At 42.3% G+C, this 57,671-nt stretch carries 55 protein-coding genes (1 of these 55 only partly in view); 31 read left to right on the top strand and 24 right to left on the bottom strand.

From position 1 onward, the window contains the following. Positions 1–520: the 5' portion of a biotin--[acetyl-CoA-carboxylase] ligase gene (locus tag ACKWCA_RS21640; RefSeq protein ID WP_413980338.1), read on the bottom strand. The gene continues 212 nt to the left of window position 1, outside the view; only the first 520 of its 732 coding nucleotides appear in the window; its start codon is at positions 518–520; its stop codon lies off the left edge, out of view. A gap of 92 nt (positions 521–612) precedes the next feature. Here ACKWCA_RS21640 and rsfS point away from each other — a divergent pair, with 92 nt between their 5' ends. The 6 genes from rsfS to ACKWCA_RS21610 all read left to right on the top strand — a co-directional run bounded on the left by rsfS (position 613) and on the right by ACKWCA_RS21610 (position 5,403). Continuing rightward, positions 613–990, top strand: coding sequence for a ribosome silencing factor (gene rsfS / locus ACKWCA_RS21635; protein ID WP_413980337.1), 378 nt, complete (start codon positions 613–615; stop codon positions 988–990). A gap of 9 nt (positions 991–999) precedes the next feature. Further along, the gene (gene ftsH / locus ACKWCA_RS21630; RefSeq protein ID WP_413980336.1) at positions 1,000–2,988 is read left to right on the top strand and encodes an ATP-dependent zinc metalloprotease FtsH; all 1,989 of its coding nucleotides are present in this window, start codon (positions 1,000–1,002) and stop codon (positions 2,986–2,988) included. A 66-nt stretch (positions 2,989–3,054) separates the two neighbouring features. Further along, positions 3,055–3,666 carry an LUD domain-containing protein gene (locus ACKWCA_RS21625; protein WP_413980335.1) on the top strand — a complete coding sequence of 204 codons (612 nt, stop codon included), beginning with the start codon at positions 3,055–3,057 and terminating at the stop codon, positions 3,664–3,666. Position 3,667: 1 nt separating this feature from the next. Beyond that, on the top strand, positions 3,668–4,480 hold the full coding sequence (locus ACKWCA_RS21620) for a phosphatidate cytidylyltransferase (protein WP_413980334.1): 813 nt from the start codon (positions 3,668–3,670) through the stop codon (positions 4,478–4,480). Beyond that, positions 4,470–5,144, top strand: a complete 675-nt coding sequence (locus ACKWCA_RS21615; RefSeq protein WP_413980333.1) for a phosphatidylserine decarboxylase family protein — start codon at positions 4,470–4,472, stop codon at positions 5,142–5,144. The genes ACKWCA_RS21620 and ACKWCA_RS21615 overlap by 11 nt, the downstream gene beginning before the upstream one ends. After that, complete coding sequence (locus ACKWCA_RS21610) at positions 5,134–5,403, top strand: acyl-CoA-binding protein (RefSeq protein WP_413980332.1); 270 nt, start codon at positions 5,134–5,136, stop codon at positions 5,401–5,403. Before ACKWCA_RS21615 ends, ACKWCA_RS21610 begins: the two co-directional genes overlap by 11 nt. Before the next feature lie 39 nt (positions 5,404–5,442). Here the strand turns inward: ACKWCA_RS21610 and ACKWCA_RS21605 are convergent, their stop codons facing one another. The 9 genes from ACKWCA_RS21605 to ACKWCA_RS21565 form a co-directional block, all read right to left on the bottom strand. Next, on the bottom strand, positions 5,443–6,204 hold the full coding sequence (locus tag ACKWCA_RS21605; protein WP_413980331.1) for a creatininase family protein: 762 nt from the start codon (positions 6,202–6,204) through the stop codon (positions 5,443–5,445). 50 nt (positions 6,205–6,254) lie between these two features. Beyond that, complete coding sequence (locus ACKWCA_RS21600; RefSeq protein ID WP_413980330.1) at positions 6,255–6,689, bottom strand: hypothetical protein; 435 nt, start codon at positions 6,687–6,689, stop codon at positions 6,255–6,257. Between the two features lie 9 nt (positions 6,690–6,698). Then, the gene (locus tag ACKWCA_RS21595; protein WP_413980329.1) at positions 6,699–7,295 is read right to left on the bottom strand and encodes an RDD family protein; all 597 of its coding nucleotides are present in this window, start codon (positions 7,293–7,295) and stop codon (positions 6,699–6,701) included. Positions 7,296–7,406: 111 nt separating this feature from the next. Continuing rightward, positions 7,407–8,666: a sterol desaturase family protein gene (locus ACKWCA_RS21590; RefSeq protein WP_413980328.1), complete on the bottom strand. Its 1,260-nt coding sequence runs from the start codon at positions 8,664–8,666 to the stop codon at positions 7,407–7,409. 14 nt (positions 8,667–8,680) lie between these two features. Continuing rightward, on the bottom strand, positions 8,681–9,271 hold the full coding sequence (locus ACKWCA_RS21585; RefSeq protein ID WP_413980327.1) for a hypothetical protein: 591 nt from the start codon (positions 9,269–9,271) through the stop codon (positions 8,681–8,683). A gap of 267 nt (positions 9,272–9,538) precedes the next feature. Further along, positions 9,539–10,048, bottom strand: coding sequence for a GNAT family N-acetyltransferase (locus ACKWCA_RS21580; RefSeq protein WP_413980326.1), 510 nt, complete (start codon positions 10,046–10,048; stop codon positions 9,539–9,541). Between the two features lie 38 nt (positions 10,049–10,086). Continuing rightward, the gene (locus tag ACKWCA_RS21575; protein ID WP_413980325.1) at positions 10,087–10,272 is read right to left on the bottom strand and encodes a hypothetical protein; all 186 of its coding nucleotides are present in this window, start codon (positions 10,270–10,272) and stop codon (positions 10,087–10,089) included. A 51-nt stretch (positions 10,273–10,323) separates the two neighbouring features. Then, positions 10,324–10,725 (bottom strand): hypothetical protein, encoded by a 402-nt coding sequence (locus tag ACKWCA_RS21570; RefSeq protein WP_413980324.1) that lies wholly within the window; start codon positions 10,723–10,725, stop codon positions 10,324–10,326. A gap of 139 nt (positions 10,726–10,864) precedes the next feature. Continuing rightward, the gene (locus ACKWCA_RS21565; RefSeq protein WP_413980323.1) at positions 10,865–13,510 is read right to left on the bottom strand and encodes a valine--tRNA ligase; all 2,646 of its coding nucleotides are present in this window, start codon (positions 13,508–13,510) and stop codon (positions 10,865–10,867) included. Positions 13,511–13,711: 201 nt separating this feature from the next. Between ACKWCA_RS21565 and ACKWCA_RS21560 the strand changes: the two genes are divergently transcribed. Then, the gene (locus tag ACKWCA_RS21560) at positions 13,712–14,098 is read left to right on the top strand and encodes a DUF1573 domain-containing protein (RefSeq protein WP_413980322.1); all 387 of its coding nucleotides are present in this window, start codon (positions 13,712–13,714) and stop codon (positions 14,096–14,098) included. Positions 14,099–14,208: 110 nt separating this feature from the next. Here ACKWCA_RS21560 and ACKWCA_RS21555 read toward each other — a convergent pair whose 3' ends face one another. Beyond that, complete coding sequence (locus tag ACKWCA_RS21555) at positions 14,209–15,546, bottom strand: aspartyl protease family protein (protein ID WP_413980321.1); 1,338 nt, start codon at positions 15,544–15,546, stop codon at positions 14,209–14,211. A gap of 154 nt (positions 15,547–15,700) precedes the next feature. Here ACKWCA_RS21555 and ACKWCA_RS21550 point away from each other — a divergent pair, with 154 nt between their 5' ends. The 9 genes from ACKWCA_RS21550 to ACKWCA_RS21510 all read left to right on the top strand — a co-directional run bounded on the left by ACKWCA_RS21550 (position 15,701) and on the right by ACKWCA_RS21510 (position 24,665). Beyond that, positions 15,701–16,891 (top strand): pyridoxal phosphate-dependent aminotransferase, encoded by a 1,191-nt coding sequence (locus ACKWCA_RS21550; RefSeq protein WP_413980320.1) that lies wholly within the window; start codon positions 15,701–15,703, stop codon positions 16,889–16,891. Then, positions 16,891–17,907, top strand: a complete 1,017-nt coding sequence (gene murB / locus ACKWCA_RS21545) for a UDP-N-acetylmuramate dehydrogenase (RefSeq protein WP_413980319.1) — start codon at positions 16,891–16,893, stop codon at positions 17,905–17,907. The genes ACKWCA_RS21550 and murB overlap by 1 nt, the downstream gene beginning before the upstream one ends. A 231-nt stretch (positions 17,908–18,138) precedes the next feature. Further along, a complete protein-coding gene (locus ACKWCA_RS21540; protein ID WP_413980318.1) occupies positions 18,139–18,705 on the top strand; it encodes an RNA polymerase sigma factor in 567 nt (188 codons plus the stop codon). Continuing rightward, the gene (locus ACKWCA_RS21535) at positions 18,702–19,460 is read left to right on the top strand and encodes an anti-sigma factor domain-containing protein (RefSeq protein WP_413980317.1); all 759 of its coding nucleotides are present in this window, start codon (positions 18,702–18,704) and stop codon (positions 19,458–19,460) included. Before ACKWCA_RS21540 ends, ACKWCA_RS21535 begins: the two co-directional genes overlap by 4 nt. An 81-nt stretch (positions 19,461–19,541) precedes the next feature. Next, positions 19,542–19,751, top strand: a complete 210-nt coding sequence (locus tag ACKWCA_RS21530; protein ID WP_413980316.1) for a membrane or secreted protein — start codon at positions 19,542–19,544, stop codon at positions 19,749–19,751. Positions 19,752–19,790: 39 nt separating this feature from the next. Continuing rightward, entirely contained in the window at positions 19,791–20,351 is a 561-nt protein-coding gene (locus tag ACKWCA_RS21525; protein ID WP_413980315.1) for an RNA polymerase sigma factor, read from the top strand. 136 nt (positions 20,352–20,487) lie between these two features. Next, positions 20,488–21,363: a lipoyl synthase gene (gene lipA, locus ACKWCA_RS21520; RefSeq protein ID WP_413980314.1), complete on the top strand. Its 876-nt coding sequence runs from the start codon at positions 20,488–20,490 to the stop codon at positions 21,361–21,363. 48 nt (positions 21,364–21,411) lie between these two features. Next, on the top strand, positions 21,412–22,422 hold the full coding sequence (gap, locus tag ACKWCA_RS21515; RefSeq protein ID WP_413980313.1) for a type I glyceraldehyde-3-phosphate dehydrogenase: 1,011 nt from the start codon (positions 21,412–21,414) through the stop codon (positions 22,420–22,422). After that, the gene (locus ACKWCA_RS21510) at positions 22,419–24,665 is read left to right on the top strand and encodes an ATP-binding protein (protein ID WP_413980312.1); all 2,247 of its coding nucleotides are present in this window, start codon (positions 22,419–22,421) and stop codon (positions 24,663–24,665) included. Before gap ends, ACKWCA_RS21510 begins: the two co-directional genes overlap by 4 nt. Here the strand turns inward: ACKWCA_RS21510 and lpxK are convergent. Next, positions 24,646–25,653: a tetraacyldisaccharide 4'-kinase gene (lpxK, locus tag ACKWCA_RS21505; protein WP_413980311.1), complete on the bottom strand. Its 1,008-nt coding sequence runs from the start codon at positions 25,651–25,653 to the stop codon at positions 24,646–24,648. The two genes, ACKWCA_RS21510 and lpxK, sit on opposite strands and share 20 nt — an antisense overlap. A 48-nt stretch (positions 25,654–25,701) precedes the next feature. On the opposite strand from lpxK, the gene ACKWCA_RS21500 reads away from it, so the two are divergent. The 3 genes from ACKWCA_RS21500 (at position 25,702) to ACKWCA_RS21490 (ending at position 28,082) form a co-directional block, all read left to right on the top strand. Then, positions 25,702–26,796: a Nif3-like dinuclear metal center hexameric protein gene (locus tag ACKWCA_RS21500; RefSeq protein ID WP_413980310.1), complete on the top strand. Its 1,095-nt coding sequence runs from the start codon at positions 25,702–25,704 to the stop codon at positions 26,794–26,796. Positions 26,797–26,798: 2 nt separating this feature from the next. After that, positions 26,799–27,578, top strand: a complete 780-nt coding sequence (locus tag ACKWCA_RS21495) for a zinc ribbon domain-containing protein (protein ID WP_413980309.1) — start codon at positions 26,799–26,801, stop codon at positions 27,576–27,578. 78 nt (positions 27,579–27,656) lie between these two features. After that, positions 27,657–28,082, top strand: a complete 426-nt coding sequence (locus ACKWCA_RS21490; RefSeq protein ID WP_413980308.1) for a DUF4174 domain-containing protein — start codon at positions 27,657–27,659, stop codon at positions 28,080–28,082. Between the two features lies 1 nt (position 28,083). Here ACKWCA_RS21490 and ACKWCA_RS21485 read toward each other — a convergent pair whose 3' ends face one another. After that, positions 28,084–29,424 carry an FAD-dependent oxidoreductase gene (locus tag ACKWCA_RS21485; RefSeq protein ID WP_413980307.1) on the bottom strand — a complete coding sequence of 447 codons (1,341 nt, stop codon included), beginning with the start codon at positions 29,422–29,424 and terminating at the stop codon, positions 28,084–28,086. A 589-nt stretch (positions 29,425–30,013) separates the two neighbouring features. Between ACKWCA_RS21485 and ACKWCA_RS21480 the strand changes: the two genes are divergently transcribed. From ACKWCA_RS21480 to ACKWCA_RS21470, 3 genes are read left to right on the top strand one after another with little or no spacing between them, the layout of a single operon-like run. Continuing rightward, positions 30,014–32,707, top strand: coding sequence for a gliding motility-associated C-terminal domain-containing protein (locus ACKWCA_RS21480; RefSeq protein ID WP_413980306.1), 2,694 nt, complete (start codon positions 30,014–30,016; stop codon positions 32,705–32,707). Positions 32,708–32,742: 35 nt separating this feature from the next. Next, positions 32,743–33,648 (top strand): PorP/SprF family type IX secretion system membrane protein, encoded by a 906-nt coding sequence (locus ACKWCA_RS21475; protein ID WP_413980305.1) that lies wholly within the window; start codon positions 32,743–32,745, stop codon positions 33,646–33,648. A 43-nt stretch (positions 33,649–33,691) separates the two neighbouring features. After that, positions 33,692–35,611 carry an OmpA family protein gene (locus ACKWCA_RS21470; protein WP_413980304.1) on the top strand — a complete coding sequence of 640 codons (1,920 nt, stop codon included), beginning with the start codon at positions 33,692–33,694 and terminating at the stop codon, positions 35,609–35,611. A gap of 82 nt (positions 35,612–35,693) precedes the next feature. Here ACKWCA_RS21470 and ACKWCA_RS21465 read toward each other — a convergent pair whose 3' ends face one another. Then, positions 35,694–36,242, bottom strand: coding sequence for a ClpP family protease (locus ACKWCA_RS21465; protein ID WP_413980303.1), 549 nt, complete (start codon positions 36,240–36,242; stop codon positions 35,694–35,696). A gap of 214 nt (positions 36,243–36,456) precedes the next feature. On the opposite strand from ACKWCA_RS21465, the gene ACKWCA_RS21460 reads away from it, so the two are divergent. Next, complete coding sequence (locus ACKWCA_RS21460; protein ID WP_413980302.1) at positions 36,457–37,128, top strand: hypothetical protein; 672 nt, start codon at positions 36,457–36,459, stop codon at positions 37,126–37,128. 131 nt (positions 37,129–37,259) lie between these two features. On the opposite strand, the gene ACKWCA_RS21455 is transcribed toward ACKWCA_RS21460, so the two are convergent. Further along, the gene (locus ACKWCA_RS21455) at positions 37,260–38,408 is read right to left on the bottom strand and encodes an MFS transporter (RefSeq protein ID WP_413980301.1); all 1,149 of its coding nucleotides are present in this window, start codon (positions 38,406–38,408) and stop codon (positions 37,260–37,262) included. 137 nt (positions 38,409–38,545) lie between these two features. On the opposite strand from ACKWCA_RS21455, the gene ACKWCA_RS21450 reads away from it, so the two are divergent. Further along, the gene (locus ACKWCA_RS21450; RefSeq protein ID WP_413980300.1) at positions 38,546–39,394 is read left to right on the top strand and encodes an AraC family transcriptional regulator; all 849 of its coding nucleotides are present in this window, start codon (positions 38,546–38,548) and stop codon (positions 39,392–39,394) included. Between the two features lie 171 nt (positions 39,395–39,565). Here ACKWCA_RS21450 and ACKWCA_RS21445 read toward each other — a convergent pair whose 3' ends face one another. The 3 genes from ACKWCA_RS21445 to ACKWCA_RS21435 form a co-directional block, all read right to left on the bottom strand. Further along, the gene (locus ACKWCA_RS21445) at positions 39,566–40,600 is read right to left on the bottom strand and encodes a M12 family metallopeptidase (protein ID WP_413980299.1); all 1,035 of its coding nucleotides are present in this window, start codon (positions 40,598–40,600) and stop codon (positions 39,566–39,568) included. A gap of 302 nt (positions 40,601–40,902) precedes the next feature. Beyond that, complete coding sequence (kynU, locus tag ACKWCA_RS21440) at positions 40,903–42,171, bottom strand: kynureninase (RefSeq protein WP_413980298.1); 1,269 nt, start codon at positions 42,169–42,171, stop codon at positions 40,903–40,905. A 50-nt stretch (positions 42,172–42,221) separates the two neighbouring features. After that, positions 42,222–42,680 carry a GNAT family N-acetyltransferase gene (locus ACKWCA_RS21435; protein ID WP_413980297.1) on the bottom strand — a complete coding sequence of 153 codons (459 nt, stop codon included), beginning with the start codon at positions 42,678–42,680 and terminating at the stop codon, positions 42,222–42,224. Positions 42,681–42,747: 67 nt separating this feature from the next. Here ACKWCA_RS21435 and ACKWCA_RS21430 point away from each other — a divergent pair, with 67 nt between their 5' ends. After that, on the top strand, positions 42,748–43,389 hold the full coding sequence (locus ACKWCA_RS21430) for an O-methyltransferase (protein WP_413980296.1): 642 nt from the start codon (positions 42,748–42,750) through the stop codon (positions 43,387–43,389). On the opposite strand, the gene ACKWCA_RS21425 is transcribed toward ACKWCA_RS21430, so the two are convergent. The 6 genes from ACKWCA_RS21425 to ACKWCA_RS21400 all read right to left on the bottom strand — a co-directional run bounded on the left by ACKWCA_RS21425 (position 43,355) and on the right by ACKWCA_RS21400 (position 48,934). Beyond that, positions 43,355–43,927: a phosphatase PAP2 family protein gene (locus tag ACKWCA_RS21425; RefSeq protein ID WP_413980295.1), complete on the bottom strand. Its 573-nt coding sequence runs from the start codon at positions 43,925–43,927 to the stop codon at positions 43,355–43,357. The genes ACKWCA_RS21430 and ACKWCA_RS21425 overlap by 35 nt on opposite strands. Position 43,928: 1 nt before the next feature. Then, entirely contained in the window at positions 43,929–44,255 is a 327-nt protein-coding gene (locus ACKWCA_RS21420; protein WP_413980294.1) for a Sec-independent protein translocase subunit TatA/TatB, read from the bottom strand. A gap of 82 nt (positions 44,256–44,337) precedes the next feature. Next, positions 44,338–46,638 carry a M1 family metallopeptidase gene (locus tag ACKWCA_RS21415; protein ID WP_413980293.1) on the bottom strand — a complete coding sequence of 767 codons (2,301 nt, stop codon included), beginning with the start codon at positions 46,636–46,638 and terminating at the stop codon, positions 44,338–44,340. 62 nt (positions 46,639–46,700) lie between these two features. Then, positions 46,701–47,207: a DUF6702 family protein gene (locus ACKWCA_RS21410; protein ID WP_413980292.1), complete on the bottom strand. Its 507-nt coding sequence runs from the start codon at positions 47,205–47,207 to the stop codon at positions 46,701–46,703. Positions 47,208–47,406: 199 nt separating this feature from the next. After that, a complete protein-coding gene (locus ACKWCA_RS21405; RefSeq protein WP_413980291.1) occupies positions 47,407–48,195 on the bottom strand; it encodes a carboxypeptidase-like regulatory domain-containing protein in 789 nt (262 codons plus the stop codon). After that, a complete protein-coding gene (locus ACKWCA_RS21400) occupies positions 48,182–48,934 on the bottom strand; it encodes a carboxypeptidase-like regulatory domain-containing protein (protein ID WP_413980290.1) in 753 nt (250 codons plus the stop codon). The genes ACKWCA_RS21405 and ACKWCA_RS21400 overlap by 14 nt, the downstream gene beginning before the upstream one ends. A 311-nt stretch (positions 48,935–49,245) precedes the next feature. Between ACKWCA_RS21400 and ACKWCA_RS21395 the strand changes: the two genes are divergently transcribed. The 6 genes from ACKWCA_RS21395 (at position 49,246) to ACKWCA_RS21370 (ending at position 57,666) form a co-directional block, all read left to right on the top strand. Next, complete coding sequence (locus ACKWCA_RS21395) at positions 49,246–52,743, top strand: beta strand repeat-containing protein (RefSeq protein WP_413980289.1); 3,498 nt, start codon at positions 49,246–49,248, stop codon at positions 52,741–52,743. Positions 52,744–52,753: 10 nt separating this feature from the next. Then, on the top strand, positions 52,754–53,902 hold the full coding sequence (locus ACKWCA_RS21390) for a gliding motility-associated C-terminal domain-containing protein (RefSeq protein ID WP_413980288.1): 1,149 nt from the start codon (positions 52,754–52,756) through the stop codon (positions 53,900–53,902). Between the two features lie 158 nt (positions 53,903–54,060). Beyond that, positions 54,061–54,981, top strand: a complete 921-nt coding sequence (locus ACKWCA_RS21385) for a hypothetical protein (RefSeq protein WP_413980287.1) — start codon at positions 54,061–54,063, stop codon at positions 54,979–54,981. Between the two features lie 48 nt (positions 54,982–55,029). Continuing rightward, complete coding sequence (locus tag ACKWCA_RS21380) at positions 55,030–55,725, top strand: hypothetical protein (protein ID WP_413980286.1); 696 nt, start codon at positions 55,030–55,032, stop codon at positions 55,723–55,725. A 208-nt stretch (positions 55,726–55,933) separates the two neighbouring features. Continuing rightward, positions 55,934–56,899, top strand: a complete 966-nt coding sequence (locus ACKWCA_RS21375) for a hypothetical protein (RefSeq protein ID WP_413980285.1) — start codon at positions 55,934–55,936, stop codon at positions 56,897–56,899. Between the two features lie 5 nt (positions 56,900–56,904). After that, positions 56,905–57,666 carry a hypothetical protein gene (locus ACKWCA_RS21370; RefSeq protein ID WP_413980284.1) on the top strand — a complete coding sequence of 254 codons (762 nt, stop codon included), beginning with the start codon at positions 56,905–56,907 and terminating at the stop codon, positions 57,664–57,666. Positions 57,667–57,671: the final 5 nt, after the last annotated feature.

Raw genomic sequence — 57,671 nt, 5'->3', positions numbered from 1 at the left:
CCAGGTGCTTCTTGAGTTCATGTACGATCAGGCTATGAACATCATCCAAATTAAAAGTAGTACCTAACAACAATTTCATTGAGGTGGCGTTTGAAACTGTATGAAATACGGTTTGGTTCACGTTTAGGCCGATGCCAAAAATAGAGGTGTTGATCCGTTTGCCGAGTAATAGGTTTTCTACCAAAATACCGCAAATCTTGTTCCTGCCTGACAGAATGTCGTTTGGCCACTTGACATGTACATCCGGTATGGCAAATTGCTTTAACACATCGGCAACAGCCAAGGAGGCACAGATACTTAGAAGGAAGGCATCGGACACCTCAAGCATATCAAACTTTTTCAATGTGCTAAAAGTGAGGTTTTTACCGGGTTCAGACTCCCATGAGGCACCCATTTGGCCTTTACCGTTTAGTTGTTGATCGGTCATAACGGATGTGAAGTCGACCAACGAATGCTGCCGTATCAGATTTTTTAAATAGCTATTTGTTGAATCGGTGGCATCAAGTTTGATTATGTGCATGCGCAAACCTTAAGTTTAAAGTAGAATCTATTATTGAAAACTAGGGCTAAAAGAACAAAAAATAATAACTTTGTAGAAATTAAAATTTTTGAATGCAGAAAGAAAAAGCAAGCACAGATGAGTTGATTGCACTAATTTTACAAGGCATTGAAGACGTAAAGGGGCATGATATTCTTTTACTCGACTTGAGGGAGATTGAAAATACCGTCTGTGACTACTTTATTATTTGTAATGGTACTTCAAATACGCAGGTAAACGCCATAGTAGGTTCTATTCAAAAAACAGTTAGCAAAGCCATCCATGATAAACCTTGGCATGTAGAAGGTCAAGACAATGCCGAATGGGTATTGATGGACTATGTTAACGTAGTAGTTCATGTCTTCCAAAAACACATTAGGGATTTCTACGATATAGAAGGACTTTGGGGAGACGCAAAGTTTACCGAAGTAGCAAGTAGCATTAATCAGTAAAAAAAAATAATGGCTAAAGATAATAATACGAATCCTAAAAAACCGAAGTTCAGTTCTTGGTGGATCTATGGATTAATTGCAGTAGTACTCATAGGATTTCAGTTTATTGGAAGCGGAAACCTATCGAACCAAGAAAAAACGACTACCTCTGAGCTTCAGGAATATCTAAGAAACGGGGATGTTGAAAAAATAATGATCATCACCAATGCCAGGCAAGCGAAAGTTTACTTGACCGAAGAAGCATTGAAGAAAGATGTACATAAGTCGGTTTCTGAAAAACCTATGTTCCCAACCACAGCGGCAACCCCGCAATATGTGTTGGACTATGGCGATCTTCAAAATTTTGAAAATGAAATCAAAAAGAGCAAGACCGATAACAATTTAGACACCATTGTTGACTACGATACCGACAACAATTATTTCATGGATCTCTTGTTGGGAATATTACCTTTTGCTTTGCTCATTGGTATATGGATTTACCTCATGCGACGGATGTCGGGCGGAGGCGGAGGCGGTGCCGGAGGTCAAATTTTCAATATCGGCAAATCAAAAGCGAAACTATTCGATGAGAAAACGGATACCCGCACCTCATTCAAAGACGTTGCAGGACTCGAGGGGGCTAAGGAAGAAGTTGAAGAAATTGTAGAGTTCCTTAGAAACCCGGACAAATACACCTCATTGGGTGGAAAAATTCCTAAAGGTGCACTATTGGTAGGCCCTCCAGGTACCGGTAAAACCTTGTTGGCAAAAGCAGTTGCAGGAGAAGCGAAAGTGCCATTTTTCTCGCTTTCAGGTTCCGATTTCGTTGAGATGTTCGTCGGTGTTGGAGCATCAAGGGTACGTGACCTTTTCAAACAAGCTAAAGACAAATCGCCTGCAATCATCTTCATTGATGAGATCGACGCTATCGGGCGGGCAAGAGGTAAAAACAATTTCACAGGTTCGAATGATGAACGTGAAAACACCCTAAACCAATTGTTGACCGAGATGGATGGTTTCGGCACCAATACCAACGTCATTGTTTTGGCCGCAACAAACCGTGCCGATGTATTGGACAAGGCCCTTATGCGTGCCGGTCGTTTTGACAGACAGATTTACGTAGACCTCCCCGATATCCGCGAACGTAAGGAAATCTTCGAAGTACATCTTAGACCTATTAAGACCTCGGAAAAACTAGATCTCGACTTTTTGGCCAGGCAAACACCTGGATTCTCAGGTGCTGATATTGCAAATGTCTGTAATGAAGCTGCTCTTATCGCCGCAAGAAAAGAAAAGAAAGCGGTTACAAAACAGGATTTTCTAGATGCCGTTGACCGAATTGTTGGTGGACTAGAGAAAAAGAACAAAATAATTACTCCTGGTGAGAAGAAGACCATTGCCTACCATGAAGCGGGCCATGCTACAACAAGTTGGATGCTCGAACATGCAGCTCCCTTAGTCAAGGTAACCATTGTACCTAGAGGGCAGTCTTTGGGCGCCGCCTGGTACCTCCCCGAAGAGCGCCTAATCGTGCGCCCAGAACAAATGCTCGATGAAATGTGCGCAACATTAGGCGGTAGAGCAGCGGAAAAAGTCATCTTCGACAAAATTTCGACGGGAGCCCTTAGTGATTTGGAAAAAGTAACCAAGCAGGCACGAGCTATGGTAACCGTTTACGGACTGAATGATGCAATCGGCAATCTCACTTATTATGATTCCTCAGGACAGGATGCCTACGGTTTTTCAAAACCATATAGCGAAGAGACAGCTCAAAAAATCGACGAGGAAATCTCCAAAATAATTGAAGAGCAATACCAAAGAGCGATTCAGGTTTTAACAGAACACAAAGACAAGCTGACCACCTTAGCAGAAAGACTTCTTGAAAAAGAAGTTATCTTCAAGGAAGATCTTGAAAAAATCTTTGGAAAAAGACCTTTTGGTGATGAGGAAGTAAATGGCGATGAAATCAATGAACAAAAGGCAGAAGACTTAACTGAAGAAGCGCCGTTGGAAGAATAGAGAATAAACAGCGACCTGTATCGTTAGTATAGGTAACGAAGCATAATCGAAGTTTTAATTATTTAAATGGGGATATTCGATAAACTTTTTGGGGGAGGCAAAAAAAAAGTTTCCAAAGAAACGGCGGAAACAAGAGGCGTTCACATGCCAGACCTTAATATTCCTATTGACGAAAAATTTACGATTCACTTCAAAAAGAACGGCGGTAAATTTCTTTACTGTGATTCCTTCTCTGAAATTTCCGAAGCCCTGAAGAATATAGTAGATGAAAACGGTTGGCAGAACCATCCGTTTTTCATTATGGATGATCGCCTAAAGGAGCGATTTTCAAAAGAAGGTATCGGCTTCACAAATGCGGCCAAACAAAGCGATGTTTTTTTTACCACCTGTGAACACCTCATCGCGCAAAATGGTTCGATCTTAGTCTGCTCTAACCAACTCAAAGAACAGAAGCTATATGAGCTTCCTCCAAATGTTATTGTTTTTGCGACCACAAGTCAACTTGTTGAATCAATCGGTGAAGGCCTCAAGAAGATAAAAAAGATGTACGGCCACAGTATTCCGGCAAATATTACCACATTAAAGCACTTTCAAGCCAACGAGGAAAACTCGGACGATTTCTTGACCTATGGAAGCAGCTCCAAAAATTTGTATCTTTTGTTTTTGGAAGACCTATAATATGAGTGAAATTTTAAGGCGTGCTATTACCGGAGCAGTATATGTAATCTTACTTCTGTCGGCTGTTTTCTTAAGTTCCGATGCCTTTGACTTTTTATTTATGATTTTCGGCCTCGCTTGTCTTTATGAATATAAGCGTATGACAGGTTTAAGAGGATACTATATTTTTTTAGCTTACCTCACCCTATGGTGGGTTTTTATCTATCTCTTGAAAGAGTATGACCGTATTCCCATTACTATCCTTATGGTCATCACCATATTAGTAAACAGCGCACTGCTGTTCTTCTATCTGTTTTCCAAAAAAGACAAGTCGTTCAATAGGTTCAAGAAATTCATCGTTGGGCTCTTCTATATTGGAGGTGGTTGTATTTTTCTCACAATGATCCCCTATAAGAACGATGCCTTTGCAAAATATTTGATTGTCGGTATTTTTCTATTGATCTGGATAAACGACTCTTTCGCTTACTTGGTAGGCAAGAGCATAGGTCGTACAAAACTCTTTCCCTCCGTTTCACCTAAAAAGACGTGGGAAGGTACTATTGGTGGATTCGTCTTCAGCATGGGAGCCGCTTACTTGTTATCGAAATACGAACCCATACTCAATTCTTGGCAGTGGTTGGTCATGGCCGCAGTAATCGTTATTGCCGGTAGTTTTGGGGATTTGATAGAATCAAAATTAAAACGTTCGGCAGGAGTAAAGGACAGTGGCGCTATTTTACCCGGCCACGGAGGTATGCTAGATCGGCTGGACAGCCTTATATTTGCAGCACCATTTGCCTATCTAACACTAAATATTTTCACCTATGTTCCATAGAGAAGGCCAAAACATCGTATTAACCACTTTTTTTACCGTGGTTGTTATTGTTCTTATCGCGCAATACTATATAGATATCCCATGGCTACGATGGCTGTTGCAGATTGCAAGTGTTTTTATACTAGTGGCGATTCTACAGTTCTTTCGAAATCCAAAGCGCTCGGTCATCAAGAACTTTGACGAAATATTGGCCCCAGTCGATGGAAAAGTAGTTGTAATCGAAGAAGTGGAGGAAACCGAATACTTCAAAGATAGAAGAAGACAGGTATCTATTTTCATGTCACCCACCAATGTTCATGTCACGCGCTATCCTGCTAGTGGTATCATTACCTTTTCCAAATACCACCCTGGAAAATACTTAGTGGCCTGGCACCCAAAATCAAGTACTGAAAACGAGCGGACCACTGTAGTTGTTCGAACCCCAAAGTTCGGTGAAATACTGTATCGTCAGATTGCTGGAGCGATGGCCAGGAGAATCATTAATTATGCAGAAGAAGGAGAAAGTGTACAGCAGGGGGAAGACGCAGGTTTCATCAAATTTGGTTCTCGAGTCGATTTATTTTTACCACTAGACTGTGCGGTAACCGTAAAATTGAATCAGAAAGTCACAGGAGCTAAAACCTGTATTGCCAGCACGGTAGAGAAAAAAGACAATGAAGAATGAAAAACTACATACTGATTTCTCTGAGGCCGTAGCATATGTGAACTCCTATTCCAAACCCTTGCCCGCAGATCTGCTACTAAAGTTATATGCATACTACAAAATAGCCAAAAAGAACCAAAGCCATCCAGGCAGTACCACACCGCTTATTAATGCCTTCAAGGCAAACGCCTTGATTCAGGCCAAGAACGTCGGCCGCACAGAAGCCATGCGTCGTTATATACGGCTCGTTGAAAAAGAGGTCAAGGGCTCCAAAGATTGATTTTTTGCGGTAAGGGTATGTTTTTGAATACACACAAGCCTACTCATAAAGGTCGTTTAAATCCGCCTGGCACAATTCCAAGATCATTGCCCCTATCTTCTGGGTCACATCCTTGAAAAAAAGTTCTCCCTTCTCCTTTGACGACTTAAGTGGATTACCCACGCCGGTATCGTGACTGACTTTCGACCATTCGCGCTCCGCCCATGCCCAACCCTCGGTAAAGGCCTTTATTTTGAATTCCTTAGCGCTACCCTGCCCCCATTCATCTCTAGACCTCACCAAATCTGGGCGTAAGTGGAGCATTAAACTGGTTTCCATCTCATCGGCGTGATCCCCGAGTTCCTCGAAGTAATCCGTTTTATCAAGCGCTTGTGGAAAAAAACAGAAACTGATGAACAACTTCGGAAATCTTAGTCCGATCTCGCGTACTAGGGGTTTGAAATTATTACCCCCATGCCCATTGAAGATGAGCAATTTTCGTATACCTTGACGATCTAGCACCGTGGCAATATCATGTAATATGGCCATCTGCGTACTGGGGTTCAAATTGATGTCGAGATAAATATCGGATTGCCCCGTATTCACACCGAAAGGAATCGTGGGTAACACAATGACCTTACCGCCCTTTTCATAGGCAATTCTTGCCGCTTCCGCTACCAAATAATCCGCTTGAATATTATCGGTGGCATAAGGCAGATGGTAGTTATGGGCTTCTGTAGCCCCCCAAGGAAGAATGGCTAAATCAAAATTGGTATCCTTTAGAGCTTTCCAATTGGTCTCAGCAAGTATATATGGTCGCATAAGCTTATTTTGGATACAAACATAGCCAAGCTCACCTAAAAATCAATACCCTATTCAAAAATATCCATATAGTAAGTACAGGTGTAGGAATCGCATAGCTCGTCTCGTTCTTTTAAGCGCCAATACTTTCGATTCCCAGTCTTACAAAAGGTACCCGTTATTTCACGATCTAATAGACCGCAACACCCTTCCGTGAAGAGTTTGAGGTTTCCCTTGACCCTGAAATGGAGTGCATCGATAATCGTTATCGTACCTTCTAAAAGCACATATTCCTCTTTGTCTTTGGAATATTGAGTACCACTGAGGTGCAAAACACCATGCTCATCTTCGGTAATTATGGCCTCGCCATATCCATCCCAGATAAATTGCACACCGAAGGTATGCCCTCCTATCAAAGCAGTTTTTAAAGCTCTTTCCTGAGCCTGAACGGAAAACGGGCCTAGTAGGAATAACGTTAAGGAAAAAAAACCGGTGATGAATTTCATCAGCACTATCTAGTCAATGGGTACTACTTTCGTCTTGGAGAATCGGTCATGCCAGCCCGAAGCATCAGCACCTAAAAAAGAAAAAGCATTAAAGGGAATGTACCTACACATAGAGCGAATAAAAATCGTTCCAAAATCAGGTCGTTCGCCCGCTTCGGTCACTACTTTGGTCTTGGTAAAAAACTTGCCAATGGACCTACCGGTGAATCCTTCAAAGAAGCTATAGTATACGGTTCCGATAATAAAACCGTAGAAATAGTCAAGAAGCCTATTTTCTTGATCCAAAATGTCTAAATGTTCGGGAGCGAAATAACCGAGTAGAAGTCCGAGCGCGGCACCGATCAAAGCACCAAAACCAATTAAAAATATATAATCGATGATATAGTTAGTGAGTCGTTGACCCTGTGTTGCCTTATCGGAATCGACCGCATAGGCAGCATTTCTTTCTGCAAGGCGTTCCGTTTTTGCAGTATCTCTTTCAAAAGATGCACACGATGTTTCAAAATCAGCGATTCGATCAGTAAGACCACATAGTATTCCCTGTTCCAAATCTTTCTTCTGATGAAGGCATACTTTGCAAAATGAAAGCTGTTCCGCTCTAGTCATGGGGGTTTGGTTTTTGCGATTGCGTCTTAACCTAACGCCCGCCAGACCCGTTTCATATAATTGATCGATAAACGGAAGGTTTTGTCGGAAAAAGGACCGAAGCTTAGACAATCAAATCTTTTGTAGCTGCGCTTTTTCAAAAAAGGTGAAATAGATACTGCCAAAAATGGTAAGGGCAAAATAGATGGCGATACTCGTGCTACCCCATGGTATAAAAGCATCGATACCGAACCAGTCTTCGGTCATCCAAATCAATAGGAGTCCGGCTAGGCCACGAAATACCTCAATATATACCGCATAATATGTTCGATCCATAAGGGTCGTATAACCATAAATACCGATAAAGACAAAAGCACCGAAAAGCAGCAGTCCATTAAAACCGATAGTTGCATAGTTATAGAACATAAATAGTAAAAGGAATAAAGTGCTCAACAATTGAAAGATCATATAGCCGTTCAATGCCTTTGAAGAAGGAGTACTATACCGTTGAAAATGATACACATCGTCAATAATTTTTATGGGAAATTTTGCGGCAACATCGGGAGGTCGCCAACCTGTAGGCATAAACCAGATTCGAAACTTGTCCCACAGCTGTTTTGTACGCCAAGCGTCTTTTAGCAAACGCCATAAGTGTTGAAAATTGATATGTATCGGATTCCATGTTCTGGCAGGTTTTAGAACCCCATATTGAGGAGGAATATCATCTTGTTCTTCTTGAAACGTACCAAACCAGCGATCCCATACGCATAAAATCTGCCCTAAGTTTTTATCGATATACTCTGGGTTTATGGCATGATGCACTCGATGTTGTGATGGGGTTATTATGACATATTCCAACCAACCCATTTTACCGATATGTTGTGTGTGGTACCAAAATTGGGCAAAAAGATGAATAGGTGCCAAAATAGCGATAACCTTATTGGGCACACCAACTAATGCCGCGGGAATCAATAACAACGGAAAATAGCCGATCAAATTTGATATGGACTGTCGAAGTGCACAAGCGAGATTGAACTCCTCACTGCTATGATGAATTACATGTTGGTTCCAGAAAAAATTTACCTTATGGCTTAAACGGTGATTCCAATAGCCAGCAAAATCGATGACCAAAAATGCCACCAGCCAAACCAGCCAGGTTGCCTTTAGTTCCATTAAAGCCAGATGTTCGACTAAATATGGGTAGGTCACCAAAATCAGACCAAGGCCTAAAGAGTCTTTCAGAATATTGGTAAAGCCCGAGCTAATACCCGAAACGGTATCCATCACGCGATACTTTTGGTCTTTGACAAAGTACCCATAAAGCATCTCTACTGCCAAAAGAAGAATAAAAAATGGAATAGCGTACAACAGTGCTTTTGCATAGGTTTCCATTGCGCAACTTGAATTTAGTTGGGCCCGACCATAATGTGCGCACGGTGCGTACCTGGATCCATTAACCACGGCATTCCCTTGGCATGGGGCTTCAATGGCAGTCCGGTCGATTCTGCAGTGGCGAAAGGCGTATAAATGACGTATCTGAACTGACCATCACCTAGGGTACCTTTAGTTTTATCGTAGGTTTCCTCCGTTCCGTAGAAGATATACATCATACTTGGCGCCTCGGGCATTTTCAATTTTCCGGAAGCCACTTCCTCTCCCCGTATTTTTCTGATTTCCGGGGTTTCCTTACCTTCTTTACGTAGCTCACGACCTCTGTGCATAAAACCATCCAATTCTTTAAAGTAACAGGAAACACTGATACCGTCATTATAGGGGTTGTCCGCAAGGCATACCAAATCATTGGTTCCCTCACGCAAAACAACAACTTCGCCATCCTCATCGTAGCCATAGACCATGGCTCCCTCCTTTTTATCATCCGGGGCCGGTAAGAGGGCCGTCTTTATTTGGATTTCCTTTGGCATAATCTCGGGCTTATCTTTCTGTGCACATGCTGTGAATATTGATAAGGCGAGGGCGGTCAAAAATAGATGTTTCATGATGTTGTTGTTTTTCTAAAGATAGGAAATTCCCTGAATAAAGGGAAAGGGCCATATGAGCAGTACATCAGTTTTGGGATTCGTCAAGCGACGGCTATTGCGCTAAGCCATGAAAGCGCTAAAACCCATCTTAATGATTTTCTTTTCCGAAACTGGAGCGATTAAGGTAAAAGACGGTAAACCCTTGAGAACAGCTTACCAAAGGATTGACCGGCCTCAGCCCACCTTGCGTAAAATCAAGATAATTAAATCTTCGTTCGACTTGTTTTAAAGTCCAATTTCAAAAAGACACACATCCATATCTTGATAGTGAGCTGGAAGCGCATCGGTATGTTTTAATCGAACCATTCCTAAAAAGTCAAATCCGCTCTTGGTGTAGTATCCAATCAATTTTTGATTGTTTCCGCAGGTATCCATACGAATAAAGTTCTTCCCGTGGGAAGAAGCATACTCCTTAGCCCAATCGACAATTTTGGAAACAAAGCCTAACCCCCTAAAATCAGGGTGGGTAGCAATTCTATGAATATAAAGGGAAGGATCGCGATTCCGCTCTTCCCAAATATACGGATCATCAAAGGCAATAGCCCAAACACAGGCGATTTGCTCTTCGATGACCAACTTAAATTGTCGCTCTTCACTAATTTCCGTTTCAATCAAACTCTTTTTAAACTCAGGCCAAGTATTATCAGGAAATATGCGTTTCTGATACTCGGTCGCCAAACCATAAAGACGAAAAATAACGGCAAGGTCGTGCGTATCAGATGTCAGGATTTCCACGAGTCCAGATTTTGAAATTAACGTATCGCAATTGCATCTTAGCTCGACGCACCTGTGCGTTTGATCAGGCCCATTCCCGAAAAGAAGAAAATTGCACCAAGCACACCATACACAGCCAATATTTTGAAGTCACCAGTACCATTCACATACAGAACAGCTGCGTAGATCAACCCGCCAATACCTAATAAGGTCAGTACCAAACCTAATATCTTTTTAATATCCATAACTCTAAAATAAACAATTTTTGGTTTAAAGTGTAGAATGCCGGTAAACAGTTATACGTTGGTTCTTGAGGTGACCCTAAATTGCAAAACAATTAAAATGACAAGTATAATCAGTTCGATGACGAAATACCCTATTCCCCAAAATGTCAATTCTTCAAAGTGTTGAAGGACCAAAAAAATAGTGAGCCCACAATAGCAAAAATTAGCTATGGCTATGGCTCGCAAATAGGGTTTCCAGTTGTGTTTTAAGAAAAAGTAACAGCCAAAAGAGTAAAAAGCAAAAAAACCGGCGATCAACGCCAAAATAATAAGAATGTGCATGGGCATACCAAAAGTACTTTCGAAATTGGCCAGCACCACACTCAAAAGAAAAGCCGTAAGCCACGCCCCCAGCCCATCAACAAAAAAGAGCTGTTTGGGGTTGGCGATCCATTTTTGTAGTAACGTAGGCATTTCTAAAAATACAAAAGCTAAGACACTATATCATAGCTTTTTGATCTTATCCGTGATGTATCCCCAATGAATTACCGCGGGTGAACAACTGCGTATTGGCTATGGATACAACTGATTCAGGCAATCCTTTGGGAACAACCTAATTCAAATTTGCCAAACTCTTTTCCAAGGTTTCGATCTTGGCTTCAGCATCCGCCTGTTTTTTGCGCTCTATCTGAATGACCTTTTCCGGGGCATTATTGACAAAGCGCTCATTGGAAAGCTTCTTTTCTACAGACTTCAAAAAGCCCTTGGTATAGTTCAATTCTTCCTGAATTTTTGCAATTTCCGCCTCCACATCAATAGCTCCACTGATGGGTATAAAATATTCATTCGACTTTACACGAAACGATAGCGCACCTTCAACCGTTGCATCTACATACGATATTTCAGTAACATTGGTGAGTTTTTGAATAACGGTATCCCAATCCGAGGCAACATTCTCTTCATTCAAAACCGAAACTTCCAAAGCTTCTTTCATTGGAATATTTTTTTCCTTACGAATTGTACGGATACCCGATATGACCTTATCAGCAAATTCAAAGCCCTCAATCAGCTCGATATCCGCCGGTTTGTAATTTGGCCAACTGGCTACAATCAAAGCCTCCTCAGGACTGCGATCGGCGATACGGTGCCAAACCTCCTCGGTCAAAAACGGCATAAAAGGATGAAGAAGTTTTAAGTTTTGTTCAAAAATGTCAATCAGCGCATCAAATGTGGTTCTGTCTATGGGTTGCTGATATGCGGGCTTGATAATTTCCAATAAGGAAGAACTATAGTCGTCCCAAACCAACTTATAGATCGCCATTAAAGCATCTGAAATACGATACTTGCTAAAGTGATCCTCGATTTGCGCTAAGGTTTGATTAAATTTAGATCGATACCATGAAATACCCAGTTTAGATGCTTCAGGTTGAGGCAAATCGGTTACTTCCCAACCCTTAATAAGACGGAAACCATTCCAGATTTTGTTCGCAAAATTCTTGCCTTGCTGACATAGCTCCTCATCGAACATCAAATCATTACCTGCCGCGGAACTCAACAAGAGGCCAACGCGAACCCCATCAGCACCGTACTGTTTTATCAATTCCAAAGCGTCTGGAGAATTTCCTAAAGACTTCGACATCTTACGGCGTTGTTTGTCACGCACCAAACCGGTGAAATAGACATTTTCAAAAGGGCGTTCGTCGCGCAACTCATATCCCGCAATAATCATCCGGGCTACCCAAAAGAAAATAATGTCAGGTCCGGTTACCAAGTCATTGGTCGGGTAGTAATACTTTACTTCGTCATTATCTGGATTCGTAACCCCATTAAAGACACTCATCGGCCACAACCAAGAGGAAAACCAGGTATCGAGTACGTCTTCGTCTTGCCGAAGATCTTTGATTTCAAGAGACTCAGTATTTCCAGTGGTGGCCGCTCGTTTTTCATTAGCCAGTTGCAGGGCTTTCTCAGCGGTCTCCGCAACAACAAAATCATCCTGACCGTCACCATAATAGTACGCAGGAATCTGCTGGCCCCACCAGAGCTGTCTTGAAATATTCCAATCACGAATATTCTCCATCCAGTGTCGATAGGTATTGTCGAACTTTTTCGGAAAAAACTGGATATCATCGGTTTCCAATACCCCCTTAATAGCAGGTTTAACCAAATCTTCCATTTTCAAGAACCATTGGTCCGACAAACGCGGTTCGATGACCGCTTTGGTACGCTCTGAGGTACCAACATTGTTCATATATTGCTCGGTCTTTATCAAGAAACTTTTTTCCTCTAATTCCTTTGCGATTTCTTTTCGAACTACAAAACGGTCTTTTCCCTCATAATGCAATCCGAAAGAATTCAAGGTGGCATCTGCGTTAAAAATATCGATAGTCTGCAAATTGTGCTTTTCGCCCAACGTTTTGTCATTGATATCATGGGCTGGGGTCACCTTCAAACATCCCGTACCGAATTCGATGTCAACATAGGTATCCTCGATTATCGGAATTACCCTATCACAAATCGGGACAATGGCATTTTTACCTTGTAAATGTCTGAAACGCTCATCATCAGGATTGATACAAATAGCGGTATCTCCCAATATGGTTTCTGGCCGAGTTGTAGCTATCGTAACCTTTTCATCGGAGCCTTCAATTTGATAAGAGACGTAATACAGCAGTCCTTGGCGCTCTTCATAGATCACTTCTTCATCAGAGAGTGTCGTCTGTGCCTCTGGATCCCAGTTTACCATACGGTGGCCTCTATAAATCAATCCTTTGTTGAATAAATCAACAAATACCTTGATGACACCGGCATAACGCTCTTCATCCATGGTAAACGCAGTGCGCTCCCAATCACAGGAACAGCCCAGTTTCTTTAATTGTTCTAGAATGACACCTCCATACTTGTCTGTCCATGCCCAAGCATGTTTAAGAAATTCATCACGGGTCAAATCTGACTTATTGACACCTTCTTCCTTCAATTTGGCCACTACTTTGGCCTCAGTAGCGATCGAAGCGTGATCCATACCAGGTACCCAACAAGCATTTTTACCCATCATCCGCGCCCTTCGTGTCAGTAGATCTTGAATGGTATTATTCAACATATGCCCCATATGCAGTACTCCCGTCACGTTTGGGGGTGGGATAATAATAGTATAGGGCTCCCTATCATCGGGCTCCGAATGAAAGTAGTTATGCTCCATCCAGTAGTCATACCAGCGGTTCTCTGTGATTTCAGGATTGTATTTAGAAGGTATTTCCATTTTTTTGGAACAGTTTTTGGTTAAGCTACACGGGTGCATAAAAAAACACCCAAAAATGAATGTTAAATTATCGGATTTCCCTAGTTTTTCAATGAAATCCGAATACGAAACAAAAATAAGTAACGTTAGTAGATAACAAAAGAATTTTGGAGGTTCATTAAAAACATTATACTTTTGAGATTCACCCAAAACTAAAAAATCATGAAGAAAATTGTACTTGTATTATTTGTCGGCCTTATGGGCATGAGCTTAACCGCACAAGACACGGCTGCAAAAATCGAATTCAAAACGGAAACGGTCGATTATGGCGAGATAGCGAAAGGTGCAGATGGGGTTCGAGTTTTTGAGTTTACGAATACCGGCAATGCTCCATTGATAATCAGCAAAGTAAGTTCAAGTTGTGGATGTACCATTCCTAAAAAGCCAGAAGAGCCAATTATGCCTGGAAAGACCGGAGAGATCCAGGTAAAATACGATACCAACAGAGTCGGCCCGATCAGAAAAGCCATCACGGTGATTTCCAATGCCGAAACACCTACAAAGGTTTTGAAAATCAAAGGAGAAATCAAGGCGTCGGAAGGGAAATAATCTCAACGAAGCTATCAAATAAGAAGAACCTCAGCAGCAATGTTGGGGTTTTTTGTTCTAATATACCCTACTTAGTCTAGTACCACTACTCTAGTACGATTAGAAGAGGTTCAAGGTTTCTTCTCGAACATATCCTTTAGCACGAAGGTAAAAGCCAAATCTGAATCATAGCGTTCAATCAATACACGAATACGTTTGCCTTTTTTCTGGTTGAGCATTTGCAATACCTCTTGAAGCTTGTAACTATGAATGCTCTTGCCGTTAACGGCCAAAATCACATCCCCTTCCTGCAAACCGGCCTCATCTGCCGGACTGCCAGCACGAATTCCAGAAACTATGATTTCAGGTACAAGACTCAAGCGTGTTGTATTTTCCATGAGAATTTGAACATTGCCATAGGTATCTTCCTTTTCCGTCACAAGACCACTAGGGTTGGCAAGACGCTCTGCGACATATCGCACGCCATCATGTTGCAAGTCGATACCGCTAAAGTTGTATTGAAAGGGTATATTAAAATTACCGTTCTTCCGCAAGGTGACCTTACCGTTTCGATAGTCAAAAATGATATTGAAGCGCTTTAATACTTCGCCACCAAGGCTTCCGTTTCTATTTCCCAAGTTTTTGATGGCATTGAACGACTCCTTATCCGGAAAAGCAGCCTTTGCATTATTTAGGGCAAAAGTACCCAGTTTCATGCTCTTGACCCTGGTTCGTTTACCAAAGACATCACCTCCTAAACCACGGCCTAAAAAATCCTCATAAAACGTATCCGGAACACGTATGTCCTCATTCTCAAGAAGCCAGATAGCATCACTGCTTCCGGTATCCAATAACATTCGTACAGCCACACTTTCATCATCTTTCAAGAACACCTCTCCATCAACGTAGGCTTTCTTTCTGATGATGGTCAAGGGCAATTCTTGATGCTTTCTATTTGTTTTGTACTTGTACGATCTGGGCTCGTGAAACTTAATGTTTTGTGAGGCATAATTCATTTCCACCACAAAATCACGAAAAAGATCATAACCGATGATACCGTGAATGGGTATACCTAGGGAAGGAGAAAAATTCAATGACTTATCCAGTACAACATATAGACGTTGCGATTTGTTCTCAATACTGCCTAACTTAAACGTATTGTTTTTTGAACGCAAAGCCTGAATAGGATCACCTTCACCCAAACCCCGTATCGTAATCTCGGAAACTTCATTGATTTGAATAGAATCCTTATCGGACAAATTGAATAGTATGGGTGTACTCACCCCAGTATCCAAAACGAACGACAAGCGCGTGCCGTTCACTTCAATCGGAACGATTACCAAGTTGTTGATCAGATCGAATTTTAGCTTCTCATGCTTTTTTCCAGGAGGCAAATCAAAAGTCTGGGCCATACCCCAAAAGGGAATGATCAGGAGAATAGCGCATATAAAAACCCTTCCCTTATTCATTTCTCGAACAACTTTTGGACAATTTCATTGCTTTAAGATACGAAATTTTTGGAACGCTTAAGCTTAAATTAACATCGTTTAGGCAACTTAAATAAAACGACCGATTATTGGTTTGTCCGGTTCTATTGACGATTTTTGCCAAAATAAATTACCTATGCCATCCATTTCCCAAAAAGGGTCCGCGATGCCTGAATCGCCCATCCGCAAGTTGGTTCCTTTTGCCGAAGACGCAAAAAAAAGAGGCGCCGAGGTCATTCACCTCAATATCGGTCAACCCGATATCAAAACCCCTGAAGTCGCTCTAGAGGCGGTACGAAAAAATACAATTGACGTTTTGGCCTACAGCAGAACGGAAGGTTCGGATACGTACCGGGAGAAACTTGCCCGCTATTATGCAGGTAACGACATTCAGGTATCGGTTGCTGATATTATCGTTACAACGGGTGGTTCTGAAGCACTTTCTTTCGTTATGGGGAGCATTGCCGATTCAGGGGACGAAATTATCATTCCCGAGCCATTTTACGCAAATTACAATGGTTTTGCCACCGGGTCAGGCGTCAAAGTGGTACCGGTCGTATCGCGAATCGAGACCAATTTTGCCCTACCTCCTATTGAATCTTTCGAAACATTGGTCACTCCGAAAACCAAAGCTATTTTAATCTGTAATCCCGGGAATCCTACAGGATACCTTTACAGCAAGGAAGAGATTCGAAAACTGGCGGCCCTGGCCAAAAAACACGACTTGTTTTTGATTGCCGACGAGGTTTATCGCGAATTTACCTATGATGGGGCAACCCACTATTCGGTACTTCAAGAAGAAGGTCTAGAGGAGCACGCTATTATCGTGGACTCCGTTTCAAAGCGGTATAGCATGTGTGGGGCACGTATCGGATGTCTGGTTTCAAAAAACAAAAACGTCATACGAACAGCGATGAAATTTGCGCAAGCCCGCCTGTCTCCACCTACCTATGCGCAAATAGCGGCAGAAGCGGCTCTGGAAACCCCACAAAGCTATTTTGATGATGTAAAAGAGGAATATGTGGCCCGCCGAAATCTGTTGGTCGATGAATTGAAAAAAATCGATGGTGTTCAGGTGGCCACTCCTAAAGGCGCCTTCTATTGTATAGCCGAACTTCCCATTTCGGACGCGGATGACTTTGCACAATGGCTACTTGAAGATTTTAGGGTAAACAACGAAACCGTAATGATTGCCCCGGCAGCCGGGTTTTATGCCACACCAGGTTTGGGAAAAAACCAAATTCGAATTGCTTATGTATTGGATAAAGAACGGCTAAAATGGGCAGTTCACATACTAAAGGAGGCGCTCAATAGTTATATAGGTTGATGCACATCCAGAAAAATATATCCCTTAAACCATACAACACATTCGGCATTGCCGCCAAGGCCAAGTATTTCTGTGAAATCAATTCGATAGAAGACCTCTCAGAAGCACTAGGGTTAGATGACTATCCCGATAAATTTATTCTGAGTGGTGGAAGCAATATGCTGATCACCAAAGATATAGAAGCCCTTGTGCTTCATATCAACATGAAGGGTATACGGGTTTTGAAAGAAGATGGGCATCATGTCTGGATAAAGATTATGGCCGGCGAAAACTGGCATCAAATGGTCTTATGGACCCTCGAACATGATTACGGGGGGCTTGAAAATATGTCATTGATTCCGGGCAATACGGGTACTGCTCCGATTCAAAATATCGGCGCATATGGTGTGGAGCTCAAGGATACTTTTGAAAGCTGTGAGGCCATGGAAATAGACACTTGTCAGATTCAATCGTTTTCTAAGAAAGCCTGTCAATTCGGGTATCGTGATTCGTACTTCAAGAACGAAGGCAAAGGAAAGTACATCTTGACCTCGGTGACCCTGCGTTTGACCAAAAAAAACCATCTGCTGAACACTTCTTACGGCGCTATCGAGAGCCAATTAGAAAAACTGGGCATCACCAGCCCGACCATCACCGATGTTTCAGAGGCTGTTATCGCCATTCGCAGGAGTAAGCTTCCCGACCCGGCCGAATTGGGCAATAGTGGTAGTTTTTTTAAGAATCCCGTAGTGACCCGTACGGAATTCGAGGCGTTTTCTGCAGCACACCCTGAAGCCCCTTTTTATAAAGTCTCCGAGGAAAGCTACAAAATTCCCGCCGGATGGCTTATCGAACAATGTGGGTATAAAGGCAAACGATACGGTGATGCAGGTGTTCATGAGAAACAAGCATTGGTACTTGTGAACTATGCCGATGCGACCGGGACAGAAATTCTAACACTTGCCCATACCATTATGGGTAGCGTAAAAACAAAATTTGGGATTGAAATTAGTCCAGAAGTGAATATAATTGGCTAAGTTCAAAGAAAAAATAATCCCTTCAAACCTAAATTTGAAGGGATTATACCAAACCAAACTAACCAAAAACTAAATGTACATTTACCAGATGTACATCTATTTAATTAAAAAATTTAGATTAAGGCGAATCAACAATCAAATTGATAAATTAGCGTTAATCAACATATATACGGTGAAGAAGATTAATTTGGATGCCCCAAGCTGAGGTTTTTTTCATAATTCCCTGAATGAATGAGCACACTACTTGAAAAACATATTGTTGAGCTCTTGCAAGAGCGAAACGAGAAAGCGATTTCTCTCTTATACGAACACTATGGCGATACGCTTTTCGGTGTCGCCCATAAAGTGGTCCGTAATGAAGAATTGGCACAAGATGTCTTACAGGAAAGTTTCGTGAAAATCTGGAAGAAATCCGATTCTTACGATTCTTCAAAGGCGAAACTATTTACTTGGCTTTTTCGTATTACTAGGAATACTGCTATAGATAAATTGAGAAGTGTCAACACAAAAACCGACAAGGAAATCCAAATGGATGTTTCGGACGTATATAACTTAGGTGTCGATAGCATCAAACCTGAGTTCATGGACGTACGGGAGAATCTCGAAAAAATAGAGGAAAAGTACCAAATTGTGCTTGATGCCCTTTTTTTTAAGGGCATGACCCAACAAGAAGCAAGTGACGAACTTGATATTCCCTTGGGTACGATTAAATCGAGATTGAAAATCGGACTGCGTGAATTAAAAAAGATTTACGGACCAACAATGATAGCAGCAGTAACTTTAAGTATATTGTTATGAAAGACAAAATAAAAATATTCCTGGATACGGATTTATTGGAAAAATATCTCTTGGGAACAACTACGGACGAAGAGTCGTTTCAGGTAGAGCGGTACATTGCAATGTATCCTAAGGTAAAAGAAACGTATGACGAGCTTCAAGACAACTTGGAGATTTTCGCCAAAATGCATGCAATAAAGACTCCTGAAGGGTTAAAAGAGCGCATTATCGGCCGTATTCGAGGTGAAAAGGCAGGAAGAAAGCGATTCTTCCAATACAGTATTGCCGCGAGTTTTGCAGCCCTTCTTTTTGCTGGTGCCGCATTCTTCTTCTACTCTCAAAACCAGAGTCTTCAAGAAGAGAACGACATGGTATCTAACCAAATCAAATTGTTAGAACAAGACATGAAGGAGCAGTTGGAAGATGTTAGAAACCAATTTATTGTGCTGAACAATCCGCAAACCAAGCGTTTGAACGTTAAAGGAAATAAAAAAGCGAAAGAGCTGAAGGCCGTGGCGTACATCAACCCTGTCAAGAAGTTATCCTATATTAATGTGAGCAAGCTTCCGAATCTACCTGAAAACCAATGTTTTCAGATGTGGGCCGAGGTCAATGGTGAAATGGTCAATCTAGGAGTCATCAAAGAATCAATGGAACAAGATAATTTATTGGCACTTCCTTATTCAGATAAGGCGGTAGGATATATTACTATTGAACCTGAAGGAGGAAACATGACTCCGACAGTTGAAAACATCGTGGCGAATATCGCGTATTAAGACCATAGGCAATACAAGTTTTTTGAGGCCCTGACCTTTACGTCAGGGCTTTATTTTTGTATCTTTGCCAAAAGTTCGATTATGAAGTTAGTTGTATTGACCATAGGTATTTTAGCGCTTTGTTTTGCGGGAATCGCCATAAAAATATGGTCAAAAAAAGATGGTAAGTTCGCCGGCACCTGCGCAAGTCAAAGTCCGTTTCTAAATAAAGACGGAGAGGCCTGTGGTATGTGTGGAAAACTTCCTAGCGAACAAGACTGCAGAAAAGATATCACACCTGACCTGCAATAACTGAAACTGCATATATTCACCCCGCTTTAATAGGCCTTTTTGAATTCTAGAGAAAATAGTATACCATCGATTATCGACAAGGCCAGAGCAGGCAATCAAATCGCTTTTAGCACCTTGTTAGACATGTTTTGGAACGATGTGTATGGATTTCAGCTCAAACGCACCGAAAACGAAAACGATGCCGAGGACATCACCATTCAGACGTTTTCAAAGGCTTTTGACAAAATCGACACCTATGACCCAGCCTATGAATTCAAGACCTGGCTCATCACTATCTCAAAGAACATCCACGTTGACCTTTTAAGAAAACGCAAACGTACGCTTGATCGGGCCGGAAACAACGACGACATCAAAAAAGTGCTCGATGCCTCTCCCTCCGTTGAAGACCAGCTCATTACAGAGCAAAACCTTGCCACTCTATTACAACATATCAAAAAATTAAAACCACACTACCAAGAGGTCATTAATCTCAGGTATTTCAATGAGTTGAGTTATGCCGATATTGCTACCGAACTGAAGGAACCCGTAAACAATGTGAAGGTGAAGCTTTTACGGGCCAAAAAGCTTTTGGCTGAAATCATTAAGGGCAATCGCACTTGATCTTTCGTTTTCTCATCGCTATCGATAGTACACAGGTCGGAAGTCCATCGAGTGGCCATTTTAATTCTTAAAAACCGGTAAGGATAACACCGATACCGTCCCCGCTTTTGTTCGTATATTTGTTTAAAATTTGTTCATGAGCACAGCTACAGCAAAAAGTGTTGCCCCACCAAAGGGAAAACCAAAATGGTTACGCGTAAAACTGCCTACCGGCAAGAAATATACACAACTTCGCGGTTTGGTCGATAAATATGACCTACATACCATTTGCACTTCAGGAAGTTGCCCGAACATGGGTGAATGTTGGGGAGAAGGAACCGCAACCTTTATGATTCTGGGAAACATTTGTACCCGCTCTTGTGGTTTCTGTGGCGTGAAGACCGGTAGACCTTCTACGGTCGATTGGAGCGAACCTGAAAAAGTGGCCCGTTCAATTCATATCATGGGAATCAAACATGCCGTAATTACCTCTGTAGATCGAGACGACCTGAAAGATATGGGGTCGATTATTTGGGCAGAAACGGTACAGGCCATACGACGGATGAATCCGACTACCACGCTTGAAACATTGATTCCGGATTTTCAAGGAATCGAGAGACATTTAGACCGAATCGTAGCGGTATCCCCAGAGGTAGTATCGCATAACATGGAGACCGTAAAGCGACTGACACGAGAAGTTCGTATACAAGCGAAGTATGAACGCAGTCTTGAGGTATTGAGGTATATAAAGGCACAAGGAGTAAACCGCACCAAATCGGGCATCATGCTAGGTCTAGGCGAGCTTGAAGAAGAGGTTTTGGAAACCATGGAAGACCTTAGAAAGGTCAATGTTGATGTCGTCACCATAGGACAATACTTGCAACCATCTAAAAAACACTTACCGGTAAAAGAGTTCATTCTACCCGAACAATTTAAGCGATTGGAGGAAGCAGGACTGAAGATGGGCTTTCGCCATGTGGAAAGTGGAGCTTTGGTCAGATCTTCATACAAGGCCCATAAACATATTCTATAGCACGTTCATTTCGGGATTTTTTCCGGAATTACGGAACTACTCTAACACATGGGAAAAACAACGATCGGCATCAATGGTTTTGGAAGAATTGGTCGAACCCTTTTTAGACTACTTCAAAAACACCCACAGTTAAATGTCGTGGCCATTAATGATTTGGCCGACGCCAGAACTTTGGCACATCTATTAAAGTATGATAGCATTCATGGGGTTTTCGAAGGCGAGATACAACACTCTGAGAACATCATTACGGTTAATGGTAATACTTCGGTTCTTTTGAACCATTCACAACCCGAAGCTATTGATTGGTCTGCTCATGACGTCGATATTGTCGTAGAGGCTACCGGGAAATTCAAAACCCGTGAGCAACTGACGGCCCATTTAGAAAATGGGGCTAAAAAAGTGATTCTTTCCGTACCCCCAGCAGACGATACAGTCAAAATGGTAGTCATCGGCGTAAATGAGGAGTGTATAACTGCCGAAGACGCTATTATTTCAAACGCCTCATGCACTACCAATAATGCGGCACCCATGATAAAGGTGATGAACGAACTTTGCGGAATAGAGCAAGCGTACATCACTACCATACACTCGTACACCACAGATCAAAGTCTGCACGATCAGCCTCACCATGACCTGAGAAGGGCTCGTGCGGCATCTCAATCTATTGTACCTACCACCACAGGGGCGGCAAAAGCATTGACCCGAATATTCCCCGAACTGGGTGATGCTATCGGAGGTTGTGGCATTCGTGTACCAGTACCCAATGGCTCACTCACCGATATTACCTGTAACGTCAAACGCCAGACCAGCATAACGGAAATTAACGCTACTTTCAAAGAGGTTTCCGAAAATGAGCTCAAAAAGGTGCTAAAATACACGAAAGACCCTATAGTATCGGTCGATATAAACAATAGTTGTCATTCTTGTACGTTTGATTCACAGATGACTTCGGTAATTGGTAAAATGGTCAAGATCATTGGCTGGTATGATAACGAAACCGGCTATAGTAGCAGGATCATTGATCTTATCAATTTGCTTGTCGATAAAAATTACGTTTGATAGTTGATACACTACATAGAAGTAGGGCAATCATCCTTTTGATATGGATGACCCTGATATGTCCACAACTGTCATATGGACAACAAGTCGACTCCACCTCACAAAAGGTCGATTCCCTCGGTAGGGGTCTCGCCTACTATTTCGATGAAGCCAGAAAACTGAAGAACCAAAACAAACTGGATCTCGCCATCAAGTCGATAGAAAAGGCGGCAGAAGTGGCCGAGACCAATGATGATGTGAAGGCACTGATCGACAGCTACAATAAGTTTGCCATTCTATATCTGGAACTGGGTAAAGACCAAGACCGTGCGCTTTTCTTTTTAGATCGATCCAAGACATTGCTAAAAGATGTAGAATACCCCTACGGAAACGCCATATACCGCTATGTTGATGCCCTCGTTCTTTTCAAGAACGAAAAGAGCTTTCAGGCACTTCTTATGCTGGAACAGGCCAAGCAACTGAATAATGATCGAAACTTTTTCAACAAAATATTACTTGTTGAGGGCGATATCTATACCAGTCTTGAGAAGTACGATGTTGCTTCAAAAAATTACAACTCCCTTATTGTGAATACCGATATTTACGAAAAGGACTATCTCGCAACCAGGGCCTATCTTGGCTTGGCCGCATTACATTTCAGAACAGAGGAATACGATGTGAGCGCTTCAAATGCCGAAGAGGCATTGAAATTGGCCAAAGCCAATAACTTCTTTAAGGAGATTTATGAGGCTAATGTACAATTGACCGAAAGCTATGGGAAACTTGGAAGCTTCGACCTTGCCCTGGAAAGAAACATGGAATTACTACGAATCAAGGATTCTATTTTTACTATCGAAAAAATAAAGACCGAGACAAAGACCGCGGAGAAAATCCAGTTCGAATTCATGGAAGGCCAAATCAAACAGCAAGATGAAAAAATCGAGGAACTGACCGAATCTGAAAACCGCTCTGAAGTCGCCGTTATCTTAACATCCGCCTTTTTGATTATTATTTCACTCTTGGCGGTATCGCTCTATCGAAATAATCAAATTAAACTAAAGACCAACGATTTATTACAAACCAAGAACAACGAGCTTCAAGCGGCAAGGGATGCGGCCGTTAATGCCATGGATGCAAAGACCAATTTCTTGTCAACGGTAAGCCATGAGCTGAGAACCCCACTCTATGCCGTCACCGGACTTACGCATTTGCTGTTAGAGGAAAACCCTAGTGAAAATCAAAAAGAGCATCTCAAGGCATTGAAGTTTTCAGGTGATTACCTTTTAAATTTCATTAACGATATTTTGCAGATCAATAAAATCGATGCGGACAAACTTGAACCCTTGAATATTGATTTCAATCTAAAAAGAACCCTCCAAGAAGTTATTGATTCACTGCAGCAGAGCGCCAGTGCCAATAATACCAAAATCAAACTTGAATATGACGAGGAGATACCGAGTCATTTGATGAGCGACCCCATAAAACTATCGCAAGTGTTTATGAACCTCGTTGGTAATGCGCTGAAATTCACGAAAGATGGCGAGGTACGCGTTATTGCTAAATTATTGAAAAAGGAAGAGGAAGATGTCACCTTGTATTTTGAGGTTTCGGACACCGGAATCGGTATTTCAGAGGAAAAGCAGCAGAGTATTTTTGAAGGGTTTGAACAAGGGTCTATTCAAATAAACCGTGAATATGGTGGTACTGGACTAGGTTTGACCATTGTAAAAAGTCTCTTGGGATTATTCGATAGTCGAATTCAATTGCAAAGTGAATTAGGTAAGGGAAGTACCTTCTTTTTTGAACTTCACCTGAAGAGCAAGGACAGTTTAGTAGACGATATTCCTTTTGAAATCACGGAGCAGGACTTTGATTTTAAAGGGTTGCATCTCATGATCGTGGAAGACAACAAGATTAACCAGGTCATTACCAAGAAGATGCTCACCAAAAAAGACATAACCTGTGATATTGCCAACAATGGCATGGAGGCAGTAGAGTTGGCGAAAGCAAATAAGTATGATGCTATTTTGATGGATATTCATATGCCGGGTATCAGCGGTGAAGAGGCGACCATTCAAATTCGTGAATTCGATAAGGAAACACCGATTATAGCGCTGACCGCTATTTCTTTGGACGATAGTCTGGAAAGTTTCTACGCAGCAGGATGTAACGATGTGGTTACAAAACCTTTTAAACCAGAAGTTTTCTACCAGAAAATAGGTGAAAACATTTTCAACAAAACCGTTAAGGATTCGGCATCATAAAGCCTTCTAAACCGGAGAGCAGCACTGCCTCATCCTCCTCAAAAAATACGTGACGTATAGGCAAATAATACAGATTCGCAACTTTACCTTTTAACCGAACATAATCTTTCTCGGTAGTCACCAATAACTCTTTTGTCTTAAAACTTGCTATCTCCCTAGACGTAAAAAAATGATGGTCTTTAAACGCCATATGATCTATTGTGATGCCTTTTGATTTCAAATAGTGTACGAAGGGTTCAGGGTTGGCGATTCCCGTGACTAGGGTTACCCGCTTTCCGCTAAGGTCTTGCAACGGTAGCGGAGCCCCTTCTGATCGTAATTCCCCATCATACTTGAGATAACTGAACAAAATCGTTTTGGTGTCTTGGACGCCCAATTTCCTTTTAATTTGGTCCTTTTCGCTTAAGGACAAGTTCTCAGGACACTTGGTTACAACAACATATTGAGCCCTATTTACTTGTGAAAGCCCATCTCTGAGATTTCCGCTCGGAAGATACCAATCATCTATATAAAGACTCTCGAAAGAAGTCAGTAAAATGTTCATATCGGCCTTCACCCTTCGATGTTGAAACGCATCATCCAATAAAATCAAATCCGGTCCCACCCGCTTTTGAAGTTGTACGATGCCGTTCCGCCTATCGCTATCGACCGCAACGCGAACTTCAGGAAATTTGAAATGTATTTGATAAGGTTCATCGCCCAACTCCTCAACCGTAGAAGTAGAAGCAGCTAGAACGAAACCTTTTGATTTTCGGCGGTAGCCTCTACTTAGTACGGCAATTTGATGCGAATGCCCAAAATAGCGAATAAGATACTCTATCATTGGGGTTTTACCAGTACCGCCAACACTTAGGTTTCCAACACAGATGGTGGGGGTTTCATAGTGTTCTGAAGTAAGAACGCCTATATCATACAATTTGTTCCTTACATATACGGCAAGAGCATACATCAACGAAAATGGGAACGCTATTTTTCTGAGGAGCCACACAAGAACGAAAATATAATATTTTATCTTTGGTGACCTTACAATCGCTCAATGAAAGTAAAAGAAGTTATAACTACACTCGAAGAATTGGCCCCGTTGGCCTATGCTGAAGATTTTGACAATGTAGGATTATTGGTGGGTGACGCGAACACTAAGGTTTCAGGGGTCTTAGTGACGTTAGACACTTTAGGGAATGTTGTAGACGAAGCCATTACCAACAATTGTAACCTTATTGTGAGTTTCCACCCCATTATTTTCGGAGGGTTAAAAAGACTCACCGGGGCGACCTATGTAGAACGTGTGGTTATCAAGGCCATCAAAAATGACATCGCAATCTATAGTATGCATACGGCTCTGGACAATAACAAGTATGGAGTGAATGCGAAAATATGTGAAATTCTAGGACTTAAAAACACCAAGATACTAATTCCGCAAAAGGGTACGATCAAAAAACTGGTTACTTACGTTCCGAGGGCGGAGGCAGCCCTACTTAAAGACAGGCTTTTTGAAGCAGGTGCCGGAAGTATTGGCAACTATAGCGATTGCAGTTTTACCAATAAGGGTATTGGCAGCTACAAAGCCAATGAACAGGCCCGACCCGTTAAGGGGGTTGTTAGCGAAGTACACCATGAAAAAGAGACCCAACTTCATATCACCTACCCAAAGGCGGTGGAAAGACAAGTGATAGCAGCCCTATTTGAACATCACCCCTACGAGGAGGTGGCTTATGAGATAAGCACCTTGGAGAATCGCAATCAAGATATCGGAATGGGGATGATAGGTGAGCTGGAAAAACCCATGGATGAACTGGAGAGCCTAGAATACATCAAGAAAAAAATGAAAGCCAGTTGCATTAGGCATTCAAAACTTCGGAATAGTCCAGTGAAAAAAATCGCTGTTTTAGGGGGCAGCGGGGCATTTGCTATTGCTGCCGCCAAGGCATCTGGAGCGGATATTTTTATTACTGCCGACATCAAATACCACCAATTCTATGAGGCCGAAGGAAAATTGATTATTGCGGACATAGGACACTATGAAACTGAGCAGTTTACAAAAAACCTATTAGTTGATTATCTTACGAAAAAAATTCCTAATTTTGCCATCCGATTATCGGAGAGTAAAACCAATCCAATCAAGTATTTATAGATATGGCAAAAAAAGCGGAAGCAACGGTAGAAGAGAAATTAAGAGCATTGTATGATTTACAATTAATTGATTCTCGAGTTGATGAGATTCGCAACGTGCGTGGTGAACTTCCTTTAGAAGTGGAAGATTTGGAAGATGAAGTTCTTGGCCTCAAAACCAGAATGGACAAGTTGAAGACGGACGTAGAGACCATAAATTTCGAAATTACGGCCAAAAAGAATTTGATCGATGAGTCCAAAGCACTCATTAAAAAATATACCGAGCAGCAAAAAAATGTAAGGAACAGCCGAGAATTCAATTCCATTACCAAGGAGCTCGAGTTTCAAGAACTTGAAATTCAATTGGCCGAAAAGAACATCAAGGAGTTCAAGGCACAGATCGAACAGAAGAAAATGGTCGTCTCGGAGACTAAAGAGCGTTTGAACGAGAGGGAAACACACCTCAAACATAAAAAAAGCGAACTGGATGCAATTCTTGCCGAAACCGAGAAAGAAGAAAAGGCGTTGCTAGGCAAATCGGAAAAATTTCAAAAAGAAATCGAAGAGCGTCTAGTAAAAGCATATATACGCATACGGAAGAACGTAAAGAACGGTCTAGCGGTCGTACCTATTGAACGAGGAGCTTCAGGTGGTTCGTTTTTCACAATCCCTCCCCAGGTGCAAGTAGAGATTGCTTCACGCAAAAAAATCATCACTGACGAACACAGTGGACGTATTTTGGTCGACCCTGTTCTCGCGGAAGAAGAGCAGGAAAAAATGTCAAAGATGTTTGCCAAGTTATAAGACCATAACTACGAACTATAAAAAGCCATCTGTTGTGAACGGATGGCTTTTTTTATACTTTTATGCAAAGCCATCTCAATGCGTTCCTTTACCCCTTTGCTAATTCTTTTGCTGATTCTTTTGACCTCGTTTGTTACCGCCCAAGATTTGGATACCTATCAATGGAAAAATCGAATCATCTTGTTAAAAGAATCCGATATGGACTCAGATTGGCTTAAGGCCCAGGTCAAGAGGTTACAATCGGATATGGGTAAGTTAAACGAGCGGCAGCTATTGGTTTTCATCATTTCCAATGAGTCGGTCTATGATATTGAAAAAAACCTGGTCGATTTGAACGCCCAGACTATAGTTGAACACTATGGTCTTGATATGTTCAATGGCTTGGCACTTATTGGGAAAGATGGTGGAATCAAGATGAAAGAAGACTTTATTGTGAATCCGAAAATAATTTTCGAACTCATCGATAGTATGCCCATGCGACAGGCAGAAACACAAAATCGGTAGTCTATAGTAATTCTAGTATAGCCCTCTCAACCTCCTCACTATCCCATTTCAAAGCTAAATCCGGTATTTTCAATACCTCTTGCATGATAGTTTCCTGATGGTCTCCAATAGCCAAAGCCTCCGAATAAGGACGCTCTGAAAATGTAACACGAGAATATGCGGGAATCCATTTCTCAGGATATTTCGACGCAAAGTGCTTTTCGATTTTTTTTTGCAACAAGAACTTGGGGTCGGCCGTTTTACTGCTCATTTCAATAAAGTTCCGATAACTTAATTCAGCAATGGCATCCGCGTTGGGCTTCCGTTCTTTCTGATACTCCTGAAAGATAGCCTCCCAGTCGTTCCCATGTTTTGCAATGATTTTATGAAGTATGAAAATGTCTTCAAATCCGGCATTCATTCCTTGTCCATAGAAAGGTACAATGGCATGGGCAGAATCCCCGACTAGGGCAACCTTGTCCCAATATGTCCAAGGGTAGCATTTCATCGTTACCATGGCACTAGTAGGGTTTTTGAAAAAATCCCTGGTCAAGTTTTCGATATCCTTTGTAACATTCGGAAAATAGGTTTTGAAAAAGGTTTTGGCCTCTTCCTCCGTAGTAATGCCCTCAAAGGACACTTCGCCTTCAAAAGGCATAAAAAGTGTACAGGTAAAGCTACCATCGAGATTGGGCATGGCGATGAACATGAAATTTCCCCTGGGCCAAATATGAAATGAGTTTTTCTCCAATTTATGAGTGCCATCCGCATTTGGCGGAATGGTCAATTCCTTATATCCCACATCGATAAAGTCCTGCGAATAGTCAAATCGGCTGCGCCTTTGCATTTTATGACGTACCCTAGAGAAGGCCCCGTCACATCCGAATATCATATCATATTGATATTCTTTCCACTCTCCTTTTTCCGTTTCCCCCGTAAATAACTTGGCCTCCGGAAGTTCTACATCCCATACTTTTTCCTCAAACCTAAATTCCACTCCCTTACCTTCTGCCAAGTCGATCATCTTTCGGTTTAAAACACCTCGAGAAATCGACCAAATAGCCTCCCCGTCCTTCCCATATTTCTGGTAGTACACCTCTTTATCGATGACGTGCATTGCCCTCTTATCAAGAGGGATTGCGATTTTTTTGATTTCATCTTCAAGACCTACCTCTTTTAGAGCGCGCCAACCCCTATTGCTCATCGCCAGGTTTATGGAACGACCGGAAAACTCCACATTCCTGATATCCGGTCTTCTATCGAAAACAGTAATTTGATGTCCCAGTTTTTTTAGGTAAATAGCCAAAAGTGAGCCAACTAATCCTGAACCGATAATGGCAATGTTCTTTGAAGTCTGTATCATAAGTGCTGTTTATCAGCTGTAGATTCTCAAAAAAATCAAAAAGCCTATTTGAATGATTTATCCATCTTAAAGCGAATTGAGCAAACAGGTCTCCTAAACCTTAAAACGCATTTAATACTTTTTTAACGATAGGTGAACGTCTATGAAACACCTTTGTCGCGTAAATATATTGAACATTCCGCGAGAGCGTCTATATATATTCCAAAAAGTCCTTCACAATCGTGTTGTGAAGGACTTTTTTTGTAGGAATTTTTAGTTGAACTCAACAGTCCGCGCTATATTTCTCACTACAATATGGTATTTTCAGACAGCAGCATCAAGATCATAACTTACTCATTCGTAGCTAGTTTTAATCCATTTACCGGGCTCTAGGGTCTTTTTCCCAGAAACGGTTGCCCCACAAATTTCACACTTTACCGATTTTGTAGTCCATAATCGAAAAAACAGGTCTTTTTAGCCAGTAAAGTATGCCTTTGTACCCTATTGAAGTTTCTTTGACGAGTAATTAATAAGGTTCATGTCCCAAATCTTATACCCAAATCAAAGCAAAGGAATACCTGAGCTGTAATTTGAACTTAAACATGAGCCTATGCACAATTATACCTCAAGTAAGAACTTCTTAAGGTCTTTTCTGTTCATTATCTGTGCCATTTCGTCCTCTACTGCGGTAGCACAGATTCAACGCACCTTCAGTCCTAGATTTTCAGATGCTGTCAATGGTGATTTTGTCATGATTGCCAACAATATGGTTTCAGAACACGCGACGCTCGACTATACAGGTACTAGTGATAACCACTTTTTGGCCTCTACCTATGTCGACATCGACTCAGATCCGACCACCTTCAACTCGAGTAGCGCCAATTTGGTAAACCCTGCACCTTCAAGTGCTTGCCTGAGCATTAAAAAAGCCTTTTTATATTGGGCTGCCGCAAATAAAGAATATGGTGTTGACAGTTCGGGAAATTTGACCGGCAACGGCGGAACTGAAGTCAACTGGCCTTCTAATCAGGTGAAATTGATGCTGCCCGGTACAAGTATTTATACTATGCTGACCGCGGATGAACTGATCTACGATGGACGTGCGGCACATTTCGTAAACGATCCATACATCGGCATAAAGGATATTACCTCATTGGTACAGGGAACCGCTAGCCCTTATGGCACTTATCAAGTGGCCAATGTCAAAGCCACCGAGGGAGATCTTTTCTCTCATGATGATGGGGGTAACACGGGCACTTCAGGTGGCTGGCAAATCGTGTTCATTTATGAGAGCCCTCAATTAAAACGAAGGAATATTACCCTTTTCGACGGCTATGCCAACATTACTCAGAGCTCTAATTCATTTGATATCTTGTTTGACGGTTTCCAGACCGTTCCAAACGGTCCGGTTAACGCGAATATGTTGATAGGCTCTCTTGAGGGTGATCGTGGTATTTCAGGGAATCAACTCCAGATTTTGGACACCAATGGTAACTGGGCATCACTCTCAACCACCCAACGCGATGCGAATAACTTCTTTAATAGTAAGATCACCGTTAATGGGAATCAATTTTTGGATCGTAACCCCGCCAGCACCAATACACTTGGATATGATGCGGCGTTGTTCGAACTTGCTAATAATGGGAATCAGCTTATAGATAACGACCAAACCTCTGCAACGGTACGCATGACCTCAAATCAAGAGACTTATGGCCTTTACCTTCTAGGCCTAAGTGTAGAGATCTTTGAACCCAGTCTAGGGGCTCTCAACTTCACTACCAGTGTCGTCGGGGCCACTTTCGATCCGGGAGACACCGCACCGGTGGAGATACGATTGAAGAATGTGGGAAATGACAATATCAGAAATCTGGAGATTGCCCTTACCTTACCACCCCAGGTAGAGTTGGCCAATACGGATCCGTTACCTCCTGGAGTCACCTATACGCTCGATAATGGAACAAGGGAACTGCGCTTTTTTGTAGCGGATGGATATACTGATGTAAACGATCCGGAATACGCACTTGGCTTCAATTTGTTCGTGAACCAGGAGTGCGTCACCTGTAGTGCGGTAATCGCTCTTCAAGCTTTGGCAACTTTTACTGGAGAGACAAACCCCGCCATGGTCGGTACCTTGAGCTCAGGAACAGTGGATGCTTGTGGCCTAGGGAACCATGACCCAACTTATCTCTATGTTATTCCGGTTCTGTCTATTGCAGATGCCTCGGGAAATGAAGGAACCGACCTTTCATTCGGCATCACATCTTCTCACCTCTTGGCCGAAGATGCCTCCTTGAATTTGGCCTATACCCACCAGACAACAACAGACGCCGATTATACCCAATTAGTCAGTTTTACGGTTCCGGAAGGTACGGGTACGACCATACTGAACATTCCGACCATCGAAGACCTTCTAACAGAGTCCATGGAAACCTTTGAAATCAGTATTGCCTCAAGTGACCCGATTACCATTTTAGACAATAAGGCCATTGGAAGCATTATTGACAATGATATGTCAGTCATTATCGTAGAGGACTATACACAGGAATATATGTTGTCTTGCGGAGATGAGATACCTGCTGTTCCAGAACTCACTTTCTCAGGGGGTTGCGGAAATTATCAAGTCGACTTTACGGAAATTGAAGAACCCTCTACCACCAGTGGTGACTTCATGATCGTTAGAACTTGGGATGTCACGGATAGGTGTGGGAATTCCGCTTCTTTCGAGCAGATCGTTTTCATTATGCAATTGGAAGAAGTCATTAGTACGATAACCGCATGTACTGCAGACAATCCTATCGACCTCATATCATATCTGCCAGAAAATTTCGATACCAATGGAACATTTACCGTCACCCAAGGAGTTGCAACGCTAAACGGAACCACACTTGACCCTGCAGACCTTGAACCCGGCACCTATGGTATCTCGTATAGTTCGACAATGGGTCGTTGTTCATACTTGGTCCAATTCATCATAGAAGTGAATGCCGACTGTGTGGACTGTAACGAAGAAGACATCACGGTTTCTACCACTGTGACACCAAATGGTGATGGCATTAACGATGTATTTACCGTATTGGGCGGAGAAGACTGTTTCTTTATCTACGATGTCATGATATTCAACCGATGGGGCAAGAAAGTATATCAAGCTGAAGATTATCAAAATAATTGGGCCGGCACTTCGCCTGAAAGTTCATTTGGCTCGAATGGCCTTCTTCCTGCGGGCACCTACTACTATATCATCAATATCAGCAATAGGATCGATTTAAAACCTATTAACGGTTATATCTATTTAGGTACCAAATAAAGGTTCAAACACACATACATTTAAAACACCCCCAAATGGAAAATTCAATCAAACTCACTTGCGTGATGTTCGTGGTCATGAGCGCTGGCATATATGCCCAGCAGTTACCCCAGTTCACGCAATATATGTACAATACAATTTCTGTCAACCCTGCGTATGCAGGAAGTCGTGAAACGCTGAATGTAACCGCCCTACATCGAAACCAATGGGCCGGTCTTGAAGGGAATCCGACGACCAGTACCTTATCCGTCCATACACCGTTACGTAACGATAATATCGGTCTGGGAATCTCTTATATCGGGGATCAACTCGGGTTCGAAAAAACGAATTATGTCTACGGAGATTTTTCATATTCCGTACTTCTGGGCCGAGAAGTAAAGCTATCGCTCGGTCTAAAAGCCGGTTTCACCAATTACAGGCTTGATAATCCTGATCTTAACGACCCTTTCTTTAACTCCAATTTCAACAGTTGGAACCCAAATTTTGGGGCCGGAGCTTTTATTGGTTCTAACAAATGGTATATCGGTGCCTCTGTACCTCGAATTCTCAATACGGATTTGAATGAAGGAGAATTTGAAGCTTTGGAGCGAAATAGTTATTATGCCATCGGTGGGGTCGTTCTAGATATTTCCGAAACAGTGAAGTTCAAACCCACTATAATCGCCAAATTCACCAATGGGGCGCCGGCCACTTACGACATTACAGCCAGTTTTCTCTTCAATGAAAAATTCTGGTTAGGTGCTTCATATCGTTTTAATGATGCTTCCAATTTCGGGGTTATGATGGATTACCAAGTAGCTAGGGATTTCAGAATTGGCTATGCTTATGATCTTCCTACCGCTACCATTCGTCCCTACACTGGGGGCACCCATGAAATCATCTTGATTTACGAACTCTTCAAAAGACGATTAGGCGGCGTGAAATCCCCAAGATACTTTTAACACATACAATTTACCATACATGAGTTACAGAAAACCATATACAATGCTGTCAGTGTTCCTCCTATCAATTCAACTGATAAGTGCACAGTACAATGCGCAAAAAAAGGGAGATTACTATTTTGGACAATTTGACTATGCTAAAGCTATTCCTGAATATCAGAAAATGCTGAAGGGTAATTTGAATCCGGAACATGCGAATCGCCAATTAGCGGAATGCTATCTTTTACTTCGGGAATTCAAGAAGTCAATTCCACATTTTCAGATGACTATCAATGATGCCAGTTTACCACCTGATTACTTATTTAAGTACGCCATGGCCCTATATGCCAATGGACAACGAAAACAATCAGCGAAATGGCTAAAACTATACAAGAAGTACAATGAGAACGATTCGCGTCTGAAACGCTTTCTTAAAGATGGCAATTTAGCTTCTATTGTATTTAACAGTAGACAGCGATACGAGGTAAAACCCGTTCACTTCAATTCTGAGCAGAGTGATTTTGGGGCATTTACCAGAGGAGGTGATTTCTTTTTCGCTTCTTCCAGAACGGATGAAGTAAACGGAGGCACTTACGGCTGGAATGACCAACCATGGTTAGATCTCTTTGTGGTTCGAGAAGATGATCCGCTCTCCAGACCGAAAAAAATAAAGGGAGATGTAAACACGAAATTCCATGAGAGTAATCTGGTATGCTCTACCGATTATAAAAACGATACGATTATCTACTTCACAAGAAATAACTATTACAAAAAAAAGAAAGCCTATGGCGCAGAGCATGAAATCAATTTAAAGATTTTTACCGCGATTAAAAATCATGACCAATGGAAGGTAGACCGCAGTTTACGAATCAATAGCGATTACCACTCGACCGGACATCCAACCATCACACCAGACCGAAAAAGAATTTACTATACATCGGACCGACCAGGCGGGTTTGGCGGGACTGATATCTACTATTCTGAAATTCACGAACGAGGTGGAATTGGAAACCCCATAAATGCAGGGCCAGTCATAAATACGGAGGGTAATGAAATGTTTCCATTCATAAATACGGAAAACAAATTGTTCTTCTCTTCGGATGGGCACGTTGGTTATGGTCAATTAGATGTTTTCTCAACCATTTCAAATGAAAAAGGCGAAGTAATAGACGTTATTAACTTGGGGTATCCCTTGAACAGTCCCGCGGACGATTTCGCATTTTACGGGCATAAAAATGGAATTACGGGCTATGTAAGTTCCAATAGAGAGGGCGGTGTCGGTAGTGACGATATTTATGAGTTCAAATTCACGCCGGCTTTAGATATGGAAGGCTTCGTTAGCGATGGAGTCAACAACCAGCCCCTAGATAATGTTCGCATAAAACTATTCGATCAACGAACTAAGACCTTGGTCATGGAAACGACGACCGACTCGAATGGGTACTACAGACTTCCCGTGAATAGAAAGTCCAATTATCGTATTGAAGCGTCTAGGAATACCCACCCGACCGAGACACAATTCTTCAACACTTATCATACTTCGCCCCAAACAAAAATGATGCGAAGGGATATCGTTTTACAACCGGTTCTAGACCTAAAACTGTTGGCCAATTTGAACAAAATCTATTTCGATTTCGACCAAAGTGATATCCGACCGGATGCAGCTACCGAGTTAAATAAAGTAGTCAAATTGATGACGAAAACCTATCCGGATATGATTATCAAGTTGGAAGCTCATACCGACCCGATCGGGAGCCATGGGTATAATGACAAATTATCGGAGGCAAGAGCGAAATCTACCTACGAATATCTCATCGCGAACGGAGTTCCTATTGAGCATATTATCTCGTACAAAGGTTTTGGCAAGCGAATGCCCGTAAATAGTTGCACCGATCAAAAAGACTGTTCCGCGGAAGAACTGGAACTGAATAGAAGAACTGAATTCCCGATTTTACAGATTAAAGAAGGAGTTGCACTAAAATAGTTTTTTTCCATGTGTGTTTAAAAAAAGCCCTCAACAAGGAATCTTGGAGAGGGCTTTTTGATATGTAAATAATGAAGAGTTGTTACTCTAGAATTCCATCCACAATTCCATATTCAACTGATTCAGCCGCGTTCATCCAATAATCACGATCGAAATCCTTCAGTACTTTCTCAAATTTCTGGCCACAGTTATCAGCTAATATCTGGGCACTTAATTCTTTGGTCTTTATGATTTCCTTTGCTTGAATTTCAATATTCGACGCTTGCCCGCGCGCTCCTCCACTCGGCTGATGAATCATCACTTGAGCATGTGGTTGAATGAAACGTCTTCCCTTTTTACCGACAGATAGTAATATAGAACCCATTGAAGCGGCCAATCCGGTGCATATAGTCGATACCGGGCTCTTCAAGGACTTAATGGTATCATACATTGCAAAACCCGAAGTCACATAACCTCCTGGGCTATTAATGAACAGTTGAATCTCCTTGTTGTTCTGCATATCTAGATACAACAAACGATCGATTACATGTTTGGCCGAGTCATCGTCGACCATTCCCCAAAGAAATACCTTTCTTTCTTCCAATAATTTTTCATCTATCGCTGCTTGTACTTTTCCTTTTTTAGCGCTCATTGTTAGATTTTTGTTAGGCTTCAAAATTAAGGAAATAATCGGATACTCCCTGTGCAAGGCTATCAAAAAGTCTTTACTTAGACTTTACCTTAACTCGAGGATACCATCTTCCTACTGCGGTATTTTAAGAAAGAAACGAACTTGTTGCTCAAAAAAGCCCCCATTTGAAAATTAGGTGGGTAAAAGCAGTTATATTTGATTAAATTCAGGAATCATGAAAAAAATCGTACCCTTCGCTCTGGTTGTTTTCGTAACCACCACCAGTTTTATACTAACCAAGAAAGTGGTCAAGAACTTGACCCAAGAAGAAGGTATTCTAGAAAAAGTAGCCAACGCCCATGGTTTTCAGAATTGGGGCAATGTAAAGGAAATCAAGTTTACTTTTAACGTTGACCGTGATACCAGTCATTTTGAGCGCACTTGGATATGGAAACCAAGAACCAATGACATCACTGCCATAACCCCCGGAAAAACCCTAACCTATAATTGGGCCGACATGGATAGTGTGGCCTACAAGACCAACGGAGGGTTCATCAATGATAAATTCTGGCTTCTTGCCCCTTTTCAACTCCAATGGGATGCAGACAATGTCACCCACGAACATATACTGGTTTCAGAAGCACCCATAAGCAAAAAGCCCATGCAGAAATTGACCATTGCATATGGTTCGGAGGGCGGATATACTCCCGGTGACGCCTATGATTTTTACTTTGGTGAGGATTATATCATTCGAGAATGGGTCTTTCGAAAAGCCAATCAAAAAGAACCGTCATTGATTACCTCTTTTGAAACTTATGAAGAGACGAAGGGGCTTAAAGTAGCAACTATGCACCAAACAGGAGATGGCTCCTTTAAGTTGTACTTCACAGGATTGGAGGTAAAATAATTGACCATCTTATCAGAATTTAGCAGACGAAACTCTTTTGAGACCCAAGATGGGGTCTTTATGATTAGAATCAACGAAAAGGACAAAGTACATGTGGTGAGTAGAAATCCGAACCAGTCTGTTGATTTTCTTTAGCTCTTATTTCTTCGCAGGATAAATGTGGACAAGAATACCAAAATCGAACAGCAGAGCAACACGATAAAACTGGTAGTCAGGGAAGAACGTTCGGCCAAAAAGCCTAAAATCGGAGGTGCTGCTAAAAAGCCCGAGTAACCCGTACCGGCTATAAAAGAGACCCCTTGAGAAGATTCGATACCTTTTATAGTCCCCCCTATTCGAAAAAGTTCGGGTATGATGACCGAAAACCCCAGACCGATACAGGCAAAACCTAAAATCGCCAAGTAAACTTGCGTACTCAATACGGCAATATATCCTAAGACAGATAAAATGGCACCTAAGGCCACAATTTTTGTAGAGCCTATTTTCTGACTAATACCATCCCCTAAGAATCGACCTAAGGTCATTGTTATTGAAAATGTCAAAAAACCCGCACCCCAAAGTACTTCAGGAGCCTGACTGACCTCTTTTAAATAAAGCCCACTCCAATCCACAATAGCTCCTTCGCCACCCATGACCATAAACGACACCAATCCTATAATCAACAGCGGTCTAAATAATTTCAAACTAAATGGCTCTTTCTCGACCGGGGCAGCAACTATATGAAAGTAACGCTTGCGAAACAGTACATTGATGAATAATACAACGCCTATGGCCAGTAACATATGTAGGGACGGATTTGACAGTACGGGGATCAAGAAAATGCCAAGGCCCGCCAAAACGCCTCCCAAACTGAAAAAACCATGGGCTGCCGACATGAAGTTTTGCTTATCGGCTTTCTCTACTTCTGTCACCAAGGTATTCATCGCAATATCGGTAAACCCGTGTGTTGCCCCAAAAACGAAAAGTGCCGCCATAAGCGTATAGTAATTTGGCGCTAAGAGCGGTAAAACTCCGGATATACATATGAGAATAAGGCCATACCACGTTGCTTTGCCCACCCCTATTCTATTGATGATTTTCGCAGCAATCGGAAATACTGTAAAGACCCCCAGAGACAAAAAGAAAATGGCAATACCCAATTGCGATTTGTCGATACCAAGGTTTTCTTTGACAGTGGGTATATAAATGGCCCAAGTACCAAAAAGTATGTTTAAACTGGCAAAAATCCATGCCGGTGCAAAGTATCTCGGATTTGATAAGATGAGTTTAAGCGATTTCATGAATTGGTTTGGTTTAATCGATTCCGGTAACAAAGTAATCCAATATCAAGATAAACTTCTTGGTGCAGGTGTTCCAATTATATGACAAATTATTCCTTGGATATGCTTTTTAGAGTTAAAAATGGTAATATTGACCCATGAATCCTATTTATGAGCATATTGAGGTAGCTGCGAACACCTCGTTAAAGGTAGCGACCTACACACACGAAAAAGACTGTCCAACATCCAATTGGCATATCCATCCCGAATATGAACTCGTATATATCAGAAATGGTTCCGGAAAATTGCAAATCGATTCGAAAACACTACCCTACCATAATGGAGCACTACTATTTTTAGGACCGAATATTCCTCATGCAGATTTTGGCAACAAGGATTTTACGGATAATTTTGAAGTAGTCATCCAATTTACCAAGGGTTTCGTCATGGAAAAATTGACCGTTTTTCCAGAGCTAAGAAGACTGAAGAAGCTGATTCAAGCATCACACAGCGGACTGGTATTCAGCACTACTATAAAAGATGAACTTACCAACGCCTTTGAATCGCTAGCCTATGCCAGTGAACTTAAAAAACTAGTTGGTTTCCTTGCCATTTTAGAACGTCTTTCCGACACCGACCCATATGAACGAATAGTTTGTAAAGAAAACAATATCACCCACAAAACCGTTGACGCAAATCGTCTTGAAACGATATTTCAGTTTGTGAATGAACACTACGACAAACAGATCAGTACCGAAAAACTTGCCAAACAAATCGGGTTGACCCAAAATTCTTTTTGTCGGTTTTTTAAAAAAATGACCAAAAAAACATTTGTCCAATTTGTGAACGAGTTCAGAATAGGAAAAGCAGTGGAATTTTTCAATGAAAACACATTACCGGTATCCGAGGTTATGTACAAATGCGGGTTTAATGACCCTTCATACTTTACAAGGCAGTTTAAAAAATATCAAGGGAAAACACCATCGGCATATATGCTACAGTTATAGCTCTTGGTCACTTGACGGAGTCCAAAAAAATTAGTACGTCGACTTCAAATTTCCAGGTTTCCCAACCTTCGGCAATAAAACAATAAAGACCGTCTTTTGACGGCCTTCATTGCATTTTATATCGCCTTTTTTTGGTATTGGCCAATCACCAATCCATCTAGACTTTAGCACTTATCCACATTGCTTTATAAAATTCCATCTGGTGAAGTCCCTTTCAAACAAGTAGCCTCTATAGGTAACACGATCTCCTACGAAGTATCTTTGATTTGGAGACCAAGGTGCTACTCCATCACAGGCATCCGTTGTACCTCCTGTATCACCGCCTTTTTTTGGGTAAATTGAATTGGTACCTCGAACATCCAAGGTGGATAATTGCGCCTGTCGTCTTGGCAGTACATTGCCATTTAAGTCCGTAATTGTGGGGCGCCCATTTTTGCTGAAAGTATAGCTACCATACATCATCGTAGAGTTGACATCAAATTGATTCGTCACCAAAGTTGCCGAATTACTCTTATAAAATTGATCCTTCGCATTGTTTTGAATATTATCAAAATTGATACGAATGAAATTATCCCGGTCCCTTCGGTTCTGCTCATGAATATAGCCCAATGTATGCCCTATTTCATGGATGATGACAACTGCCGTGGCCCGGGTACCCAAGCGAATGAAACCTCTAGAACCATTCATTCCCAAGGTGGCAACACCAGAATTACTATTTGACCCAGACGAGGAAATAGTCACATAATTGGATTCATTGGTCCATTTCTTGAAACGGACATTGGTTTTACTCGTCCACTCATTGAAGGATTTTTGAAGTTCCGATCTTACTGTGGAGCTCAGACCCGAAATGCGATACACCACAGTACTATTCGTCCATTTTCGAATACCGCCACCGAGGGCCAGTGCAGCACGACTATCGACGGGTTCAGGGTTCTCTTCGTACGCATCGGCGGTATCGGACAGTTGATTTTCAAATAGGCGTGCATCACTACCGGCTAAACTATAGGTGCCGTCATCCTCTAGTTGCACTTTTACGGCATCGCCTAAAAAGTACTTCGTAATAAACTTTGATTCTTCGTCAAGCTCTTGTGACGTTTCGGGGTCATTACGCTCTAGTGCTTCATCATCTTTATTACATGCTGCGAGGCATAAAAAAATTGCCAGTACTAATGGCAACAGATGGTTTCTCTTTGTTGTACACTGCATTCTTTCGATTTTAGGGTTCATAATCATCTTAATTTTGGGGTTAAAATTTTCAGTAATCCAAGAATTACCTAGATGTATCTAAAATCGGGAGGGTCTTAAAAGGACAGCACAATGACCTGTTCACTTTCTATAAATAGATACGTATAGAATCCGGTCTTAGATCGATTGGAAAAGGAGGAAAAGTTTTGGATGCTTTTTAGCGAACACCAAACTGTATGCTAAACGCAGATTTCGATAAAAGTTATCGGAAAATAACCGAAATCACTTACAGGAAACCGGTGTCTTGTTAATTGATGTGTACTTTAATTTTGGTGAATGCCCTCCTCTAATATGCATCCAAAACGATACATATCTTCATAGGAACAATAAAAAGGTGCCGGAGCTAGCCGAATGACATTGGGTTCACGCCAATCGACAACGACTCCATTTTTCATTAAAAAATTGAACAACGGTTTCCCATACCCGTGTAAAAAAACGGATAGTTGGCATCCACGATCTTTTGGGGTAATGATTTCGAACTTACCTTTCGTATAACGCTCCACTTCCTGCAGAATGAACTCTAAATAAGCCGTGAGTTTTTCCCTTTTTGTGATCAAGGCTTCCATTCCTACTTCTTCGAACATTTTTAAAGAGGCCAAATACGGGGCTAAGCTCAAAACGGGAGGATTACTGACCTGCCAAGCATCTGCGTTATGCATGGGTTCGAATTCGGGCTTCATCAAAAAGCGGGTTTCCTTCTTAGTTCCCCACCAACCTTCAAAACGGGGTACGTCCTTCCGGTTCAAATATTTCTCATGCACAAAGATCCCTGACGCGTTACCCGGACCGCTGTTCATATATTTGTAACTGCACCAAGCTGCAAAATCGACTCCCCAGTCATGAAGTTGTAAATCAATGTTTCCTACGGCATGCGCCAAATCCCAACCGACCTTGGCACCAACGGATTTGGCAGCCTCAGTAATGGTCTCCATATCAAAGACCTGTCCGTTATAGTAGTTCACGCCACCGATAAGCACCAAAGCCAATTCGTCACCTACCTCATTGATTTTCTCTAGAATATCCGCGGTTCTCCAACTATGCTCACCCTCTCGTTTCTGCACTTCAACGATGACCTCCTCGGGATTCAACCCATGAAACTTCACCTGACTCTGAAACATATATTGATCCGAAGGAAAGGCCTTTTCTTCACAGATAATCTTGAATCGTTTTGCCGTGGGTCTGTAAAACGAGACCATCAAGAAGTGTAGGTTCACCGTCAGTGTATTCATAACGGATACTTCTTCTTTTTTTGCCCCTACTACTTTGGCCAGGGGTGCTGCAAGTCGTTCGTGGTAATCCCACCAGGGTTTTTCCGCATGAAAATGACCTTCAACGGCAAGTTCGGCCCAATCGGTCATCACCTCATCGATATAGTGTTGCGTATTTTTAGGTTGTAGTCCTAACGAGTTTCCTGTGAAATAAATGACCTGTTTTCCGTCGATTTTTGGAAAGTTAAAGGCATCGCGATATGCTCTTAACTCATCTGCCTGATCTAATTGTTGCGCATATTCCAAGGTATTCTGAAAATCCATAGCATGATTTTTCCCAAAAATACGACAAAGGCATGAGATCTTGCTATGGTCTACGCCAATCTCATCTCAATAATATGCTTTCTGAATCCTATCTTTTCATACGCCTTGATTGCTGGCATATTACCATCGTATACAGTCAAACGAATTTCGTTCAATCCCTTTTCCGTTGACCATATTTTGAGTTCCTTGATAACAAGGGCATTGAGTCCCTTTCCTCTATAATCAGGGTGCGTATACATAAAACCAAGATACGAGTAAAACTCATGGTCTAAATAAGGTCTTGCCCGCTTTTTCAGGGCATAACCGGATGCAACTATTTTGGTATCATAGGTCACCACAATAACTTGGGCATCTTCAGAATGAATAAGCTCGTCAAGGTCATAATAGGTTATCGGATCTTCGGCCAAAGTGGTATCAAAGGGCCTTTCCGCAAGAATCACCCCTTGTTCAAACTTCAGAAGGGTTTTTAAATCTTCACTCGTGGCCGCTCTTACGAGAAATTCTTCCATAGGTTCACTGCTTACTTTTGATAGACAATACGCCTAAAGTACTATATATTTACAAAAAAATAGAGCAATGCATTTTCTATCCGAGGTTTTGGAAACCTATATTCAAGAACATTCCGAAGCCGAGCCCAAACTACTTCAAGAGCTTACCCGCGAAACCCACTTGAAAGTGGTTCGTCCGCGTATGATCACCGGGCATTTTCAGGGAAGAGTATTAAGCATACTCTCAAAACTCATCAACCCTAAATATATACTGGAAATAGGCACATACACGGGTTATTCGGCCCTTTGCTTGGCCGAAGGGCTTCGAAAAACCGGAATGTTACATACCATCGACATCAACCCAGAACTTACCGATATGCAACGCCGTTATTTCGACCAAAGCGGCTTTGGTGAACAAATTGTACAACACCTGGGGGATGCCCTAGAGATAATTCCCCGTTTAGAACAAGTTTTCGACCTTGTGTTTATCGATGCCGAAAAACTGAGTTATGACGCCTATTTCGAAGCAGTACTACAAAGGACGACCAGTGGCAGTATCATTTTGTCCGACAATGTCTTATGGTCAGGGAAGGTAGTGACCCCATTGGATCCTAAGGACAAGGTAACCCCAATACTGCTGAACTATAACCGAAAACTGAAGGAAGACCCACGGGTAGAAACAGTGTTATTACCGATTAGGGATGGTTTAACCCTCTGTAGGGTACGATAATTGCGGTATACGATTTATAAAACAACAGTGCTGTCAAAATACCGACCAAGGTGCCCACGATAATATCCAATGGATAATGGACTCCCACAAAAATTCGACTGGTGGCAAAAAGTAACGGCCAAATGTAAAAGAACCAGGCCCACTTGAAGCGTTTTCTTAAAAAGAGGAATACGAGTGTCGTAATTGAAAAGGAGCTGGCCGCATGGCCTGAAAAGAAACTGTAAGTTCCAGGATTTTTCAGAATACGGATCAGGGTATTCACCGTCGCATCATTATTGGGTCTCAATCGGGCGAAATAGTTTTTGGTCAAATCAGTAGCCACCGAAATGAAAACGATCAATAGGGCCACGGTCAGCAAAATATAAAACGCTTCCTTTCTGGGATACTTTAGAAAGATGGCAACAATAAAAAAAATGAAAAGTGGTATCCAAGTCGGAAAGTTGGTGATGGTCGTCCAAAACCAATCATATTCATCGACCCCTAAATTGTTCAGATAGATAAAGGTATCCCTATCCCATTCCAACAATCGTTCAAGCATTTCAGTCTCTTTTGATGGTGCCCGTAATCTTTTCGACCCCATCTTTGACTTCACCGATTTCTTTGGTCAGACCTGAGGTCATGTTTTCCTTTACCTCATCGATATCTTTTTTGATATCCGAAACGAAACTAGTATCGATGCCTTGTTTGTCCGCGCTCTTTTGAATCTCTTGTTTAATATCTTCCGTCGCATCTTTCAGCTGGCGCATGCCTTTTCCAAGACCCTTTGCTATTCCCGGTATCTTATCGGCCCCAAAAACCATGACCACGATAAACATAATAAAGAATATCTCGGCTCCGCTGATAAATAAAAAATGCGTCAAAAACATAGATACAAATATAATGAAGTTTACATACCCCATGAAAAAAGCCCCGTGAAATACGGGGCTTTGAATTGTAAAAACCGGTTTTCTAACCTTTGATTTTTTCTTTCATTTGGTCAAAATCGGACTTTTCTTCTTTTCTTGGCCAGCCGTTATTGGTGGTATCGATATCAGCCGTTTCGGCCTTTGGATCGATGATGATTCCGGTCAATTCTTTTTCTGAAGACAAGACTACACTGACTTCCTTATCGTTCTTTCTCCAAATCTCCGGTGGATAGGTAATGTTCTCCTTTGAGCCATCTGCATAGGTATACTCTACAATCAACGGCATTGGAATACCGCCTGGCTTATCATAGGTAACCTCATAAAAATACTTAGGCTCTTTTACGTTGGCACGTTCAGCGGCGGTCATATTGTCCATCATAAACTCTTTTAAGGTCTGTGAGCTTTCCGATGGTGCCTTTCCTTTCATACTCTCATCAAAATCCTCGCTGCCTTCTTCGGCCAAGTATACCAGTGGAGGTAAATCAGCTTCGGTCAGGTTACGAGCCGCCATATATTCCTCCATTTTCTTAGTGGGTTTGTTCGTCACATAGTACTTTTTGATGCCCTTAACGCCTATATCCACATAATCGGTCGTATAGAACCACCCTCTCCAATACCAGTCCAAATCAACGGCAGAAGCATCTTCCATCGTTCTAAAAAAGTCCTCGGGTGTCGGATGCTTAAATTTCCAGCGTTGGGAATAGGTCTTGAACGCGTGATCAAACAATTCGCGTCCCATCACCGTTTCCCTAAGGATATTCAAAGCGGTCGCAGGCTTGGCGTAAGCGTTCGGTCCGAGTTGAAATACATTTTCAGGATTGCTCATGATTGGTGAAATCGTACTCTGATCTCCACTCATATAAGGAACTATCTTCGATGGTGCGCCCCTTCGGGAAGGATACGCGTCATTAGGTGCCACTGCTTCAGGATATGCTTCTCCGAATTCCTGTTCGGCCATATATTGCATAAAAGTATCTAGACCTTCATCCATCCAGCCCCATTGGCGTTCATCGGAATTCACGATCATCGGGAAAAAATTATGACCGACCTCATGAATAATAACACTTATCATTCCATATTTTACACGGTCTGAATACGTTCCATCGGGATTCGGACGACCGTAGTTCCAACAAATCATCGGGTACTCCATTCCTTGGTTTTTGGCATGTACCGAGATTGCTTTGGGATATGGATAATCAAAAGTGTGACTAGAATAAGATTTCAAGGTATGGGCGACTGCCTTTGTAGAATACTCTTCCCACAGGGGGTTTCCCTCTTTGGGGTATAATGAAACCGCCATAACATCCTTGTTTCCCATTTTTACCGCCTGCATGTCCCAAATGAACCTTCTTGACGTTGCAAAACCGTAGTCGCGTACATTCTCCGCTCTAAACTTCCAGGTTTTTTTCTTCTGGGAAGCTTCTTTTGAAGCTTCTTCCGCCTCTTCTTGTGTCACAATGATTACCGGCTTGTCGTATGATTTTTTTGCCTTCTCATAGCGCTTCATCATGTCTTTTGTAAAGACTTCCTTTCTGTTTTGGAGGGTTCCGGTTGCATCTAAGACGTGATCGGCAGGTACGGTAATATTCACATCATAGTTTCCGAAATTCAACGCGAATTCGCCATTGCCCCAAAATTGATGGTTCTGCCATCCTTCGACATCATTATAAACCGCCATTCGTGGAAAAAATTGAGCGATGACATAGGCGCGATGGCCATCCGCGAATTCCTCGTATCCTGAACGGGCCCGATTTACCGTATGATCCGGAATATTGAAATTCCATTTGATTGAAAACGACACCTTTTCCTTGCTTTTTAGAGGAGTAGGCAAATTGACGCGCATCATGGTAAAGTTAACAGTATGCGACAGCGGTTTTCCAGCGGCATCCTTTACTTCTTCGATGACAAAACCGCCATCAAAAGGTTCGCCCATATATTTGCTGGCAAAAGATCCGGGCTGCTCGGCCAAAGGTACTCCCCCACCGTTTTTCAATCGGGCTTTGGAGTCTTTTGTTCGAATGTTCTGATCTAATTGCACCCAAAGGTATTCTAGATCATCCGGAGAATTATTGGTGTACGTAATCGTTTCCTCACCATAAATTTTATGATTCGCATCATCAAGCTCGATATCCATTACATAATCCGCTTGCTGTTGGTAGTAATCCGGACCAGGGGCTCCGGATGCAGAGCGAAAGGTGTTCGGAGTCGCAAATTCTTCATATAACTGTTGGAACTTGCTCTGATTGGTATGCCCAGGTTCTTTTACTTTTTCTTCTTCTTGAGCGCTCAGTACTGCCGTGAAAACAAACAGTAGGGACGCCAAACAATACTTGAGTTTCGTCATTTTCTTATTTAATTAGTAGTAATTCGAAAAGTAAAGTTTTTTCAAGAAATTGTTAAGAAATGTTACAAGTTTAACACTCCTTTAGTATTCTCCTTCATGAGCACAAAACTCTTCTTCTTCCCATCGATTTTGAAGTGAACAATGTTTTGTTGGTCATCGAAAAGGTCGGTAAGCATCTCATTTTGTATCTGGATGCTGCTTACTTCCGGATACTTTAACTGAGGTATTTCGAGATAAAATATGACAACATCATTGTCATATTTCTTGCCGATGTAGTCATAGGTTCGGGGTTCTCCGTTCACCTCTACTACGAACTTGGTCCGCAGGTATTTTTCCAAATACTCCTCAGCTAGGGGCGATTCCCGTTCCGTGTCCAATTCCGTATAGATATCATAACGTTCTTTCATAACGGCATCCATATCATCGATAAACACCCGGGAAGTAATCTGTAAGGCATCTTCTTTTTCGGAGTATCCGACATTGGTAACGCTAACATAAAATTTATGCACGGTGGTAAATGCAAGTAAAGGCAAGAACACCAAGAGGAAACATTTCTTTAAATGATGCATAGTATCTTTTTAGAGGAACAAAAATAAACAAATCGCGTGCCAGTTATGAATCAATCGGCATGATAGTCTTTACAAACGATTCGATCAACATCAGAAAAAATGTTTCGAAAGTCAGTCGTTTTCATTTTTTCCGGTGCCCAGTTCTGCAGGTCGATCGTAAACTACACTTACCCAATTACAGGTCATCGGAACGTCGGAATCAATTGGGGTCCATCTCATTATTTTTGCGGTAAGCAACACTTTTTGATTTTATAAAGTCCCATATCTTCAATCGATCATGGGTATCCACAATGGTCTGAAAAGCGGAATCCACTTCACAGAAATAGAGCAGATCATCTATTTTGTTTTCAGGTATGTTCAGTTCGGTCCGAAAGATGGAATCAGGATAAAACTCCTTCACCCGTTCTGTTCTGGAATACAGCTTATTTCGAGCTATTCGTTTCTTCAACATCTTGGTACGACCACTTATACCGTTTAGAATAGGGTTGAGAGGAATGATTCCTGCACCGGTTGTGGCTTCAAATAGTTCTCGTTCAGCTTTTGACGGAACCCTAGCATAGGCATTGGGCAACCCAACGGTGTGGGCCGTAACCACTTTTTCGGTTTTGATGACCTGCAGATCTTTTGCAATATTACCTGAAAGGTTATAGGGCGTCACAACAACTTCATCGAGCACCGTCAGTGATTCCTCCAAAGAAACGCGTACCAGCTTCTGCGCTAAAATGGCCGTAGTGATGACCAGCTCTTTCTTCTTGTACTGTACCGCCGAAAAGACCAGGGTATCGTTCAAATTTGCCTTGATGGAAAAGTACCCATCGATATCGGTAATGGTAGCTTTCTTAGTCGTCGTGTTCAACACATGGGTCGCGGCGACATCGCCATCTGCACTGGACACCTTACCCTCCAGTTGTCTTGAAAAAAAGTTCTGAGCAGTCGAAAAAGCCGAAAAAGATAAAAACGCTATGAAAAGAAGTCTATTTTTCAGCATTTATCTCTTGAAGGAATGTTTTACTATGGGTTACCAAAAAATCGATCAACTGAAATTCGTTGTCTTTCTTTAACAAGGATTGCGCGGGCATCTGCGCATCACAATAAAAAAGAAAAGCTTCTATTTTATCTTGTGGAACCTGTAAATCGAGCACAAAAAATTCATCATCATACACCTGTCTTAGCACCTCGCTCATCTTTAGAGGGGCCTTTTCCTCTTCCTTGTCCTTTTTGATGATCTTGGCCAAGGCCTTGTAGATACCTACAAAGTTCAGTCCATTCCGCATACCGCGCTCTGCATCGGAAAAAGCGATGTTCTCGACCTCCGTAGACCTGTCCGTTTCATATACAAATTCTTCTTTGAGTATTTTGTTCTTGAGTTGAATGAACCGCTCTTGCTGATCCGGGGTGACGATGACCTCATCCAATTCGGTGATTTTCTCGTTCACCTCTACTACCAAGCGGTTATTTTCGAGAATGGCATCGGTAATGGTCACTACCCTTAGCTGATAATTCACTGCCGTGAAGACCAATTCGTCACCCTGCTTGACCATGATGGCGAATTCACCTCTACTATTGGTAATAGTAGCCATTTCACTGGTGGCATTGATAACGTTTTCATTCGGTACAATGGTATTCCTGTACAGCACTTGCCCCCTCAATATACGTCTCCCATCATCCTGTGACCAGCAGAGCGTACCAAAAAGAAAAATCAACAAGTAGGGTAAAACTGACCTCATATGTTCTTAAGTTACTGAAGTTTTATGGATATTCCGTATTCCAAAACTCTGTCATATAGTTCATAAAGAAAATATAAGTTTGGTTCTTAAAAAAACGGCTGCCACTAAACTTTTGTTAATTCGTCGGTGGTCATCCAAATTGAAAACATAACCGTAGGTACTAGGAAACGAATTTTAACCGATTTCGGTAGTTCAACGAAGATTAGACCCAGTTGTCTTGATAAGTTGTATTTCGCCTATTAAAATTAGGTATGTGGCTTGATAGTTTTAATTTTGTTACCAACGGTAACCCTTAACACCGCTTTTAGATTATGAAACGAATTGTCTTCCTACTTTTTTTCGGTATTTGTATGGTTCACCTGGTTAAGGCTCAGGTGAAAATCGGGAACAATCCGGATATCCTGGATGTGACTTCCATATTGGAATTGGAGAGTACGGAAAAAGTGTTGGTCATTACACGGGTGAACACTATTCAGATGGACGCAATTGTTCCCTTACCAGGGGCTTTGGTCTATAACATTGATACGGAAAGCGTTCATTACTACGATGGAGACCAATGGGTAAATATCGGTGGTGGCGGTAGTGGTACTGGCGGTATGCTTACGGCAGATCCCATTATTAATGATTTTAGCACTATAGTCATTACCCCGACCGGTACCGGAAACAACTTGGAGGTAGCACAAAATAGTATTACAACCGAACAAATTCGAGACGGAAGTATCAATGGCACCCTAGATATTGCGGATACATCCATTGGAGCCGGCAAATTTGATGAAAATGTCATTACAAGCTTTGAACTACGCGAAAATTCAGTGGGTCCAGAGGAATTGGATAACGTGAATATTGGGGTAAGTGCCTTTGCCAATGATGTTGGCTATATCACCAGTGCCAATGTAGTCAGTGCTGATGGAGACAATGCCCTACAGGTTGGCACCGACAATGGTGCCTTTTATGATGAAACCCCTTTACTCGATGCCATTCAGGACAACGCAGACGATATCGCCGCGGACAACGATCAGAGTGCCTCCAATGAGATTCAAAATCTGACCCTCAACGGTACGGTCATCGGACTGAGCGACACGGCTGGTACGATAGATATCGGTCCTTTAATACCCGACGGAGGAACAGATGATCAGAATATCGGTCCGGTTACCTTCAATGAAACTACGAATGACCTCACCATTAATATTGAAGGCGGAAACCCTGGAGTGGTGAACTTGGACGCCTTGGCAGGAAGTAGTACGGGCACCCAAGATCTTTCTGAAGTCTTAGCGGAAGGCAACGATGGTGGAGCTGCCTTGATAAAAAACATAGGTACTCCGGTAGAGGCTCAAGATGCGGCGACCAAGGCCTATGTAGACGCGGCGGTAACGGGCGGAGGTACATTAACCAACGGGAATATTTTAATCGGAAACGCTTCCGACGAGCCGCAACAAGTTGTTGTTTCAGGGGATGCAACGCTTGCCAACAACGGTGAACTAACCATTTCGCCAAACACAATTGAGACTTCTATGATACTACCAGCCGCTGCACTTGATCCGGTAGCGGATCAAGTTTTGATTACGACGGACACGGGAGGGGTTGAATGGCAACCCTTTTCAACTGGAGGTGGAGAAGCCAATACTGCTACAAATGGAGGAACTGGCGGAGTAGGAATAACCTTAGCCAAGATTGGGGCCAACTTGCCTTTCAAAAGCATCAACTCAGGAAGCACACCCGGAATCATCACCGTAACGGATGACACAGATAACAACGAGATCGATTTAGATATTGCAAACGGCTCCTTAACCTTGGATAAATTTGCACCAAATGGCGCGAACACTGACGGTCAGATTATCCGATGGAATAACGATCTCGATGGAGACGGACCTGAAACCGATGGAGGTTGGGAACTAGGGTCGTCTGCAACTCCTACAGGTACCGCGAATCATATTTTCTTTGCGGATGCGGATTCAGGTGAACCGGTGGTGAGCGAGAATGGTGGACTCCTTTGGGATCCCGAGGCGCGTTTTGACACGGGTGCCCTGTTCGTTGGGTTAGATGGTTTTACCCAAAATAAATCTACGGAAGCCAAAATTCAGATTTTAGAAAACCTAAATGGGCAATTGGCGTACCCCCTGCAAATACACAATAGGGGCACCGAACTTGCGGCAACCCCTTCAGCAGTAGGTATGTTATTTGGTGTTGAGCGCTTTGACAGCTATGGCAAGGGCTCCTTGGTATACGAACGCACGGCTACGTCCGGAAGAGGGGATTTCCATTTTTTACAAAATACGGGTAATGATGATTCCAACCCTATATTGGATACTGACAAGGCCTTTACTATATACAACAATGGGGATGTCAAATTATACAGAGCGCTAGAAGCGAGCAATGGATTTGGAGATCCAGGGCAGGTATTGATATCGGGTGGAGATGCAGGCCCAGTGGAATGGGCAGCTCCCTCAGGTTTAGCCACGGGAACAAGCGAATGGGATATCGTGACTTGGAAACCGGACACGGACGATCCATCGACGGGGGTTTATATTTCTTCAAAACCACAGTCGTTAAAACTTGATGTTGCTGGTGATAAAGTCGATCTACTATACGGAAATGGGACTACGGTTAATTCTTCAATACAACTTGATGGAAGTACCCTTGAGGTATTTGATAACGAAACCACGGATGCAGACGATGACGTGATAAGGGTCAAACCTGCCGAGCCTCTATCGACGGATCCCGACGATCAGAAAAAGCAAATCTTGGTTACCAGCCCTAACGGCGAAACTATTGGTTGGGAAGAGTTACCTACAGGTGGAACCAATCTTGCCACAGACAATTTAACCCAAGATACAGAAGATAGAACTTATGACCTTATGGGGCAAACCTTAGTTTTCAATAGTTCAGCGGCAGGGGGAAATATCGGAATTGGGACTTTTGATAATGATCCGGGCACAACCGCTATTCCTGCACTATCAACAGACAAACTAGATGTAAATGGTCAAATTCGGGCAAGAAATGGATTTGCTGCCTCCCCTGGAAGTGAGGGCGAACCTAGTTATGGGTTTTACACCAATGATGATACAGACACCGGTATGTGGCGTGCAGGAGAAAATCGGCTGGCGTTCTCTACAACTGGCACCGAAAGGTTGGAAATAAATGCAGCAGGGAATGTAGGTATTGGCGACGAGGCCAACACAATTGATGAAAAATTGCACGTGTATGGCAATATAAAAACAGAGGGGATTATTAAAAATAGTATTGGCGATGCGGCTGCCCCAAGTTATACATTTGAAGATGATTTGGATACAGGAATGTACCGGGAAGACGACGATCGATTGGCATTTTCTACTACAGGTGCTGAAAGGTTGGAAATAGACGCAACAGGAAATGTTGGAATCGGTGATCTTACCAGTACCATAGCCGAAAAATTACATGTATTTGGAAATATTAGGGCCGAAGGAGATTTCATCTCAAACAATACAACTATACAAGTTCCTGATTATGTATTTCAACACTATTTTTCAGGAAATTCGAAGCTAAAAGCTGATTACGAATTCAAAAGCTTAAAAGAAATCGAAGCTTTTGTAAAAAGATACAAACACCTACCGGGGATCAAATCGGCCCAACAGGTTCAAGAGGAAGGTGTGTGGAATATTAGCGAATCCAATATTCAAAACCTTGAAAAGATCGAGGAGCTCTTTTTGCATACCATCGAACAGGAGCATAAAATCAAAACACTACAATCTGAAAACCAGAACTTATCGGAAGAATTACAATCGTTGAAAAGAGATCTTGAGGAGATTAAAACCCTGTTAAAAAACAACTAATCGCATCGATTTGAGGAAATATATCGGTTATATAGCAATAGGTTGTAGCGCTTGGATAAACGCCCAAACCGCCCTATACAATATTGGCAATCTAGAGGTACATACAGGTGGGCAAGTAGGGCTACATACCAACCTCATCAATGATGGCATCTTAGATGATAATCTAGGATTGGTAGGGTTTTACGGAGATACACAATTAACCGTATCGGGTGCCTTTGCACCTACCTTCTTTGATTTGGAAATCGCAAACCCTAATAACGTGGTATTGCAAACGGGCATCAACACCTTCAACACCACCAACTTCATCACGGGAAATTTTGAAACACCAAGAACCTTTACCGATAGCTATTTGAACTATCTTTTCGATGCCGCGCCGACCAATAGTAGTAATGTCAGTAAAGTTGATGGCTATGCGGCCATTACCAATAAGCAAAATTTCATATTCCCTGTGGGTGATGCCGTTCAATTAAGTCCACTCGTCTTGACCTCCGCGGAGCTCAATCAGTTGGCCAAATGCGCCTATTTTTTTGAAAGTGCCAATAGTCCGTCTACCTTCCCTTCTTTTAATACGGCTTCGAAAGGAGAAGATGTTGATTTGGTAAGCGCGACGGAATTTTGGCGTTTGGAGGGAAACATTCCTTCGACCGTGCAATTAAGCTGGAACGAACGAAGCGCCATACCGCTACTCACTGATGACCCCCTTGCCTTGATCGTTGTGGGCTGGAGCAAGGCCACCAATCAATGGGAATCCCTGGCAGGTGCCCCTTCAGTCGGTGATATCACCCAAGGATTCGTGAGTTCGTCGAGTTTCGTACCCGATGAGTATGAAATTCTGACCTTGGCAAGCACCCTAGGCGCGCCCCAAGAGCTAATTAGCATAGACAATTACCTAGTGACTGCCAATGGTGACGGAAACAATGACTCCCTGGTCATTCCCGAACTGGAGCAGTCACCTAATAACTCCCTTCAAATTTTTGATCGTTTCGGATTGAAGGTTTTTGAAATGGAAAACTATACCGACGAGTTTCGTGGCTTTGCCAATACGGGCACCATTGTGATGGGCAAAGAAAAAGGGTTACCTACTGGGGTCTACTTCTTTGTTGTTGAAATGAGAGATCTAAAGTTGGATTTTCAGGGATTCCTCTATTTAACGCGCTAAACCCACACTACCGGGCTTCAAAAGCGTATTTGATTGTCTTATGCTTTTTTTCTTACAACAAAAATACACATAAATACATACTTTTCTTACAAATTCACAACATTTACTGTGTAATTCTCCTATTCCATCCTACTTTCGGCATTCATTGACCGATACTTATGAAACAACTTTTATGGACTTTGCTTTTACTATCCGCATATAGCGCATGGGCCCAAGTCAAGGTAGGTGATAACATCAATACTATCGATGGCTCTTCTATTTTGGAGCTCGAAAGTTCGACTAAAGTATTCGTACCTACCCGAATGACCACAAACCAAATGAATGTACTTGTTCCATTGGAAGGGGCGATGGTCTATAATACGGATGAGGAATGTCTTTTCATTTTTAAAGGAGCAGCATGGAAAAGTCTTTGCCATTCACGAGCGTTGGTTACGACAGCTGCCACTGCTCCTTTAAACCCTAATACAGGTGATATTTGGTTCAACGATATGGATTCGTCAGTGAACTTATGGGATGGAACGACTTGGATCCCTCTTCCCTCCCAGATTTCGAACGGTGGTGGAGTGCCCAGTGCCATTACAGCTCCTAATCCGGTCAGAGGGACACTTTATGTAGACCGCAACACCGGTACGATTTATGCATACGACGGCACCACTTGGATCCTACAGACTGTCAATGCTACAAACGGACTCACCAAAGGTGCGGGCAACATGGAGCTCGGTGGTTCCTTGACCAGGGCAACCGAAATCACAACAGATGCCAACTACACATTGGCTATCCGTGGTCTAGAAGAAAACACGGACCCGACCAACTCTATAGTAATGGTGGATGAAACAAGTGGAGTCCTAAGAAAATCATCCATATCCGGATTGGTACAACAAGAGGAGGTCGTTATCCTTGCAAATGACAGCCAAAACCGATTCACACCACCATTGACCATTTCCAACTCAAAAAAACTAAATGTCTATCGTAATGGCATTAAGCTAGGTTTTACTGTAGTCGATGATACGACCATCGAACTCGAGAATCCGGTGGTCTGTTTTCAAAATGACGAAATCAGAATCGTACAATTTTATTAATGAACCTTTCAAATAAGAATAGTAATAATTAAATCAAATCCCTTTATCATGAAAATCTTAACGTATCAAAAATTTGTAAAAACAGGCATGTTTGCCATTGCCTTAATGACTTTTGGCATCACGACTGCCCAACAAACAGCGGGAGACTCGGCAAAAGAAGCCGATATTCAGCCGGGAGTTACCAATCTAGGTGGATCGGTCAAGGTCATTGACAATAAGGGTACCATTAAGTACCTCCAATCTAAAAATGGTATCACGATGTTATCGAATACGACAGCAGATGTGACCACCACAACCTGGCAATTGGGTGGCACATTGACCGACGATACTTTTATCGACGCAAATGGCAACGTTTTCGGCCTAGACGGTATTGAACTGGTTACCACGGAACTGCCTTCAACCGATGCCACCACCGAATCAAATCATGGAACGGGCACCGGCTATACTATCCTTGTTCGGGATGAAGCCACAGGAGCCACAAAGAAACTATTGGCCTCTGATTTGCTACAAAGCGGACAGGAAAGCTTTACAGCGGCTGCCGCACAGGTCTCTTATCCCTTGACCGGAAGCCCTGTCTTACCTGCATTTAGCCAAGTATGGGTATATAGAAACGGTGCGAAACTAATTTCAAATGTCGACTATACCGTTTCTGCTTCTACGGTTACCCTTGTACCCAATACGGTCGTTCCCAATGACTGGACGGTATATGCCGGAGATATCATTGAAGTACAGTATGTCAAGTAAAAGGTACTGTAAGAAGCTCAAAAGTGTACATACAAAGGAAGGTATTTAGGCGTCCGTCTCGTACGCTTAAATACATTCCGGATTTCAAGAAACGGCCTATGCGACCCTCTTTGCATCTTATTCTTCAGGGTTCAAAACAAATCGATCACACCCTGGATCAATCATTGTAATGTCAGATTCCTGCAACATAGCTACTTTAAAAAATTTGATGGTAATCTTATTGGCCCTCTCTGGGTGTGTAAGAGTTACAGCTCAGGAAGAAACCGTTATTGACAATAAGGGCAATATCATCACCGTAAAGAACAATATAGTGACCACCGGCACTAGTGCCCCAACTAGCCCGATAGAAGGTGATGTGTGGTTTGACACCACTGATCCAAATCAGCGGATCACATCGGTTTGGGATGGAACTGCTTGGCAGGAGGTGATTCATGAGGGAACGAGTGGATCTCTTTTTTTTGCTGCGGCCGACGGTCGACCAAATGAAGATCATACCGAACTGTTCTGGGACGACACGAATAATCGCTTAGGGGTCGGTACAAATGCCCCCTCGAGCAAATTAGAAGTGACCGGCGCTGTTCGATCTCAAGGTATTCGCAATTCCAACGGTAGCTTAGTAGAACCTTCTTATAGATTTACCAGTGATTCCAATACGGGCATGTTCAGCCCTGCGGACGATGAGATAGCTTTTAGTGTCGGAGGTATTGAAGCCATTCGTTTCGACGAAAACTCAGGTTCCACCAGTGTTCAAATCAACGAAATCCTAGAATTGGAAGGGCAACTATGGGACGAGAATGATACGGCAGGGACGGCAGGACAAGTGCTCATAGCGACTATGACAGGAACCACCTGGTCATCGCAACCCATTAGAGCCTACGGAAAAATTGCGGCAAATGGAGCAGTTACCAAAGCTACAACCGGTATAACCGTCACCAAGCTTGCCGGTAACGGATATTATCGGGTAAACCTCCCCGCAGGTCTGGTTTCAGATGCTGATTACATCATTCAACTCACCCAACCGGGAAGAGGAGGCGCTGGAAACGATGATCCAGGCATATCGTACTCCAATCAGACCACAACAAGTTTTGAGGTCATTATTGGAGATAACGATAATGGAGGTTCAAATAGGGCAAGATTCAATTCAGAATTCATGTTTACGGTCCTTGATTTATAGTACAAATGAAAAAAACAATTCTTGTTGTTCTCTTGGCACTACCACTTATCTGCAAAGCACAGATAGATGGAAACCTACTATTGGGTTTGACCCACGCAACTACAGCGGAGACCAGCACTATCGTTAATGCCATCGAAGGGTCACTATTATATAATAGCACGGAAAAAAAAGTCATGCTCTTCAATGGAAATGGATGGGCAGAACCGATAGTACTAGCATCAGACCTCCTCGACGGCGATGACGACACCACCAACGCGGCAGGTAATGGGCTACTTTTAAACGATACTCTTTTTTCAGTGAACAATGCGGTTATTACACCGGAATGGAACAATATAACGAACGTTCCTATCACCCTGGATCTTGATACGGCTAACGAGATTCAATTGCTCTCCAAAAACGGAACCAGTATCATCTTAAGCAATGGAGGGGGTTCTAATACGGAAACCGAAACCAATCTGACCCAAGACAATGGCTCAGGTATCCTTACCTATACAAGCGAATCAGGCAGTACCTCGACGGCCAACGTAGTCTCAACAAATGCCAATAATTCGATTACCGTTGGATCGGACGGTGGAGCTTTCTTGGAACAAACGATAGCAACCACAACCGTTTTGGTCGATACTGCACCAGGTACGGATCCTATGTACACCTTTACCACACTTCAAGACGACAATCGGGTCATGAACACTCCTACCATAACGAGCCTTTCTCCTATTTCCTTGATCGCTGTAGAAAAGATGACCATTGTGACTTCCGTGTCGAATTGATAACC

Origin of the sequence: Maribacter corallii, from assembly GCF_047345415.1 — a bacterium.
GTDB lineage: Bacteria > Bacteroidota > Bacteroidia > Flavobacteriales > Flavobacteriaceae > Maribacter_C.
Note: the sequence above shows the minus strand (reverse complement) of the source record. Positions and strands in the feature narration are given on the sequence as shown.

Excerpts from the sequence above, each read along its gene's own strand:
- ACKWCA_RS21400 (WP_413980290.1), bottom strand. The coding sequence starts at position 48,934 with ATGAGGTCAGTTTTACCCTACTTGTTGATTTTTCTTTTTGGTACGCTC.
- ACKWCA_RS21415 (WP_413980293.1), bottom strand. The coding sequence starts at position 46,638 with ATGACGAAACTCAAGTATTGTTTGGCGTCCCTACTGTTTGTTTTCACG.
- ACKWCA_RS21385 (WP_413980287.1), top strand. The coding sequence starts at position 54,061 with ATGAAACAACTTTTATGGACTTTGCTTTTACTATCCGCATATAGCGCA.
- ACKWCA_RS21560 (WP_413980322.1), top strand. The coding sequence starts at position 13,712 with ATGAAGAAAATTGTACTTGTATTATTTGTCGGCCTTATGGGCATGAGC.
- ACKWCA_RS21610 (WP_413980332.1), top strand. The coding sequence starts at position 5,134 with ATGAAGAATGAAAAACTACATACTGATTTCTCTGAGGCCGTAGCATAT.
- ACKWCA_RS21490 (WP_413980308.1), top strand. The coding sequence starts at position 27,657 with ATGCGTTCCTTTACCCCTTTGCTAATTCTTTTGCTGATTCTTTTGACC.
- ACKWCA_RS21625 (WP_413980335.1), top strand. The coding sequence starts at position 3,055 with ATGGGGATATTCGATAAACTTTTTGGGGGAGGCAAAAAAAAAGTTTCC.
- ACKWCA_RS21530 (WP_413980316.1), top strand. The coding sequence starts at position 19,542 with ATGAAGTTAGTTGTATTGACCATAGGTATTTTAGCGCTTTGTTTTGCG.
- ACKWCA_RS21620 (WP_413980334.1), top strand. The coding sequence starts at position 3,668 with ATGAGTGAAATTTTAAGGCGTGCTATTACCGGAGCAGTATATGTAATC.
- ftsH (WP_413980336.1), top strand. The coding sequence starts at position 1,000 with ATGGCTAAAGATAATAATACGAATCCTAAAAAACCGAAGTTCAGTTCT.
- ACKWCA_RS21460 (WP_413980302.1), top strand. The coding sequence starts at position 36,457 with ATGAAAAAAATCGTACCCTTCGCTCTGGTTGTTTTCGTAACCACCACC.
- ACKWCA_RS21615 (WP_413980333.1), top strand. The coding sequence starts at position 4,470 with ATGTTCCATAGAGAAGGCCAAAACATCGTATTAACCACTTTTTTTACC.
- ACKWCA_RS21535 (WP_413980317.1), top strand. The coding sequence starts at position 18,702 with ATGAAAGACAAAATAAAAATATTCCTGGATACGGATTTATTGGAAAAA.
- ACKWCA_RS21395 (WP_413980289.1), top strand. The coding sequence starts at position 49,246 with ATGAAACGAATTGTCTTCCTACTTTTTTTCGGTATTTGTATGGTTCAC.
- ACKWCA_RS21565 (WP_413980323.1), bottom strand. The coding sequence starts at position 13,510 with ATGGAAATACCTTCTAAATACAATCCTGAAATCACAGAGAACCGCTGG.
- rsfS (WP_413980337.1), top strand. The coding sequence starts at position 613 with ATGCAGAAAGAAAAAGCAAGCACAGATGAGTTGATTGCACTAATTTTA.
- ACKWCA_RS21420 (WP_413980294.1), bottom strand. The coding sequence starts at position 44,255 with ATGTTTTTGACGCATTTTTTATTTATCAGCGGAGCCGAGATATTCTTT.
- ACKWCA_RS21605 (WP_413980331.1), bottom strand. The coding sequence starts at position 6,204 with ATGCGACCATATATACTTGCTGAGACCAATTGGAAAGCTCTAAAGGAT.
- kynU (WP_413980298.1), bottom strand. The coding sequence starts at position 42,171 with ATGGATTTTCAGAATACCTTGGAATATGCGCAACAATTAGATCAGGCA.
- ACKWCA_RS21470 (WP_413980304.1), top strand. The coding sequence starts at position 33,692 with ATGCTGTCAGTGTTCCTCCTATCAATTCAACTGATAAGTGCACAGTAC.
- ACKWCA_RS21405 (WP_413980291.1), bottom strand. The coding sequence starts at position 48,195 with ATGCTGAAAAATAGACTTCTTTTCATAGCGTTTTTATCTTTTTCGGCT.
- ACKWCA_RS21455 (WP_413980301.1), bottom strand. The coding sequence starts at position 38,408 with ATGAAATCGCTTAAACTCATCTTATCAAATCCGAGATACTTTGCACCG.
- gap (WP_413980313.1), top strand. The coding sequence starts at position 21,412 with ATGGGAAAAACAACGATCGGCATCAATGGTTTTGGAAGAATTGGTCGA.
- ACKWCA_RS21595 (WP_413980329.1), bottom strand. The coding sequence starts at position 7,295 with ATGACTAGAGCGGAACAGCTTTCATTTTGCAAAGTATGCCTTCATCAG.
- lipA (WP_413980314.1), top strand. The coding sequence starts at position 20,488 with ATGAGCACAGCTACAGCAAAAAGTGTTGCCCCACCAAAGGGAAAACCA.
- ACKWCA_RS21380 (WP_413980286.1), top strand. The coding sequence starts at position 55,030 with ATGAAAATCTTAACGTATCAAAAATTTGTAAAAACAGGCATGTTTGCC.
- ACKWCA_RS21575 (WP_413980325.1), bottom strand. The coding sequence starts at position 10,272 with ATGGATATTAAAAAGATATTAGGTTTGGTACTGACCTTATTAGGTATT.
- ACKWCA_RS21480 (WP_413980306.1), top strand. The coding sequence starts at position 30,014 with ATGCACAATTATACCTCAAGTAAGAACTTCTTAAGGTCTTTTCTGTTC.
- murB (WP_413980319.1), top strand. The coding sequence starts at position 16,891 with ATGCACATCCAGAAAAATATATCCCTTAAACCATACAACACATTCGGC.
- ACKWCA_RS21410 (WP_413980292.1), bottom strand. The coding sequence starts at position 47,207 with ATGCATCATTTAAAGAAATGTTTCCTCTTGGTGTTCTTGCCTTTACTT.
- ACKWCA_RS21540 (WP_413980318.1), top strand. The coding sequence starts at position 18,139 with ATGAGCACACTACTTGAAAAACATATTGTTGAGCTCTTGCAAGAGCGA.
- ACKWCA_RS21485 (WP_413980307.1), bottom strand. The coding sequence starts at position 29,424 with ATGATACAGACTTCAAAGAACATTGCCATTATCGGTTCAGGATTAGTT.
- ACKWCA_RS21495 (WP_413980309.1), top strand. The coding sequence starts at position 26,799 with ATGGCAAAAAAAGCGGAAGCAACGGTAGAAGAGAAATTAAGAGCATTG.
- ACKWCA_RS21475 (WP_413980305.1), top strand. The coding sequence starts at position 32,743 with ATGGAAAATTCAATCAAACTCACTTGCGTGATGTTCGTGGTCATGAGC.
- ACKWCA_RS21445 (WP_413980299.1), bottom strand. The coding sequence starts at position 40,600 with ATGCAGTGTACAACAAAGAGAAACCATCTGTTGCCATTAGTACTGGCA.
- ACKWCA_RS21465 (WP_413980303.1), bottom strand. The coding sequence starts at position 36,242 with ATGAGCGCTAAAAAAGGAAAAGTACAAGCAGCGATAGATGAAAAATTA.
- ACKWCA_RS21435 (WP_413980297.1), bottom strand. The coding sequence starts at position 42,680 with ATGGAAGAATTTCTCGTAAGAGCGGCCACGAGTGAAGATTTAAAAACC.
- ACKWCA_RS21585 (WP_413980327.1), bottom strand. The coding sequence starts at position 9,271 with ATGAAACATCTATTTTTGACCGCCCTCGCCTTATCAATATTCACAGCA.
- ACKWCA_RS21570 (WP_413980324.1), bottom strand. The coding sequence starts at position 10,725 with ATGCCTACGTTACTACAAAAATGGATCGCCAACCCCAAACAGCTCTTT.
- ACKWCA_RS21370 (WP_413980284.1), top strand. The coding sequence starts at position 56,905 with ATGAAAAAAACAATTCTTGTTGTTCTCTTGGCACTACCACTTATCTGC.
- ACKWCA_RS21500 (WP_413980310.1), top strand. The coding sequence starts at position 25,702 with ATGAAAGTAAAAGAAGTTATAACTACACTCGAAGAATTGGCCCCGTTG.
- ACKWCA_RS21375 (WP_413980285.1), top strand. The coding sequence starts at position 55,934 with ATGGTAATCTTATTGGCCCTCTCTGGGTGTGTAAGAGTTACAGCTCAG.
- ACKWCA_RS21555 (WP_413980321.1), bottom strand. The coding sequence starts at position 15,546 with ATGAATAAGGGAAGGGTTTTTATATGCGCTATTCTCCTGATCATTCCC.
- ACKWCA_RS21550 (WP_413980320.1), top strand. The coding sequence starts at position 15,701 with ATGCCATCCATTTCCCAAAAAGGGTCCGCGATGCCTGAATCGCCCATC.
- ACKWCA_RS21430 (WP_413980296.1), top strand. The coding sequence starts at position 42,748 with ATGCATTTTCTATCCGAGGTTTTGGAAACCTATATTCAAGAACATTCC.
- ACKWCA_RS21450 (WP_413980300.1), top strand. The coding sequence starts at position 38,546 with ATGAATCCTATTTATGAGCATATTGAGGTAGCTGCGAACACCTCGTTA.
- ACKWCA_RS21590 (WP_413980328.1), bottom strand. The coding sequence starts at position 8,666 with ATGGAAACCTATGCAAAAGCACTGTTGTACGCTATTCCATTTTTTATT.
- ACKWCA_RS21425 (WP_413980295.1), bottom strand. The coding sequence starts at position 43,927 with ATGCTTGAACGATTGTTGGAATGGGATAGGGATACCTTTATCTATCTG.
- ACKWCA_RS21600 (WP_413980330.1), bottom strand. The coding sequence starts at position 6,689 with ATGAAATTCATCACCGGTTTTTTTTCCTTAACGTTATTCCTACTAGGC.